The 55,903-nt window shown below is 66.0% G+C and carries 59 protein-coding genes and 3 pseudogenes (2 of these 62 only partly in view); 17 read left to right on the top strand and 45 right to left on the bottom strand.

Translation table 11 applies throughout. From position 1 onward, the window contains the following. The 22 genes from AADH62_RS02920 to AADH62_RS03025 all read right to left on the bottom strand — a co-directional run. A protein-coding gene (locus AADH62_RS02920) for a cytochrome c oxidase assembly protein (RefSeq protein WP_374198037.1) crosses the window boundary here: on the bottom strand, positions 1-38 show its beginning. 907 nt of this gene lie to the left of the window's left edge; 38 of the gene's 945 nt are visible here — the first part of the coding sequence; it begins with the start codon at positions 36-38; its stop codon lies beyond the left edge, outside the window. Between the two features lie 19 nt (positions 39-57). Next, positions 58-318 carry a zf-TFIIB domain-containing protein gene (locus AADH62_RS02925; RefSeq protein ID WP_228179427.1) on the bottom strand — a complete coding sequence of 87 codons (261 nt, stop codon included), beginning with the start codon at positions 316-318 and terminating at the stop codon, positions 58-60. After that, entirely contained in the window at positions 315-2,006 is a 1,692-nt protein-coding gene (resB, locus tag AADH62_RS02930) for a cytochrome c biogenesis protein ResB (protein ID WP_341578210.1), read from the bottom strand. Before resB ends, AADH62_RS02925 begins: the two co-directional genes overlap by 4 nt. Beyond that, complete coding sequence (locus tag AADH62_RS02935; RefSeq protein WP_228179442.1) at positions 1,987-2,751, bottom strand: cytochrome c biogenesis CcdA family protein; 765 nt, start codon at positions 2,749-2,751, stop codon at positions 1,987-1,989. Before AADH62_RS02935 ends, resB begins: the two co-directional genes overlap by 20 nt. After that, complete coding sequence (locus AADH62_RS02940) at positions 2,751-3,353, bottom strand: TlpA family protein disulfide reductase (protein ID WP_228179428.1); 603 nt, start codon at positions 3,351-3,353, stop codon at positions 2,751-2,753. Before AADH62_RS02940 ends, AADH62_RS02935 begins: the two co-directional genes overlap by 1 nt. Beyond that, positions 3,350-3,685, bottom strand: a complete 336-nt coding sequence (locus AADH62_RS02945) for a DUF6804 family protein (RefSeq protein WP_228179429.1) — start codon at positions 3,683-3,685, stop codon at positions 3,350-3,352. Before AADH62_RS02945 ends, AADH62_RS02940 begins: the two co-directional genes overlap by 4 nt. Further along, positions 3,682-4,224: a signal peptidase II gene (locus tag AADH62_RS02950; RefSeq protein ID WP_228179430.1), complete on the bottom strand. Its 543-nt coding sequence runs from the start codon at positions 4,222-4,224 to the stop codon at positions 3,682-3,684. Before AADH62_RS02950 ends, AADH62_RS02945 begins: the two co-directional genes overlap by 4 nt. Next, complete coding sequence (locus AADH62_RS02955; protein WP_228179431.1) at positions 4,214-4,720, bottom strand: hypothetical protein; 507 nt, start codon at positions 4,718-4,720, stop codon at positions 4,214-4,216. Before AADH62_RS02955 ends, AADH62_RS02950 begins: the two co-directional genes overlap by 11 nt. Positions 4,721-4,730: 10 nt before the next feature. Beyond that, entirely contained in the window at positions 4,731-5,750 is a 1,020-nt protein-coding gene (locus AADH62_RS02960; RefSeq protein ID WP_228179432.1) for an NAD(P)-binding domain-containing protein, read from the bottom strand. Continuing rightward, entirely contained in the window at positions 5,750-6,415 is a 666-nt protein-coding gene (locus AADH62_RS02965) for a DsbA family protein (RefSeq protein ID WP_228179433.1), read from the bottom strand. Before AADH62_RS02965 ends, AADH62_RS02960 begins: the two co-directional genes overlap by 1 nt. Before the next feature lie 91 nt (positions 6,416-6,506). Continuing rightward, entirely contained in the window at positions 6,507-6,974 is a 468-nt protein-coding gene (locus AADH62_RS02970; RefSeq protein WP_228179434.1) for a hypothetical protein, read from the bottom strand. Positions 6,975-7,300: 326 nt separating this feature from the next. After that, positions 7,301-8,137, bottom strand: coding sequence for a F510_1955 family glycosylhydrolase (locus AADH62_RS02975; protein ID WP_341578211.1), 837 nt, complete (start codon positions 8,135-8,137; stop codon positions 7,301-7,303). A gap of 61 nt (positions 8,138-8,198) precedes the next feature. Continuing rightward, the gene (locus tag AADH62_RS02980) at positions 8,199-8,810 is read right to left on the bottom strand and encodes a DUF305 domain-containing protein (protein ID WP_341578212.1); all 612 of its coding nucleotides are present in this window, start codon (positions 8,808-8,810) and stop codon (positions 8,199-8,201) included. A gap of 96 nt (positions 8,811-8,906) precedes the next feature. Further along, complete coding sequence (locus tag AADH62_RS02985; RefSeq protein ID WP_341578213.1) at positions 8,907-9,344, bottom strand: DUF6153 family protein; 438 nt, start codon at positions 9,342-9,344, stop codon at positions 8,907-8,909. 35 nt (positions 9,345-9,379) lie between these two features. Then, positions 9,380-11,563, bottom strand: coding sequence for a heavy metal translocating P-type ATPase (locus tag AADH62_RS02990; RefSeq protein ID WP_374198036.1), 2,184 nt, complete (start codon positions 11,561-11,563; stop codon positions 9,380-9,382). Positions 11,564-11,603: 40 nt separating this feature from the next. Continuing rightward, on the bottom strand, positions 11,604-13,877 hold the full coding sequence (locus tag AADH62_RS02995; RefSeq protein ID WP_228179438.1) for a heavy metal translocating P-type ATPase: 2,274 nt from the start codon (positions 13,875-13,877) through the stop codon (positions 11,604-11,606). Continuing rightward, positions 13,874-14,203 carry a heavy-metal-associated domain-containing protein gene (locus AADH62_RS03000; RefSeq protein ID WP_228179439.1) on the bottom strand — a complete coding sequence of 110 codons (330 nt, stop codon included), beginning with the start codon at positions 14,201-14,203 and terminating at the stop codon, positions 13,874-13,876. The genes AADH62_RS02995 and AADH62_RS03000 overlap by 4 nt, the downstream gene beginning before the upstream one ends. 32 nt (positions 14,204-14,235) lie before the next feature. Continuing rightward, on the bottom strand, positions 14,236-14,517 hold the full coding sequence (locus AADH62_RS03005; RefSeq protein ID WP_228179440.1) for a metal-sensitive transcriptional regulator: 282 nt from the start codon (positions 14,515-14,517) through the stop codon (positions 14,236-14,238). Between the two features lie 452 nt (positions 14,518-14,969). After that, positions 14,970-15,410: a hypothetical protein gene (locus tag AADH62_RS03010; protein ID WP_341578214.1), complete on the bottom strand. Its 441-nt coding sequence runs from the start codon at positions 15,408-15,410 to the stop codon at positions 14,970-14,972. Continuing rightward, positions 15,407-16,384, bottom strand: a complete 978-nt coding sequence (locus tag AADH62_RS03015) for a hypothetical protein (protein ID WP_315551878.1) — start codon at positions 16,382-16,384, stop codon at positions 15,407-15,409. Before AADH62_RS03015 ends, AADH62_RS03010 begins: the two co-directional genes overlap by 4 nt. 26 nt (positions 16,385-16,410) lie before the next feature. Then, positions 16,411-17,871 (bottom strand): AAA family ATPase, encoded by a 1,461-nt coding sequence (locus tag AADH62_RS03020; RefSeq protein ID WP_341578215.1) that lies wholly within the window; start codon positions 17,869-17,871, stop codon positions 16,411-16,413. 226 nt (positions 17,872-18,097) lie between these two features. Continuing rightward, a complete protein-coding gene (locus AADH62_RS03025; RefSeq protein WP_300591231.1) occupies positions 18,098-18,250 on the bottom strand; it encodes a hypothetical protein in 153 nt (50 codons plus the stop codon). Between the two features lie 304 nt (positions 18,251-18,554). On the opposite strand from AADH62_RS03025, the gene AADH62_RS03030 reads away from it, so the two are divergent. Continuing rightward, on the top strand, positions 18,555-18,737 hold the full coding sequence (locus AADH62_RS03030; RefSeq protein ID WP_300591230.1) for a hypothetical protein: 183 nt from the start codon (positions 18,555-18,557) through the stop codon (positions 18,735-18,737). Between the two features lie 117 nt (positions 18,738-18,854). On the opposite strand, the gene AADH62_RS03035 is transcribed toward AADH62_RS03030, so the two are convergent. The 3 genes from AADH62_RS03035 to AADH62_RS03045 form a co-directional block, all read right to left on the bottom strand. After that, entirely contained in the window at positions 18,855-19,061 is a 207-nt protein-coding gene (locus AADH62_RS03035; protein WP_300591229.1) for an ABC transporter ATP-binding protein, read from the bottom strand. Between the two features lie 187 nt (positions 19,062-19,248). Continuing rightward, positions 19,249-19,413 carry a hypothetical protein gene (locus tag AADH62_RS03040; protein ID WP_315551882.1) on the bottom strand — a complete coding sequence of 55 codons (165 nt, stop codon included), beginning with the start codon at positions 19,411-19,413 and terminating at the stop codon, positions 19,249-19,251. Further along, a complete protein-coding gene (locus AADH62_RS03045) occupies positions 19,410-20,213 on the bottom strand; it encodes an RNA polymerase sigma factor (RefSeq protein WP_300594447.1) in 804 nt (267 codons plus the stop codon). The genes AADH62_RS03040 and AADH62_RS03045 overlap by 4 nt, the downstream gene beginning before the upstream one ends. Positions 20,214-20,457: 244 nt before the next feature. On the opposite strand from AADH62_RS03045, the gene AADH62_RS03050 reads away from it, so the two are divergent. Then, positions 20,458-20,742: a helix-turn-helix transcriptional regulator gene (locus AADH62_RS03050; protein WP_315551889.1), complete on the top strand. Its 285-nt coding sequence runs from the start codon at positions 20,458-20,460 to the stop codon at positions 20,740-20,742. Here AADH62_RS03050 and AADH62_RS03055 read toward each other — a convergent pair. Genes AADH62_RS03055 through AADH62_RS03075 form a run of 5 tightly spaced genes read right to left on the bottom strand, consistent with a single transcriptional unit; the run spans position 20,696 to position 27,041 of the window. Continuing rightward, positions 20,696-21,481, bottom strand: coding sequence for a LysR family transcriptional regulator (locus AADH62_RS03055; protein ID WP_341578216.1), 786 nt, complete (start codon positions 21,479-21,481; stop codon positions 20,696-20,698). The genes AADH62_RS03050 and AADH62_RS03055 overlap by 47 nt on opposite strands. Positions 21,482-21,512: 31 nt before the next feature. Next, positions 21,513-23,090: a TniQ family protein gene (locus tag AADH62_RS03060; RefSeq protein ID WP_341578217.1), complete on the bottom strand. Its 1,578-nt coding sequence runs from the start codon at positions 23,088-23,090 to the stop codon at positions 21,513-21,515. Then, on the bottom strand, positions 23,087-24,208 hold the full coding sequence (locus tag AADH62_RS03065) for an ATP-binding protein (protein WP_315551893.1): 1,122 nt from the start codon (positions 24,206-24,208) through the stop codon (positions 23,087-23,089). Before AADH62_RS03065 ends, AADH62_RS03060 begins: the two co-directional genes overlap by 4 nt. After that, positions 24,205-26,322 carry a hypothetical protein gene (locus AADH62_RS03070; protein ID WP_341578218.1) on the bottom strand — a complete coding sequence of 706 codons (2,118 nt, stop codon included), beginning with the start codon at positions 26,320-26,322 and terminating at the stop codon, positions 24,205-24,207. The genes AADH62_RS03065 and AADH62_RS03070 overlap by 4 nt, the downstream gene beginning before the upstream one ends. Then, complete coding sequence (locus AADH62_RS03075; protein WP_341578219.1) at positions 26,319-27,041, bottom strand: TnsA-like heteromeric transposase endonuclease subunit; 723 nt, start codon at positions 27,039-27,041, stop codon at positions 26,319-26,321. The genes AADH62_RS03070 and AADH62_RS03075 overlap by 4 nt, the downstream gene beginning before the upstream one ends. Positions 27,042-27,291: 250 nt before the next feature. Between AADH62_RS03075 and AADH62_RS03080 the strand changes: the two genes are divergently transcribed. The 7 genes and pseudogenes from AADH62_RS03080 to AADH62_RS03110 form a co-directional block, all read left to right on the top strand. Further along, a complete protein-coding gene (locus AADH62_RS03080) occupies positions 27,292-27,645 on the top strand; it encodes a MarR family transcriptional regulator (RefSeq protein ID WP_300595077.1) in 354 nt (117 codons plus the stop codon). A gap of 52 nt (positions 27,646-27,697) precedes the next feature. Beyond that, positions 27,698-28,093: a hypothetical protein gene (locus AADH62_RS03085; protein WP_300595079.1), complete on the top strand. Its 396-nt coding sequence runs from the start codon at positions 27,698-27,700 to the stop codon at positions 28,091-28,093. 28 nt (positions 28,094-28,121) lie between these two features. Further along, on the top strand, positions 28,122-28,523 hold the full coding sequence (locus AADH62_RS03090; RefSeq protein ID WP_300595081.1) for a hypothetical protein: 402 nt from the start codon (positions 28,122-28,124) through the stop codon (positions 28,521-28,523). After that, positions 28,516-29,313 carry a hypothetical protein gene (locus tag AADH62_RS03095; RefSeq protein WP_341578220.1) on the top strand — a complete coding sequence of 266 codons (798 nt, stop codon included), beginning with the start codon at positions 28,516-28,518 and terminating at the stop codon, positions 29,311-29,313. Before AADH62_RS03090 ends, AADH62_RS03095 begins: the two co-directional genes overlap by 8 nt. Before the next feature lie 163 nt (positions 29,314-29,476). Continuing rightward, positions 29,477-29,944 carry an NYN domain-containing protein gene (locus AADH62_RS03100; RefSeq protein WP_341578221.1) on the top strand — a complete coding sequence of 156 codons (468 nt, stop codon included), beginning with the start codon at positions 29,477-29,479 and terminating at the stop codon, positions 29,942-29,944. Next, a complete protein-coding gene (locus tag AADH62_RS03105) occupies positions 29,941-31,908 on the top strand; it encodes an N-6 DNA methylase (RefSeq protein ID WP_341578222.1) in 1,968 nt (655 codons plus the stop codon). Before AADH62_RS03100 ends, AADH62_RS03105 begins: the two co-directional genes overlap by 4 nt. Further along, positions 31,905-32,192: pseudogene (locus AADH62_RS03110) on the top strand (type I restriction-modification system subunit M N-terminal domain-containing protein); the annotation flags it as partial. The gene AADH62_RS03105 and the pseudogene AADH62_RS03110, both read left to right, overlap by 4 nt. Positions 32,193-32,273: 81 nt before the next feature. Here AADH62_RS03110 and AADH62_RS03115 read toward each other — a convergent pair. Continuing rightward, positions 32,274-33,170, bottom strand: coding sequence for an integrase core domain-containing protein (locus AADH62_RS03115; RefSeq protein ID WP_229382213.1), 897 nt, complete (start codon positions 33,168-33,170; stop codon positions 32,274-32,276). A gap of 50 nt (positions 33,171-33,220) precedes the next feature. Then, complete coding sequence (locus AADH62_RS03120) at positions 33,221-33,538, bottom strand: helix-turn-helix domain-containing protein (RefSeq protein WP_195692783.1); 318 nt, start codon at positions 33,536-33,538, stop codon at positions 33,221-33,223. A gap of 24 nt (positions 33,539-33,562) precedes the next feature. Between AADH62_RS03120 and AADH62_RS03125 the strand changes: the two genes are divergently transcribed. From AADH62_RS03125 to AADH62_RS03150, 6 genes are read left to right on the top strand one after another with little or no spacing between them, the layout of a single operon-like run. Then, positions 33,563-34,753 carry an N-6 DNA methylase gene (locus tag AADH62_RS03125; RefSeq protein ID WP_341578223.1) on the top strand — a complete coding sequence of 397 codons (1,191 nt, stop codon included), beginning with the start codon at positions 33,563-33,565 and terminating at the stop codon, positions 34,751-34,753. Beyond that, positions 34,750-36,243 (top strand): class I SAM-dependent DNA methyltransferase, encoded by a 1,494-nt coding sequence (locus AADH62_RS03130; protein ID WP_341578224.1) that lies wholly within the window; start codon positions 34,750-34,752, stop codon positions 36,241-36,243. The genes AADH62_RS03125 and AADH62_RS03130 overlap by 4 nt, the downstream gene beginning before the upstream one ends. Further along, entirely contained in the window at positions 36,240-37,424 is a 1,185-nt protein-coding gene (locus tag AADH62_RS03135) for a restriction endonuclease subunit S (RefSeq protein ID WP_341578225.1), read from the top strand. Before AADH62_RS03130 ends, AADH62_RS03135 begins: the two co-directional genes overlap by 4 nt. Continuing rightward, positions 37,424-40,360: an HsdR family type I site-specific deoxyribonuclease gene (locus tag AADH62_RS03140; RefSeq protein ID WP_341578226.1), complete on the top strand. Its 2,937-nt coding sequence runs from the start codon at positions 37,424-37,426 to the stop codon at positions 40,358-40,360. The genes AADH62_RS03135 and AADH62_RS03140 overlap by 1 nt, the downstream gene beginning before the upstream one ends. Before the next feature lie 45 nt (positions 40,361-40,405). Beyond that, positions 40,406-41,296, top strand: a complete 891-nt coding sequence (locus AADH62_RS03145) for a protein kinase domain-containing protein (RefSeq protein WP_341578227.1) — start codon at positions 40,406-40,408, stop codon at positions 41,294-41,296. Then, positions 41,293-42,462: a hypothetical protein gene (locus AADH62_RS03150; protein WP_341578228.1), complete on the top strand. Its 1,170-nt coding sequence runs from the start codon at positions 41,293-41,295 to the stop codon at positions 42,460-42,462. The genes AADH62_RS03145 and AADH62_RS03150 overlap by 4 nt, the downstream gene beginning before the upstream one ends. Here the strand turns inward: AADH62_RS03150 and AADH62_RS03155 are convergent. From AADH62_RS03155 to AADH62_RS03190, 9 genes and pseudogenes are all read right to left on the bottom strand, one after another. Beyond that, positions 42,447-42,932, bottom strand: coding sequence for a hypothetical protein (locus AADH62_RS03155; protein WP_341578229.1), 486 nt, complete (start codon positions 42,930-42,932; stop codon positions 42,447-42,449). The two genes, AADH62_RS03150 and AADH62_RS03155, sit on opposite strands and share 16 nt — an antisense overlap. 439 nt (positions 42,933-43,371) lie before the next feature. Beyond that, positions 43,372-44,079: pseudogene (locus tag AADH62_RS03160) on the bottom strand (helix-turn-helix domain-containing protein); the annotation flags it as partial. A gap of 268 nt (positions 44,080-44,347) precedes the next feature. Beyond that, the gene (locus AADH62_RS03165; protein WP_341578230.1) at positions 44,348-45,856 is read right to left on the bottom strand and encodes a cytochrome b/b6 domain-containing protein; all 1,509 of its coding nucleotides are present in this window, start codon (positions 45,854-45,856) and stop codon (positions 44,348-44,350) included. After that, positions 45,856-46,827: an electron transfer flavoprotein subunit alpha/FixB family protein gene (locus AADH62_RS03170; RefSeq protein WP_341578231.1), complete on the bottom strand. Its 972-nt coding sequence runs from the start codon at positions 46,825-46,827 to the stop codon at positions 45,856-45,858. Before AADH62_RS03170 ends, AADH62_RS03165 begins: the two co-directional genes overlap by 1 nt. Before the next feature lie 21 nt (positions 46,828-46,848). After that, positions 46,849-47,625, bottom strand: a complete 777-nt coding sequence (locus tag AADH62_RS03175) for an electron transfer flavoprotein subunit beta/FixA family protein (protein WP_341578282.1) — start codon at positions 47,623-47,625, stop codon at positions 46,849-46,851. Between the two features lie 80 nt (positions 47,626-47,705). Continuing rightward, a complete protein-coding gene (locus tag AADH62_RS03180) occupies positions 47,706-48,122 on the bottom strand; it encodes a hypothetical protein (protein ID WP_341578232.1) in 417 nt (138 codons plus the stop codon). Between the two features lie 20 nt (positions 48,123-48,142). After that, a pseudogene (locus tag AADH62_RS14555) lies at positions 48,143-48,361 on the bottom strand (EthD domain-containing protein); the annotation flags it as partial. Next, positions 48,361-48,711, bottom strand: coding sequence for an EthD family reductase (locus tag AADH62_RS03185; protein ID WP_341578233.1), 351 nt, complete (start codon positions 48,709-48,711; stop codon positions 48,361-48,363). The gene AADH62_RS03185 and the pseudogene AADH62_RS14555, both read right to left, overlap by 1 nt. After that, positions 48,711-50,288 carry an acyl-CoA carboxylase subunit beta gene (locus AADH62_RS03190; RefSeq protein WP_341578234.1) on the bottom strand — a complete coding sequence of 526 codons (1,578 nt, stop codon included), beginning with the start codon at positions 50,286-50,288 and terminating at the stop codon, positions 48,711-48,713. Before AADH62_RS03190 ends, AADH62_RS03185 begins: the two co-directional genes overlap by 1 nt. Before the next feature lie 112 nt (positions 50,289-50,400). On the opposite strand from AADH62_RS03190, the gene AADH62_RS03195 reads away from it, so the two are divergent. Further along, the gene (locus AADH62_RS03195; RefSeq protein WP_341578235.1) at positions 50,401-50,892 is read left to right on the top strand and encodes a MaoC family dehydratase; all 492 of its coding nucleotides are present in this window, start codon (positions 50,401-50,403) and stop codon (positions 50,890-50,892) included. After that, positions 50,889-51,518, top strand: coding sequence for a biotin transporter BioY (locus AADH62_RS03200; RefSeq protein ID WP_341578236.1), 630 nt, complete (start codon positions 50,889-50,891; stop codon positions 51,516-51,518). The genes AADH62_RS03195 and AADH62_RS03200 overlap by 4 nt, the downstream gene beginning before the upstream one ends. Before the next feature lie 63 nt (positions 51,519-51,581). Here the strand turns inward: AADH62_RS03200 and AADH62_RS03205 are convergent, their stop codons facing one another. The 4 genes in view from AADH62_RS03205 to AADH62_RS03220 are tightly spaced (each overlapping or abutting the next) and all read right to left on the bottom strand, a layout consistent with a single transcriptional unit that may run on beyond the window. After that, positions 51,582-52,586: an MBL fold metallo-hydrolase gene (locus AADH62_RS03205; RefSeq protein ID WP_341578237.1), complete on the bottom strand. Its 1,005-nt coding sequence runs from the start codon at positions 52,584-52,586 to the stop codon at positions 51,582-51,584. Beyond that, positions 52,583-53,362 carry an ABC transporter ATP-binding protein gene (locus tag AADH62_RS03210; protein WP_341578238.1) on the bottom strand — a complete coding sequence of 260 codons (780 nt, stop codon included), beginning with the start codon at positions 53,360-53,362 and terminating at the stop codon, positions 52,583-52,585. Before AADH62_RS03210 ends, AADH62_RS03205 begins: the two co-directional genes overlap by 4 nt. Continuing rightward, positions 53,359-55,290, bottom strand: a complete 1,932-nt coding sequence (locus AADH62_RS03215) for a branched-chain amino acid ABC transporter ATP-binding protein/permease (protein WP_341578239.1) — start codon at positions 55,288-55,290, stop codon at positions 53,359-53,361. The genes AADH62_RS03210 and AADH62_RS03215 overlap by 4 nt, the downstream gene beginning before the upstream one ends. Beyond that, a protein-coding gene (locus tag AADH62_RS03220) for a branched-chain amino acid ABC transporter permease (RefSeq protein ID WP_341578240.1) crosses the window boundary here: on the bottom strand, positions 55,283-55,903 show its 3' portion. The gene runs 237 nt beyond the window's last position; 621 of the gene's 858 nt are visible here — the last part of the coding sequence; its start codon lies beyond the right edge, outside the window; it ends in the stop codon at positions 55,283-55,285. Before AADH62_RS03220 ends, AADH62_RS03215 begins: the two co-directional genes overlap by 8 nt.

Genomic DNA, 55,903 nt, shown 5'->3' on the forward strand with positions numbered 1-55,903 from the left:
AAAGTCGGCGGCGTGCCAGGGATCCAGTCGTTCACGATGTCATGTCTGGTCAGGCGATCAGAAGTCGAACAGCTCTCCCAGGAGCCCGTCGCGGCGACGACGCCCGTTCCGGCCCTGGTGCGAGTCGCCCCTGTCGTGGCGGATATCACGGGTACCGGGTTCCGGATATCGCGGGGCACGAGTGTCGGTGGCCCGGTCGAGGATCTTGTCCAGTTCGCCGCGGTCCAGCCAGACGCCGCGACACCCGGGGCAGTAGTCGATCTCGACGCCGGCGCGCTCGCTCACCAGCAGCAGAGTGTCATCAACGGGGCATTTCATCGGGTCTCTCCTTCGGGGTTCGCGCCGCGCGCGCGGTTCAGAGCGGCGGCGTGGTCGTTCGCGATATCACGGACGGCCGTGTGGAGCGTGGGGTCTTCGCCGCGGGCGAGGCCCGCGTATTCGAGGTGTACGCCCGCGGGGACGGTTCGGGCTTTGACCCAGATGCGTCGGCGGGGCACGAACAGAGCGGCGAACAGTCCCGCCATGGCGAGAATCGCAAAGGCGAGCACCCATCCGCTGGTGGGATCGTGCTGGATCTGCAGGGACGCGAACCGTTTCACCGGCTCCTGCTCGGACGCTGCCTCCCAGGTGATCGTGCCCCACCCGTTGGGCAGGTTGACGGTGGCGCCGGGGGTGAGCTCGAGGGAGTCCAGCCCCGTGTCGCCGCCGGTGTGCTGGGTGAGTCCGTCGACCTCGAGGGTGTACACCGACCGGGGTGTGCCGTCATCGATGCCGAGGTCTCCGCTGAACACGTTGAGAGTGAGCACCGGGTTGACCACGTCCGGGTAAACGGAAGTGAACGCTCCGGAGGGAAGCACACCCTGAGTGGGGTAGAAGAAGCCGACCAGCCCAAGCTGCTCGGGAAGCCCGTCCGGAATCTTGATGATCCCGAGCGATGTCATGTTCGAGTCCTGCGGCAGGAACGGCTGCGATTCGCTCCACACGACCTCTCCTGCGGCGTCACGGACGGTGAGGGTGGGGGCGTAGCCGTTGCCGAGCAGGTAGATGCGGTCACCGGCGACGGTGATCGGATAGTTCACGATCACGCTCTCGGTCCGGTCGTCCCGACCGGAGCTGCGGATCGTGACGTCGGCGGAGAAGTCACCCGCTTGCCCGGCACCGGGCATGCCGGGCAGCTGATAAGAGACCCGGAAGTCGTCGAGGGTGATCGAGTACGGGGCCAAGCGGGTGCCGTCGATGAAGCGGCCGGGGTTGAAGGAGGAATAGTCGCTGAGCGCGTTGACGAACGTCGTGCCCTCCACCACGACCCGCTGGCCGGTGTAGGCGAACCCGCCGCCGATCGCGACCGAGACGAGCACCCCGACCAGAGCGATGTGGAAGACCAGATTGCCGGTCTCCCGCAGATACCCCCTCTCGGCCGAGACCGAAGCCCACCCCGGCTCGTCGTAACGGTGGACTCGGTAACCGGCTCGACGCAGCTGGTGCTGCGCTAGCCGTACCGCATCCCCGGCCGGATCCGCAGTGGCTTCGTCGGTCGCGATCATCGTCTCCTGATAGTCGACCAGGCGGGACAGTCGTGCGGGAGTGCGCGGCGGCACGGACCGGAGCGCCTTGTAGTGGTGCTTGGCCCGGGGGATGACGCAGCCGATGAGGGATGCGAACAGCAGCAGGTAGATCGCGGAGAACCAGGGGGACGAGTACACATCGAACAGGCCGACCGCGTCGGCAAGGGGGAACACGTCAGGGTTGTCGCGCTGCCACTGGGTGACCCCGTTGGGGTCGGCGGTGCGCTGCGGGAACAGCGACCCGGGGACGGCGGCGATCGCGAGGAACAGCAGCAGCACCAGGGCGGTGCGCATGCTGGTCAGCTGCCTCCACGCCCACCGGGCCCAGCCGCCCACACCGAGGGCAGGACCGTTGATCTCGGACGGGGCGTCGGAGTCGCGGTGATCAGCGGGGCGCAGCGGGTCGACAACCGTGCCGGTCTCAGAGCGGGACGGGGACATTGATCACCACCTGCTGCAGAGCGGACATCAGCATGGTCCACAACCCGGTCACCATGAGAACCCCGAGCAACACCAGCAGGACGCCACCGATGATGTTCAGGGCGCGGATGTGGCGACGCAGAAGCGACACCGAGCGCGAAGCCCACCCCCAGCCCATAGCGAGCAGGAGGAACGGGAGACCCAGCCCGAGCGAGTAGGCAAGACCAAGCAGGCCGGCTCGGGTGGGATCGCCGAGGTTCCATGACATCGACAGGATCGCCGCGAGCGTCGGACCGATACAGGGGGTCCACCCCACTCCGAGCGCAAACCCGAGAAGCGGGGCGCCGATCAGGCCGGCGCGGCTCTGGATCCGAGGACGGAGGCTACGTTGGGCGATACCGAAGAACCCGATGAACACCAGGCCGAGGACGATCACAACCGCCCCCAGGAGTCGGGTGAGGATGTTGGCGTACTGCAGCAGCAGGAGCCCGAACGTGCCGCCCAGGATCGTCACGGTGACGAAGACCACCGTGAACCCGGCGATGAACAGGCCCACGCCGAGCAGCAGGCGGGTGCGCTCCGCCCTTACCGTCGACCCGGTCCCGGCGGCACCCGGGTTGCTGCCGGCGGCGCCGCCGAGGTAGCCGAGGTAGCCGGGCACCAGAGGCAGCACGCAAGGGGAGATGAACGAGACCAGGCCTGCGAGGGCCGCGATCGGGATCGCGATCCACAGAGCACCGTCGACGACCAGAGGCCCGGGGTTGATCACGGATTCTCCTCGGCGAGGGTGTCGGCGACCAGGGTGGCCAGGATGGAGGCGCTGGCCAGCTGGCCGATGACCCGGGCAGCGACTCTCCCGTCCCGGTCGAGCACCAGCGTGGTGGGGGTGGCCTGGATCGGGGTGACCTGCGCGAACGCTAGCTTGACCTTGCCGTCGTTGACGTCGATCACGCTCGGGTACGTGACGTTGTTGTCGCGAGCGAAAGACAGGGCGGTGGCGGGCTGGTCGTAGGTGTTGACGCCGAGGAATGCGACGCCTTGGTCCTGGTACCTCTGCCAGACCTCTTCGAGCAGCGGCGCCTCGACGATGCACGGACCGCACGCGGCATACCAGAAGTTCACCACCAGCACCCCGCCGCGGTAGTCGTCGCTGGTCACTCTCTCGCCGGTCTCGGTGAGCCCCTCGAAAGCGACCGGTTCACCGCGGTCGGACTCCAGGATCTGCACCACTTGGAAGTCGCCGGCGATGTAGCCCTTCTCGTTCCCGTCCCGATACTGCTGGGCGAGCGAATCGTTGCTCGCACAGCCAGTCACCACGCTGACCGCGAGCAGCGCGAAGACGGCGGCGAAGACGCGGCGGCGAGTCACGAGCGACGCACCTTGATCATCGCTCCGGCGACCAGGAAGATCACCGCGGCAGCCGGTTGCGCGAACGACCAGAGTGGCCCGGAGAACGGAAACGGGAATAGCGGGTTCCACAGCACCGCTATCGCGGCGAACGCCGGAAGCCACCACCACTGCCTGGCCTGTACGGCGAACCAGCCGACGATGACAGCGAGGATCGCGGTGACGAACAGCACCAGGAGGAACCAGTCTCCGCTCATCAGCGCCGGGGCCAGGAACAGGACGACGGCTGCGAGCAGCCCCGGGGCGAAAGCATTGCGCTGATAGACGGACGGCATGCGTTGCTTGGCCATCATGGTCTCCGCGCCTCCGCGACAGGCTCGGGCTCGTTCGTCGCCGCTTCGGCGCGGCGCCCGGTGGCTGCTCCCCGGTGTGCCCAGAGAACGCTGGCGAGGAGGATCACGCCAGCGCCGAGCGCGACGTCGGCGAGGTTGCCGATGAACCAGGTGCCGTAGGCGAGGAAATCGGTGACGTGCCCGACGCCGAACCCGGGTGGAGAGAACAGCCGGTCGATGAGGTTCCCGATCGCACCGCCGAGGATCAACCCGAGTCCCACAGCCCACCACACGGTGCGAGCTCGGACGACGGCGATCACCAGCAGCACCACGGCAGCCACCCCGACGAGCGTCAGCAGCCCGGTGAAGCCAGCGCCCAGGGAGAGGATCGCACCGGGGTTGAACGCGAGCTGCAGTCCGAGCAGATCACCCAGCAGGGGGATGCGCTGCTGGGTGCTCAGCCCCGACACCGCCGCCGCCTTGGTGGCCTGGTCGATCACCACGACCACCGCGGCGATCATGCAGGCGACCGCGAGTCGGGTGCCGCTGTTACGAGCCATCGGTCTTCTCCTCCGTCGAGGGCTGTGCCCGGGTCGCTTCTGTCGCGGCGCGGTCGCGGCGGCGGCGTTCCCAGGCCACCATGAGCACCACGATCAGTGCGCCGCCGATGATGACCACGCCGCTGATGACAGCAAGCACGGGAAAGAGCTCTCCCCCGCCGGAGGCCTGACCGCCGTAGCCGTCGTCCGTGGATTCGGCGGTGGAACGGATAGGAGATGGCTCAAGCGCCTGCTTCGTGGCGGTGAGCTCGGGAGTGGGGGCACTCTCGGGAACCGCGGCCGATTCGAGGGTGAGCGAGATCTCCTGCGGCGCCACGCCGATGGTCGCGTCAGCATCGGGGGTGGCCGAGACGATGCTGTCATGTGCGGCCGCGGATGATGCGGTCGAGAGCACCATGCCAGCTGCCAGCAGCAGGCTCACCCCCAGGGCGACGAATGCGGCAGGACGACATCTGAGCAGCATCGGGGTGGCCTCGGTGGGCGGGGAGGATGACATGGCGTGGCTTTCAGGGACGGTTGATGATGTGATGGGCGATTGTGGTGGCGTCTCGCCAGACCCCGGTGATGGTGTCCGCACCGCGGCCGCTGTACTGCGGCATACCGGCGACGAACAGTCCCGGGATCCCGGTCCGGGTACGGGCTCCCCGCTCGGCGTGCGCGGCATCCGGCAGCCAGTCATCACCCGGTGCGTAGCCGGTGGCGAAGATCACGGAGTCCGGTGAGAGCTCACTGCCATCAGCGAGCGTCACCACGCCGCCGTCTGCGGCAGTCGCCGCGGGAACGATGGAGACCCCGGCGCGGCGCAGCCGCTCGTAGCTGTCGCCGAACACCGGTTCGGGATGCCGCCTGCGGGTGAGCCACGAGACTGCCTGTCCGGCAGCTGACGGGTAGCTGCCGCTCGGCCGGTGCCCCCGCGGGGTGCGTATAGACAAGGTGATCGTGTGAGAAGTGGTCAGCTCACGTGCCAGCTGCACCCCGCTGTTGCCGCCTCCGACGACGAGCACATGTCCCGGCTCGATCTGGTTTGGGTACAGGTAGTCGCTGCTGTGCATCACGACGCCTGGAACGCTCAGGGTCGCAGCCCACTCCGGCACACGCGGATACGCTGCCGCGGCGGTCGCGCACACGACGTTGCGGGTCTGTACGTCCCCTGCGGTCGTGGACAGCAGCAGAGTGGTTCCGGTGCCGGGACGCTCTATTCCGGTGGCGCGGACCCCCCAGACCGTCTCGACACGAAGTCCCCCCTCGACGAAGGCCAGATAATCGACGATCTCGTCAGCGCGGGGACGCCGACGCTGATCGCCGGGGAGCCCTCGAGGCGGGATCACGCTATGCCGGGCGTCGCTGAGCAGCTCCATCGAATGCCATCGAGATGCCCAGCTGCGCTGCCCCTTGCGAGCCGCGTCGATCACGACGAAATCCTGCTGCGGGCGCAGGCCCTTGGCATTCAACGCTGCGGCAACTGCCAGTCCGGACTGCCCGGCTCCGACGATGATCACTCGTCGGTGCGACAGGCTCGTCTGCATCACCGACCACCGGAGAGGGCAGCCGCGATTGCGTCTTCGAGGTCGTTCAGCGTCTGCAGCTCGAGCTTCTCCCCGCCGACGAAGAACGTCGGCGTGCTGCCGACCCCCAGAGCGCGTCCCTCGTTGAAATCGAGCTCCACGCGTTCGGTGGTGGCGGGATCGGCAACGGCCGCATCATAGGCGGTCATGTCCAATCCGAGCTGTTCGGCGAAGCCGCGGAACAGCTCGGCACGAGACTCCTGCGCCTCACCCCACTCCGCCTGTGTCTCGAACAGTCGGTGATACATGTCCTCGAATCGGTCCTGCTGTGCGGCAGCCTCCGCGGCGATCGCCGCGTTCTTCGAGTTGAAATGACCGGGCAGCGGGAAGTATCGCACCACGTAGGTGATCTGGCCGGCGTACCTCTCCCGGATATCCTCGACGATCGGGTAGAACGCGCCGCACGCCTCACACTCGAAGTCCAGGAACTCCACCACCGTCACCGCATCCGGACCACCGTCATCCAGAACGTGCGAGCTCTCTCCCACCACGGAGGTGCCGGTGCTGCTTCCTTCGCCGGGAGGCGGGGTGGGGTTCTGATTGACCAGCGCATAGATGATCGCGACCAGCACCATCACGACGACCACAGCCAGAGTGACCAACGTCGCCTTCACAGGGGTTTTCATTCGAGTACTCCAAACCAAGACACGACACATGACAGAACCCGGGCGTGAGCCCGGGGCGAATCGCCGTCCCGGAAGGACGGCACGCCGAATGTCAGGTTCGGGAGATGCTCAACTGCGTCAGCGAAAGGATGCTCACCCGCGAAATCGTCGACGGGTGGGGAAAGAGCGAGAGTACCCGCGGCCAGATCCCACGATCAGGGAGGACGCGGCTGCGCCACAGCCGGTAAGTCAGCACCGCGAGCACCAGCCCGCACAGCATTCCCAGAACACACAGCGCTGCCCCCATCAGCGCGCTGGCCCCCGAGGATTCGCCAACCACCGTCTGCTGTTCTCTGCCGTCGCGTGCATCGGTGGCGCCGCCACTCAGCGGCTCGACGTGCGGGTCCACGAGTGCGGACATTCCCAGCGGCACCGGCGTGGTGCCATCGGTCTCGAGGTGTCCAGCAGCGGCGATGCCCAACATCAGCAGGAGCGCCAGGCCGAGAGCAGTAACGATCCTCGTTATCAGAAGACGCTCGCTCAGCACGGCTGCGCGCTGAGTTCGAGTCGTCGGGGTCATCACCAAAAGCCTACCGTGGGCACCCATTCTAGGCTATGAACAGGCTCAGACACCGACCAGCTGACGCTCCTTCACCGCCGCGAGCTCCTGCCCCCGGCCACGCCGTGCCGAAAGGTCCTGCTCGTGTCGGACGATTGGGCTGCCCGGCGCATCGTCGGCGCGACATGCCGGATCCGACTCGGGAGTGGTCGGCCTGGCAACTACTACTGTAGGAACCGCTGGAAGATGTCCATGTGGCCCGTGTCGGGGATGGATTTACAGCGACAGATGGCCGCCGATTCGCCTCCACTCTCCGGCTTGAGTTGTCCATGAGACGACCGCGTGCCTCACTGACGCGGTGAGGGCAGCAGGCTGAGTCCGCTGTCGTCGACGACGAGCACGTCGCCCTCGTCGGTGATCGTGATGGCTTGGGCAGTGCCGTGTACGGTGCCGACCTCCTGCCATGACCCAGCCCCCGTGACGGTCCAGATCGTGTCGTTGGCATCAACGCCGACCAACCGCTGGCGGTCCGGGGAGGCTGCTATGAGGAACAGGTTGGGTGCGTCGGTGAGAGCCGCGAAGCTCTCACCGCGGTCCGTGCTGACCTGCGGGCCGTCAGGAGTGACCGCGATGATCCGACCGACTGCATCCACCTCCAGACCGAAGGCGAGCAGGGTGCTACCGGTGGGCGACCACGAGACACCGCCGTCCGTGCTGATGAGCACGGCGCCGTCTCCGGCGTCTTGCCCATAAAGGGTGCCGTCCGGGCCGGCGGTGAGGGCGTGGAAGTCCTTCTCTCCGGTGAACGCGACCGGCTCCCAGGTCTCGCCGCCGTCTTGGCTGCGGATGATGCCGAGGTTCCCCTCCCCCAGCTCGGCGGGTGTGTTGCGGCCGGGGTGGCCGGAAGCGATCAGATCCCCATCCAGCGCGGTGAGCCCCATCGCGTCGAAGTCGTTACCGCCGACACGAGGACCGATCTCGCCGTCCGCGGTGGCAGTGAAGATGCCTTCGTGGGTGCCGAGGAGGAACCCGTCCCCGTCAGGTGCGGGAACGATGGCGTGCACGTGGGCAACAACCTGGGCGTGTTCGGCACCGGTGGAGGGCGGTGCAGCAGCTGCACAGCCGGTGAGAGTCAGAGCAGAAAGCGCGACAAGACTCGTTGTCGCGCGCAGGGGCATGCGCATACGCACCCTTTCGAGTCCAGGGTGAGGACGCCCTCGGGTGGGGCGTCCTCACCGGGTGCGGTCAGAGCTGCGCGAGCAGCTCCTGCATGGTGGCGATCTCCGCGGTCTGCGTGTCGATGATGGTCTGCGCCATCGCGATCGCGTCCGGATTCTGCCCGTTGTCGACTTCATCCTGCGCCATAGTGATGGCGCCTTCGTGGTGCATCGTCATCTGTTCGAGGAACAGCCGCGACGCCTCCGCTCCGGTAGCCGCTTCCAGCGCCGCCATGTCGTCGCCGCTCATCATGCCGCCGCCGTGGTCCATGCCTTCCATGGAGCCGGTGTCGCTATCGGCACCCCACTCTTCCAGCCATGATTGCAGCTGGTCGATCTCGGGCTGCTGGGCGGCTTTAATATCGGAGGCCAGGGCGAGGACACCCGGGTCGATGCCTTCCTTGTCCAGGACCATGTCCGACATCTCGACGGCCTGTTCGTGGTGCGGGATCATCATCTGCGCGAACATCACATCCGCGTCATTGAAGTCCGCCGTCGCGGCAGACGAGGAGGACGACGGGGCCGAGCTGCCGTGGTCCATGCCAGGCATGGACTCTGAGCCGGAGTCGCCGGCGCAGCCCGCGAGAGTGAGCGCAGCGGCGAGGGTGAGTGCGGCGGTTGCCGCGGTACGAATCTTCATCAGAGTTCTCCAATACAGGGGTACGTGAAGCAGCGCCGGTCAGGATGACGGGCGTGCGGGTGCAAGAGCCAGCACAAAGGTCCGGCCCCGGACGCATCACGTACGGCTGATGCAGAGAACGGTGAGTGAAGGAGGCCGCAGGGCCGGCCCGGTAAACAGCGCCGACGCGACCGAGGGTCTTGGTCGAGGGAGGATCGACAACCATCGCATGGCCGCGCCGGGCCGCACCAGCAACAGCACGGTCACCAGCAATGCCAGCACGCACGCCATCGCGAGCATGGTGGAGTGTCCGTTGCCGCAATCCGCGCACGGCTCATCAGTTGCGGTGGTGCCGGCGTGGTGATCGCCGGCACCTGTCGTGGCAGAAGCGGTGGCGGTGGTCTGATGACTGGTGTCGGTGGCGGTGTGGGTGTTGAGGGAATGCATGGCCAGCAGGCCCACGATGATCGCGCCGGTGACTGCGACGAGCAGCAGGAGGGTGCGAGCCATGGAGCGGCCGGTGTGGATCCGGTCCGTCAGTGCGATCAGCGACATGTCACCTCCCTCCCTTACACGCTACGTCAGACCGGTCAGCGACGGATGACCGCGTCGGGGCTGAGATCCAACCGGCGCAGCAGCTGAGCGTTGAGAGCGACGACGATCGTGGACAGCGACATGAGGATCGCGCCCACCGACATCGGCAGCACGAACCCGATCGGGGCGAGGATGCCGGCGGCCAGCGGCACCGAAATGAGGTTGTACCCGGCAGCCCACCACAAGTTCTGCTTCATCTTCCGGTAGCTCGCGCGGGACAGCTCGATCACCGACAGCACCGAGCGGGGGTCATCGCTCGCGAGGATGACGCCGGCCGACGCGATCGCCACGTCCGTGCCGGCACCGATGGCGATACCGACATCCGCCTGCGCGAGAGCGGGCGCGTCATTCACACCGTCGCCGACCATCGCGACCTTCCGGCCCTCATCCTGCAGCTGCTTCACCTTGGACGCCTTGTCCTCCGGCCGCACACCCGCGAAGAACCGGTCGATGCCAAGTTCAGCGGCCACGGACGCGGCGACGGCCTCGGCGTCGCCGGTGATCATCACGACCTGCACGTTTCGGGCGTGCAGTGCGTCGATCGCCTGCCGGGACTCGGGACGGATCTCATCGGCCAATCGGAGCGCGCCGGCGACCTTCCCATCAACGAGGACGTGCAGGATGATCGCACCCTCCTCCCGCCAGGCGTCCGCGATCGGCAGCTCCTGGCCACCGGTCTGCTCGAGCAGGTACGGTCCGCCCACCTGCACCACCTGGCCGTCGACGGTCGCGCGGACACCGACCGCGGGTGAGGACTCGAAGTCCGTCGACCTGGGCACGGACAGGTCCTTCTCCCGCGCGGCGGTGACGATGGCACGGGCCAGCGGATGCTCGGAATCAGACTCCGCAGCGGCCGCGAGAGCCATCAGCCGGTCCGCATCCATCCCGTCGACCGGTTCCACCGCGGTGACGGCGGGAGCGCCCTTGGTGAGAGTGCCGGTCTTGTCGAACAACACCGTGTTCACGGTGCGCATACTCTCCAACGCCAGACGGTCCTTGATCAACACCCCGCCCCGGGCAGCGCGCTCGGTGGCGATGGACACCACCAGCGGGATCGCCAGACCCAGGGCGTGCGGGCAGGCGATCACCAGAACCGTGATAGTGCGAATCACCGCGTCATCGGGGAGCCCGACTACCGTCCACACGACCGCGGTGATGGCCGCGGCGATCAGCGCGAACCAGAACAGCCACCCGGCGGCACGGTCGGCGAGACGCTGCGCTTTCGAGGACGAGTTCTGCGCCTCGGTAACCAGGCGTTGGATGCCGGCGAGGGCAGTGTCCTCCCCCACCGCGCTGATCTCGACACGGATTCCGGAGTCGGTGGCGACGGTGCCGGCCACGACCGCGTCCCCATCGCTGCGGCGGACCGGCTTGGATTCGCCGGTGATCATCGACTCGTCCATGCTCGCCGAACCCTGCACCACCCGACCGTCAGCCGGAACCCGCCCACCAGGGCGGACCACTACAACGTCACCGACCTGCAGATCCGCGGGCGCGACGGTGACAGTGGTGTCCCCGTCGACCTTCTCCGCCTCGTCGGGGAGGAGCGCGGCGAGGGAGTCCAGTGCCGAGGTGGTCTGCGCGAGCGACCGCATCTCGATCCAGTGCCCAAGGAGCATGATGACGATCAGCAGCGCCAGCTCCCACCAGAAGTCCAGCTCGTGATCCAGCAGCCCGAGACTCGCCCCCCATGACGCGACGAACGCGACGGTGATCGCCAGCCCGATCAGCAGCATCATGCCGGGCTTACGGGCACGCAGTTCGCTGACCGCGCCGGTCAGGAACGGGGCACCACCCCACACATACATGACGGTGCCGAGAACCGGGGAGATCCACCCCACCAACGCTGCGTCGGGGAGGGAATAGCCGAGCAGCATCGAGAACATGCCCGAGAACGCCACCACCGGGACGGCGAGGATCAGGTTGATCCAGAACAATCGACGGAACCGTGCGACATGGTCCGCGCCGTGCCCGGCATGCCCACCATGAGCACCGTGCTGCATCCCCGCGTGCGCGCCGCCGTGTCCCTCATCAGGGCTGTTCTGCGTGGTGTGGTGTGCGTGCGGGTTGTCGACGGTGTCGGATTCGGCGACGGTCTCGCGCAGCTCCTGCGCAGTGTCATCACCGCCGGCGCCGGTAGCCGTGGGGTGGTGGTGTGCGTGGTGATCGTGCTGGCTCATGATGAGCGTCCTTCCACTGTTCACATCCAGCAGATGCAGGTCAGACCCGGGCGGAAACGCGGGCCGGTTCAGGGGTAGCGGTCGTCGAGCTCGCCGGGATGGTGCGGAACCCGCGCAGGCGCAGACTGTTCGTGACGACGAACACCGAGGACAAGGCCATCGCGGCCGCGGCAACCAGCGGGTTCAGCAACCCGGCCATCGCGACCGGGATCGCGGCGACGTTGTACGCGAACGCCCAAAACAGGTTGCCCTTGATCGTCCCCAGGGTGCGGCGTGCCAACCGGATCGCGTCAGCGACGACCAGCAGGTCACCCGAGACCACGGTGATATCGCTCGCAGCGATCGCGGCATCCGTTCCCCCGCCCATCGCGAGACCGAGGTCAGCGGCAGCGAGAGCAGCGGCGTCGTTGACCCCGTCACCGACCATCGCCACCACACGCCCGTCGCCCTGTAGCTGGCGGACCACGTCGAGCTTCCCGGCCGGGGTTACCCCGGCGTGCACCTGGTCGATGCCGACCTGTCGAGCGATCTCCCGTGCAGCGCCATCGTTGTCGCCGGTGAGCAGCACCGGTGTCATACCCAACGCCCGGAACCGGGCGACCGCCTCCGCGCTGGTGGGTTTGACTGTGTCGGCGACCGCGATGATGCCCAGGTGGGTGCCGTCACGACCGATGGCGACGACGGTCGCTCCCGCGGTTTGCAGCTCGTCGGCGTCGTGCTGCAGCTGCGCGGTGGGGTGAATGCTCCACTGCTCCTGCAGCCAAGACGGACGGCCGGCGACGACGAGAGAGCCTGCGACGATGCCCTGCACCCCGAACCCGGCGTGAGAGTCGAACGTCTCCGCCGGCGGGACGGGGACGCTTCCGGCGACGATCGCGCGGGCAACAGGATGCTCCGACCCGAACTCCACCGCCGCGGCCGCGGCCAGCAGCTGCTCCCGGGTGACTCCGGGTGCGGGGTGGACGGCTGTGACGGCCATGGTTCCCGTGGTGACGGTGCCGGTCTTGTCCAGCACGATCGTGTCGACCGTGCGGGTTTGCTCCAGTACCTGCGGTCCCCGGATGAGGATTCCCATCTGAGAGCCGCGACCGGTGCCCACCAACAGAGCGGTCGGCGTGGCCAGCCCGAGCGCGCACGGGCACGCGATGATGAGCGTCGCGATCGCGGCGGTGAACGCCAGCTCCACAGACCCGCCGACCAGCAGCCAGCCCGCGAACGCGGCGATAGCCAGCATCATCACGATGGGCACGAAGATCCCGGACACCCGGTCCGCGAGACGCTGCACGCGGGCTTTGCCGGTCTGCGCCTCCTCCATCAGCCGCCGCATCCGCGACAGTTCGGTGTCCACGCCCACGCGGGTGATCTCCACCGTAAGCCGGCCGCCGACGTTGACCGTCGCACCCACCACACGGGAACCCGCACCGACCTCAACCGGGGCCGATTCGCCCGTGAGCATGCTCGCATCAATCGCCGAGGACCCGTCGACGACGAGTCCATCGGAGGGGATCTTCTCCCCCGGCCGCACCAGAACGGCATCCCCCACCATCAGCTGGCTGACCGGGACTCGCTGTTCCACACCATCGACGAGCTTGACGGCGTCTTTCGCTCCCAGCTCCAGCAAAGCGCGCAGCGCCTCAGAGGACGACTTGCGGGCGCGGGCCTCGGCGTACCGGCCCGCGAGGATGAACACCGTCACCAACGCGGCGACCTCGAGGTAGATCTCATGCCCGCCCGCCCGCGGGGTGCCGATGAGAGTAAACGTCATCGTCATCCCGGGCATACCGGCGCCACCAAAGAACAGGGCATACAGCGACCAGCCGAACGCGGCAATCACCCCGACGCTAATGAGCGTGTCCATCGTGGCGGCACCGTGACGGGCGTTAACCGCCGCAGCACGGTGAAACGGCCACGCGCCCCACACCGCCACCGGGGCGGTGAGGGTGAGCGCCAGCCACTGCCAGAACTCGAACTGCAGCGCGGGAATCATCGACAGCACCGCGACCGGCACCGACAAAGCGGCGCTGATCAGCAGACGCTGCCGCAGCGAAACCAGATCGCGGTCCACCGGCGCACCGGGTTCCCCCGCAGCCTCGACGACCGTCGGCGCAGGAAGCGCCGCTTGGTAGCCGGCGGATTCGACCGCCGCGATCAATGTGGCCGAATCGACGTCCTCACCGCGCACGCGAGCCTTCTCGGTGGCGTAGTTGACGGTCGCTTCCACACCCGGCAGCTTGTTGAGCTTCCGCTCGATCCGCGTCGCACACGACGCGCAGGTCATCCCGGCGATGTCGAGCTCGACATCGACCATGCTCATGACGGGCTGCCGGCCACGGCGTAGCCAGCCTCCTCCACCGCCGCCTCCACGGCAGCAGCAGGGATCGCCGTCGAGCTGCGGATCGTCACCCGCGACGCGCCGCCCGCGTTCAGGTCCACCGACACACCCTCGACCCCGTCGATCGCGGACAACTCCTCGGTGACGCTCGACACGCAGTGCGAGCAGGTCATCCCCGTCACCAGCACGTCAGCCGTCACGGCCGCCGTGGCCGCATCCGCGGTCTCGGGGGTTGATGCGGTCGCGCAGCAGGCGCAACCAGCGCCGGTGTCCTTCAAGCCCAGGTCGTTGCGGTTCTCGGTGTTCATCATCGTCTCCTCGTCGTGAGTGGGCAGGTGGGTCAGGAACGGACCAGACGGGCGATCGCCTCGTTGGCTTCGCGGATCTTCTCGTCCGCAACGGCACCACCCTCGGCGCTGGCTTCGGCAACACAGTGCGAAAGATGGTCACCCAACAAAGACAGCGCGACGGACTCAAGGGCCTTCGTGGCCGCCGAGACCTGCGTGAGGATGTCGATGCAGTACTTGTCCTCCTCGACCATCCGCGCGATCCCACGAACCTGACCCTCCACGCGACGCAGCCGCTTCAGAAGGTCATCCTTGCTCGCCGTGTAACCATTCATGGCAAGTACCATACCCCCCTACCGTATGTAGAGCAAGCGATTCGATTCACGGACTCACCCAGAAACCTTCAGTCACTTGGGGGACGGAGATCGCCGGGCAAATGCGGTGAAGCGACAGCAGGCAGCACCGCACGGATTGGTCAGTGGCCCTTGGTGCTGCTTGCCGCCATCAATCTCCGCGGAGGACGAGGATGCGCGACTGACCAAAGTTTGCTCATCGCCGAAATGTCCGAATGGACACACCGTGGACACTTCATCTGCGAAATGGACAAGTTCAAGAAAGACCTACACCTATTGTAGGAACCGCTCAGAGATGTCCATTACAGTCGCGCCATTGCGCAGGCTGACTCGGCAAGATGTCCACGGCGGCGGAGCCTCAGCGCCCAACGACTTGTCCATCCAGCGCCTCGGTCGCGCGGCGTGGATCAAGTGCGGGCCGGCACACGCGGCTGCTACGGGGCGAACAGCGGTGTACTGCCGATGCTCTCGCCCTCGCGGTACGCAGTCGACTGGATCGTGATGCCATCGATTAGCGTGAGCACGATCGTCCGGTGTCGCCCCCTGCCCGCCATCCGTGCGGCCGTCGCAGGCAGCGCCGGCGAAACCGTTGCCCACTGTTCCTCGAAGGGCTCGCATTGCGTGTCGATGCGCTTCCCGGGGTACGTGTGTCGAGCAAACTCGACCCAGTCGTAGAAAGCCATCATCAGCCCCTGCACTTCGTCCCGGACAGCCCTGGTCAACTCGTCGCGCCGCTTGGCTCGCTCATTGATGAGTGTGATCGTTTGCGCTACCAAGACACCCAACAGCGCAATTACGGCGACCACGATGGCGAGCGTCGCGGAATCGATCCAAGGGTCGGCGGACGTCTTCGTGGCTTGGACGATCTGCATCACGGGAACGACCTCGTAACGCTCACCATCGTTGCCTGCCTCGCGTTCTCAATTCGCTCCGCTGTCCTGAGGGTCTCCTCGGCTACATAATCGATCTGCCTCGAGAACCGCAGTTCTTCATTGAGGGGATCATCCGCCAGCGGGGCAAAGTTGTGCAGCACGTCGTACGAGTGGCCACAGCTGAACCAAAGGAATCGATTCTTGAGGGGCGTCGCCTTAACTGCTCGCACATGAACTGTTAGTGGATCGGTGCGCCCGCTCAGAGCCGTGGCGAGAAAGTCGGCAATCCTTGCCTCTTGATGGATTCTCTCGTCGCTATCCCAGTGCCACTGCAACTTCCCAAGCACTGACAATGTCGCGTTCGGAGGCATCGCCATCCCCAATGTCGTCACAAGCCACTCCGTGTGGGGGATAGTTGCACTCCCGTTCACGATGTCCTCAAGCAGGTGGGGGTCAACTGCCTTAACCGCGTGGGATCGCCGTGCAAGCGGTTCGAGAAAGCGGCTCGCAACGGCGCGCCTGCGGGACTGGCCGGCAGGGAAGATGCCTACCGTCTCCGAGGCCTGAAGCAGAGCAGCCCGATGAAGGGTGCCCGCCAAGACCACCTCCGTGGCACCAACGACACGGGACCCCACCGCGTAATCGACGCCCTTCGCGGCCGCAGCCGTGCCCCCTGCTACCAGGAGACGGATCCTGTTCGCGGCATCGCTTAGACCGAGCTCGTTCAAGAGGCTTGCTACCGATAGAGCGTCGGGATCCTGGTCTAGCCGGTTCAGGTCATACAACGCGCCCAGCAACTTGACCCAGAGTGTCTTGGGAAGGTCGCTCAGCCCTTTGATCGCGTCGTAGAAGTCATCGAGGTCGCTGTCTGAGATCGTGAGAACGCCACGATCCGATATCCAGTCCACGAGCGTATTGTGCACGGCCTCGTCCGAGTCTCGGGGGTGGTCGCGGAGGGCATCGGGGTCGACGCTCATCGGGATCAGCGCCTCTGCTGATGGACTCACTTCGTGATCCCGAGGATGTCCGCGAGACCATCGTCGAAGAATCCCGTCGGCCAAGGATCGAGCAATTCGCCACGATCTCCAAGCCGCAGGCGGCGAACCGATGCACCAGCTTCATCCACGTTGTCCACGTACAGGACTGCGACTTCTTCAGGACGCAACTTCCCGTTGCGAATCAGCCTTCGAACACGGAGAAGGATGTTCTCCGAGTGGGTCTCGACGATCACCTGGTTGCGCCCGCGAACTACAGCCGTGGCGAACAAGTTCCCGAGCCTCGCTTGAAGGCGAGGGTGGAGGTGCAACTCGGGCTCCTCGACACAGATGACCTGCCTCTCGGCATGGACGGCTACGTCAACGACCGGCAGTAGCTGGCTCACTCCGTAGCCAACCTGATCCAATGCCACTGGCGCGCCAGAGCGGACGTCCTTCATGATCCACGTCTGCTGGATCGGGCTCCGAAGTCGTGCAAGTGCGTCCTGTTCGAAGACATACGGCACCTCGAGCTGAGCGAGCATCTGGTTCAAGAGGTCGAACTCACTGAATCCGGCGCGCCGAGGCTTGCCGAAGAACTCAAACCAGTCCGAGTTGTAGACACCTCGCTCCGGGTCGTAGCTCTTGCCCGGCTCGCCACGGTGAGGCCCGCAGTAGCGAAGCAGGAACGCCATCTCGAATAGATCAGACTGCAGCTTCCGGTCCTCGTGTGCGAACAGCTCGGCATCCACAAGTCGTGACTCTTCTACCCAGTCGGACCCTCCGCGGCTCTCGCCGACGCGATAGCGCGTGAGAAGGCCGTTGCCGAAATCAGATGGGTGGAAAGGGTCGCGGTCATCCGCGAAGTCCTCCGGGATGAATCGCTTGCGGGAGGCCTGACCTTCCCCGACCACCGCCAGGGCGGTGGAGTGCATATCGATCGACCCGACGGGGTTGAGGTCGTAGCTGAGTTCCGCTGCAGCGAGACGCCCGTCCCGGGTCCGGAATTCAACACCCAGGACGAGCGGCGACTGCCACTGGAACCCACTCGGATCCTCGGGATCGGGCTCGGTGTAGGTAATCAGGTTGCGCGCGCTTGCCTCCTCGAAGGCCTTGTCCCACGCACGAAGAGCATCAGTCCGTCCTGCGTCGACGGTCTGCATCAGAAGCTTGAGTGCCTTGAGGACGGTCGATTTCCCAGCGGAGTTCGGCCCGTAGATGAGGGTGAGCGGCGCCAGCTCAACGTCGTGAGCCCCTGAGAACGACCGGAGGTTCTCGATGTGGAGCCGCTCGACCAATGCCGTCGGTCGCGCGCGATGCTGCGGAGCGCGCGGAGCCGGTGCGGAATCGTGTGGAGCGGGATTGACGGAGACCGGGACATCGTCGACTGACATCGCGAGGATCTCCGCCTCTTCACGCTCGCGACGCTCTCGCTCTTGAGCGACTGCTTCCTTCGCCCGCCGACGCTGGGCGTCCCGACGTGCACGCATGGCTCGTCCGTCAATCCCTACCCAGTCCGATCCGTAAGCCTTGCGCGCCACGTCAACTGGGTCGCCGGCCGAGTCGCGTTCGACTACTTCATCTTGGTTCTCCACCCTGCGCCCTTTCGTTCCCGCGGTCTGATGCTATTGAGTCGGCCACTGCTTGCGAAGCAGAGTGCGAACGTGTCCCGCTCGCTGACGCCGAGCCGTCGAGCGAGCGGGACACGCGGGGCCACTAGTGCGTCTGGCGCATCCAGTACGAGCCGTCCCCGTTGCTGACCTTCTCCCAGCCGCCGAAAGCGTGCTGGGGTCCGGAGTGCTGGTGCAGACGGGCGTCGCTCACCTCCCCACGAGACCAGCAGTTCTGGTCGCGGTTGTACTTCCCCATGAGTTCACCTCCCTTCGAGTTGAGTTATCGCCCGTTGATTCCTTGAGCCGCGCGGTTGGTGTCGAAGACAGGTCGGCGCGAAGCAAAGTCGATCAGGATATGGGCTGCACGCACGCACCGTCAACACCCAGTCGCAGGCTGATGCCTCGCCGCTTCTTGACCTGACCGGCCGGCGGGCATATTCTGATCGACTTTGCGTTCTCGGTCGCGCGTGCTGGGCGGTCCGAACTCGAAGTCACGCGGCCGACTGCCGACCCAGCGTGGTCCTTGCCGGCACCCACGACTTTTGGGAGGAGGTGAAACCATGGCACTCATCGACGCAACCCCGCGAAGCGCCTTCGCGACCGCTTTCGCCAGCGCCGCCCAGCATGCCCTCGACGTGTGGCGCGAGCCAGGCTTCCAGACCGCGCTTCGACGCGAAGCGAAGCACTTCCTCAAGAGCGTCGCCTCAGAGGCCGGTGCCGCGTCGCAGCGCGTCCGTAGCTAGCGAACGTGGGGACTGGTATGAAGTACCAACTCGGGCCCAACCGTGTCGTCGCCGGTCGATTCTCGCCGTACACGGCGAGAGCCTGCACGCGTGCACGTGCAGGCTCTCGTGTCACAGTCAGACGCGCTGGCTGATCGTGCCGCTCGGGTTGCGGTTGGCGGTCGATTCGGTCACGAACCGGCCCGTCGACGCGGAGCGGTGCACCGTTGTTGAGTTGCTCGTGCCGGACCCGACACGTTCGGTGGTGGTCTTTCCGGGCCAGCGGGCCGCGGCGGCCTTGGAGACGAAACGACCTGTGGATGCGGAGCGACGAACGGTTCCCATGGGAACTCCTTCACTGATTGAGCCGGGTGCTCTGAGACGGAGCGCCGCTAGTCTGCGGCTGCCAACTCCGGTACAGTCAGTGCTCTGGATGAGACCTGACGCTCTCAGGGCTTGTGAGCCGTCCCGTTACCGCGGGGCGGCTCTATTCAGTTGTGATCCCGACATCTCGGTATATGTCCGCCGCCGGTTACTTCCCCTCGCGCCCGCTCGACTTCTTCGTCGTCGCGTTGGCCGTCATCGATCTCGAAACCAGCGACTGCGCCTTGCTGGCCGGCACGCTGCGTCGCGCCGCCTTCGCGCTCTGGGTGCCAAAGGACGAGCGCTCGATCTTGCCCCGAAACTCATTGCTCATGCGGACTCCCGGTTCTCTCGTACTTGCTGGCGTGCTCGCGCGATCGCCGACTCCACCGCTTTCGCGGTCATGCCCAGCTTCTCGCCAATCGCGGCGTGCGTGAACCCATGCGTCACGCTCAGGTAGAACGCTGAGCGGACACGCTCATCCTTGATGCTCCCGAACGCGCGTCGTAACTCGTCCTTCGCCTGCGCCGCTTCGCTTGCATCAGGACCTACCGGCGTCGACGGGCTCTCCTCGAAGTCGTCAGCCCAGGCCGCCGTATGCGGAGCCTGCGGCTCCGCATACGAACGCAGCTCTTCTCGACGCCAACGTTTGTAGACGTTGCTGAACTGCAGCAGGCACTGGCCCACAAAGAATGTGCGCAGGGACGCACCTTTGGCGGGGTCCCACTTGCCAGGGACGAGCACCTTGTCCCGGAACGCGCTGAGCGCCAGGACAACCGTCTCATCGGCCAAGCTCTCGGCGTCTTCGATCATCGACCCGATGCGAGGCTCGGCTTCCAGTGCTCCGAAGCCTTTGCGCTTCACCTCGCTGCGGATCTGACTCTTGTAGATCCAGCCACGGATGACGGCCCAGCCGTACTTAGCGATCTCGTTCGCGAAGAGATCGTAGTTTCGGCCGCGATATCCCTCGGCGCGAAGGGCGGCCGCAAGATCGCGGTCTCCGGCGAGCCGGTCGACTCTTTCCTCGGCTCGATCACGATCCGCGTCGGCCAACCAGGCTTGATCCGCTGCCCATTCCCTGAGAGCGGGAACGCCATCGGAGGATGAACCATCGGGCTCGTCGCTACCGGTCATGGCGTTTCCTCGCGATCCTGATCAACTCATAGTCACCACGATCCCTCATATGTCCGACATCGGGGAGTTCCCCTCGCCGCTCGCTAGAAAAGTTGAGCGCGTGATCGGATCACGAATCGTTGGCAGACGATCGCGCAGTTCTTCACCCCTCGATTCCTGGCAATGGCGATCCACTCGTCACCCTAGAACTAGAGGCCATACCGATTAGGCCATACCGACACGCGATCACAGGAACGCTGGACCGGTGGCGAAGCGCACCGGATCCGAGGACGCTGCGTGGAGCGACTATGCCGGCCAGCTGGCCGCGAACCTCCGGCGACTACGCGCCGAAGCGGGTCTCAGCCAGGAGGACGTCGCCTACCGTTCGGGGCTGACGCGCTACACGTACCAGAAGTACGAGAAGGGCGAGTCGAAGCCGGGCACGCCGGCGAACCCGACGATCCGCACTCTGCTCGCGATGTCGCAGGCCCTCGACGTCGAGCTCACTGAGATCCTTCCGCCGCACGCGCCGGATCTTCGACTTCGCTGAGGCCGAAGGCGCGCGACAACTCGTTGTGTGCCTCCACGCCGAGCTCGGTGAGGGTGAGGGGCTGACCTCGAAACGCACGCTGGATCAGCGGGCCGCCGGCGTCCACCCCGATGCGCCTCATCTGGTTCGCAAGGATGCTCAGCGTCACTCCGAGCTCGGTCGCGGCTGCCGTCATCGTGTCGTGGCGGGCGACGATGAGGAATCGTTCGGCGCGCTGTGTGGCGTCCTGTCCGACGAGGATCCGGCGCAGTAGCGGCGAGTCGCCGGCGCGTGGGTCAACCCGGATCGCGGTCGCTCGGCTCGCGCTGCCGCGGGCTCGGCGCGGGATCCCAGCGGCCTCGAGGTGGCGGTTGATCGTGGTCATCGTCACGCCCACCTCCGCGGCTATCTCAGGGATGGTGCGGCGCTCGTCGATGTAGCGGCGCCGCAGCCACTCCACATCGATGTCAGCCCTCCGTCGACCGATGCGAATCTCGACTCCGACCTCCTCGAGCACGCGGCTGACGGTCTGACGGGCGACCCCGTGTTCGAAGGCGATCTCTCTCACCGACTGCCCCGCGGAGTACGCCGCGACCGCGCGGGTCGGCTTCACCACGGCGCGTGCCGGGCGAGCTTGCGGCCATTCGTTCCCACCTGACATGGGGGCATCCGCGACCACACCGGCGAGCTCGAGGTGCGGCATCCATGCCACGGGCTCGTCGACGCGAAAGGCCTTCAGGAACGCGGCCGCGGTATCCATGAGCGCACGGGACACGACCTCGGGCAGTCCGTCACGGAACGAGCGAACTTCGGCAAACGCAGGGAAGCCAGCCTCTTGAGCGAAGGGCGCCCGCGCCACGCGATTGCCGCTGAGTAGGGCGTAGAGATGCGCACGGGCGGTCTGCCATCGCCGATCCCCACCGGGCAGGACGTTCGCCGTCCGGCAGATCTCGTGCCCACTCGTCGCGGGGCAGGATGCCGGAGTAGTCGATGACCCGCCGGCGTGCGAAGTCGATCGGCGTCGAGGTCTCATCGAGGAACGCGACAAGCCGAGCGATCGCGCGGATAGTGTCGGCCTCGGGTCCGTTGCGGCCGAGAGACCGCATGACGTGGCTGACCTGGCGTCCCTGAGCTGCGGGATCGAGGAGCGTGATGGCCGAGCCGTGAGTGAGGCGGGTGCCCACGAAGACCACGGCCGCCGCCAGCGCACCGCCGGCGATCTCCGCATCCAGGCGCCGCGGTGCGAGGCGTGAGGTCCATTCGGGCCACAGGACGGCGGGGAGCTTTGCGGCTCGCGCGGCCGGATCCACCACCGACATCGTCACCGCCTGAAGGGTCGCAGTAGGACGCCTCATTCGTCCGAGCGCACGGCTCACGTGATCGCGCAGTGGCGGGGAGTAGTGGTCGAGCGCGGTGTGGACGCTGACGCGTCCGCGCAGCAGGTCAGTGATCCGGGCGCCTGACTGTAGCGCCACGAAGGCGATCGTGTTGCCGAGAGCAACTTCTCGGGCAGCGCCTGGCCGCAGATCCACCTTGCCGGTGCGGTTGTGAGACGCGATCAGGCTCACGTCAACCTGACCCGCAGGCATCCACTCGAAGTGCTCTCCGTCGACGAGCGCCTGTCGTGCCGCTCGTGACAGCAGCAGCATGTCGGACAGCACCTGGACGGTGCTCGGTCGCCCGTCGGCGTAGATGCCGAACTCGCCGACGCCGGTGGCGATGACCCTCAGGATCGCACGTTGCGCCTCGCGAGTCTCGGTGTCCGCCGCCACAAACTCCTCGCTCGTGGTGAGGTCGGCGCCGCAACGCGCGCCAAACGCTGGCGATTCGGTCGGCGGTCTGTTGTGACAGTGCCCGGGTTCCGGAACGAGCGTGAGGGGATGCGCGAGGAGCCGGGGAGGCTGGGCGCATCCCGGGCACCTGTCGACGAGGAGACGCCTGTGGCGTGGGCAGGCGAACCCGAACGGGAACTGCCAAGAAAGGCGCCAGCGGCCTCCCGAGTCGGCGAGACACTCGGGGCAGTAACGGGCGGCAACTCCCGTGGCCGGACAGGACGCGCTGATGCGTCCCTGAGGTGTGAGGCGGATGGCGTTCGCGGCGAACATGGTGCGGGTCATCGCACGGAACTCGTCACCCGACCGGCCGGTCGTCAGCTCGAGATTGCGCAGTTGCTGGGGTTCGAGCGCGGTGGACCACGCCCGTGAGGACTGGGATCCAGCGGCGGGAACCTCGTCGCTCCCGATCAGTCCGAGCGCTCGAGCCATCTCGCCGACAGTCGCCCCATAGCTGTGGGCCATGAACTCTACCCACGAGTCGAAAGGTTCATCTGGGAGCGGCATCGCGACGTGGAACAGGCGTCGGAGGCTCATGCGACGGACCGAGGCTTGCTCCGTTTGGCGGCGGCGAGCTTCTTCTCCTCGAGCTCCATTGCAACGACCTCCCGCGCATCCTCGGCCGCCACGTCGATGTCGATCTCGTCCAGCACCGCACGGGTCAGTTCCTCAGTGCCGTCACGCATGGCGTGCACGGCACCGAGGGTGATCAGCTTGAAGAGCGAGCCGATCATTCCGGTTGAGCGTTCGTAGAGGTAGTCCGCTTGCTCACGGAGCATGTGCGGTCGCGCGTTGGCCAGCACGAGGCGCGCATCGATCGCGCCCAGCAAGGTCATCCAGGTCTTTCGGTGCTCACCGACCGGGTGCGCGAATGGCGGGAGGGTCAGGCGTGTCCAACGCCGCGCGATCTGCGACATCGCGAGCTTCTTGTCGGTCTTGCTTTCGCTGAGCAGTCCTGTGCTGCTCATGTTGACGCCGGTGAAGAGGAAGGTTGCCGGGTACTCGTTGGCGAGCCACTTCAGCTCGTTGGCCAGCGCGACTCCCTCGTCGGTGTGGATCTTCAGGAAGTGCACGTCGTCGACGATGATCAACCGCGTGCCGTGACGGCGGACCGACTCGGCTGCCAGCGCAGCCAGGTTTCGGTTGCGCAGGTATCGGCTCCTAGAGGCGTCGGCGGAAGGATGATTGTAGAAGTTCAGGATGGACTCGTTCAACGCGCGCGTCGTCGTGTTTCCGGAGAACGCCACTCTGCAGACGGGGATGTGGAGCGTCTGCCCGTCGTCGAAGTCACGCCCGTGCCGCAGGATCTGCCGTTGGTGGAAAGCTCGCCCGAACGCGTCGACTGCGGTGGTCTTGCCCAGTCCGGGTGGCGAGTCGATGACTGCGGCGCCCTTCACCCGTGACGGGCCCTGTTGGTTCGCATCGAGCAGGTCCCAAAGGCGTCCGTTCAGCCTCACGACCTGCGGAGTCTTCACCAGGAAGTTCGCGTGGTATCGCTCGCGGTGGTAGTCGTAGGCGACACGCGCGTCCTCGCTGAGCTGCTCGATCTGTTTCACCGACAGCCGCTCGGGCTGCTCAAGGGCTGGCGCTTCGGCGAAGTCCCGCCACCCCTCCCAGCGAGAGAGGAGTTCGTCGCGCTCGAGCGGAAGGATCACAGGTCCTCCAGGAGGTCGATGTCGTCGAGGTCCTCGTCGACGAGCTCGTCAGCGGTGAGGGCGAGAGGATCGTCGTTTTCGCTCGCCGGTGCTGGTGAGAGCGAGACCATGCCCAGCTCCTCGCTCAGATCCGGTCCAGCCACTTGCTGCGCGATCTGCTTGGCGATGTGCGGGAAGAACGGGCTGTCCGGGCCGTCCGCGGTCTCAGCGAGCTGGGCGGCAAGTCGCGCGCTGATGCGCTTCTCGGCGGGCGTGCTCGCACGACCTGCACCCCATCGTTCGAGGAGTTCACCGAGCACTTCGGACACATTCACACCGTTGCGACGGTCGAGAGCGATGCCCTTGGCGTACTCGAGGGCGTCGAAGCTGAACGGCACCGGGACCTTCGGCGCGTGCTCCCAACGCAGCACGTGCCAAGCGTTGTCGTCGGGGTCGTTGAAGTAGATCTGCGAGAAGTCGTCGGGGTTCACCGAGAACTGCCACTTCCGCTTGCTCTTCGCCATCGCCCGCGATCGGTCGTAGTACTTCCCGACGATGTCGCCGTTGTAGCGGAGCGTGCTGATCTCGACGCCGTAGTGATTGAACTTCCGCTTGACCACCGGGAGCATCTCCAACAGCAAGTTCGGGTTCGCCGGCACGCGGATGCGACCGGCCACGGCCACGCCCTGCTCGAACTTCTGCGCCGGGCTCATCTTCGCGGCAGGTAGCTGCGAGTCGACGAGTCCGCCGTGCGGGCGCAGGTGGTAAACGGTCGCAATCCACTCGCGGATGATCTGCTCGAGCTGAGGGATCGTGTAGACCGCCTCGCTCTCCGGCGCCTCCCCTCGGGAGGCGATGTCCTTGCCCTTGTAGCCGGGCAGCTCCTGCAGCATCTCGTCAATGGTGCGGAACCAGCGTTCGACCCACGCCTTGTCTGTGCCGGTGTAGACATGTGCGGGCTGGATGGAGATCCCGAGCCGCTGGCACACGCTTGCGACATGGATCGACATGAACGGCTTGCCGTGATCGATGATGATCGTGTCGGGAAGGATGCCGGGACGGCGGAACCGCAGCGCCTTGAGGTTCTCGACGTCGATGACGATGTTCTCCGGCACGCCATGGAAGGGCCAGGTGGCTCGGTCGCCCCACTCGGCCGGCATCTCGCGGGGTGAGAGAGCCTCCATCAGCACGCCCGCCACGTCGACCGCCTTGGTGGAGATGGGTGCAAGACGGAGGCCGAGGATGGATCTGTCGTAGAGGTCGAGGGCGACGGTCAGCTCGGCGCGCATCCACTTGCCGGTGACCGGCGCGACGCCGAAGACATTGAGGGGTGTGGTGTCGAGGACGACGTACTCACCGGGTCTTGTCGCAACCAACCGTCCGTACGGCACGGGCGGCCGTGTGTCGATGGATCGTTGCGCGCGCATGCTCGCGCCGAACGTCCCCTTGCCACGGGTGAGTTCGGCGACCGCGTCGCGAGCGGTCGAATCGGAGGGGATCCGCACATCGGCATCCGGGTACTCCCGGTTGACCCTTGCCAGCACGATCGCGAGCGTGGTCGTGACGCTGCGCTTGGCGCCGCGCACGTTCTCCTCGACGACGCGGCGGCACATGTCGACCCAGCGCGGATCGAGGCCGGAGAGCGCCGGCGTCCACGATGTCTTCCGGAAGTCGAGCAGCGCGAGATCTTCACCTTCGTCGAACCGATCGTCCCAGCGCTTCAGCGTCTTCGGGCTGACACCGAGCTCTGCAGCCTTTGTGCGGCGGCGCTCGTGGATGGTTGTGAGCTTCGGGTTGTACTCCGGTCGCGGCTCGTGCGGCTGAGCGAGTGTCGGCAGCCCCGACGCGAAGCCCGTGCGCATCTCGCGGATGTGCGCGGCCTTTGTTCGCGCCTCATCGCGTTGCGCCTCCGTCGCGTCCGCCCAGATCAGGGCGAGCGGTGTGAGTGCAACCTCCTCGGACGGTATCCCGAACGCATCCGTGGCGTCGCGCAGAAGTTCGACGAGTCGCACGCGTCGGGTCTTCTTCGCGCCGTCGACGAGGACAAGGGCGTCGCCGGCGATCTCGATGACAGTGCAGAGACTGCCGTCGAACGAGACGGTGCTTCCGATGCGGATGTCGAAGGTGTGGCTCATGGCGTCTCCAATGCGGTGTGGTTGGCAAGGGCGGAGGTGAGGTCGCAGAGAATCGAGCGGCGCCAGAGCAGGTGCAGCACGACCGCTCGCGCATAGGGAGCGTCACGCAAGGCGGCGCCAGCACTCCGTAGACCCGCGCCGAGTGTGGGTGCCTCGCGAGTGGCTTCTTCGACCAGGTCGACGTCTCGCTGAGGGAACTGCCATGGACGCCTGTAGCCCGCAAGGAACCGGACGTTGGAGAGCAACGCCGGGTCGGGTTCGGTGACGATCCGATATCCCCATCCGCGGGATTGGACGATGTCGCCCGCCCACCGGAGAGCACCCGCGATCTCCGGGTCTTCCAGCCGGCGCTTCGGCTTGACCTCGATCACCGTGAAGCGATGGTCATCGTGCTCGATCATGTAGTCAGGCACGTAGCTTCGCTCAACACCGTCTCGATCGGCGATCAACTCAAACGGCTGCGATGCGATCCGAACCGCCCGATGGTCGAAGTCCTCGAGGAGAAGCGCCGCGAGCTCGAGGCGACTCTCGTACCCGACGAAGCCTTCCGTAGTGGCGCACCAGTAGCGCCCTGGGTAGTGCCGCTGTCCCCGATGCCAGCGGAACGTCCGCCGAGGCTCGGCCTCGAAGACGTGTCGAGCCTCGAGATCCGCGAGTTCGCCCCGCTCGAGGTCATTCCCGTCGAGTCGCAGCGTGTACTGCGGTGGCGATGTTGGCACGTCAACTCCTACGAGTCGCGAACAATGAGTCATAACTCTTGATTCGTTAACGTACGGAGGTCTCTACTGTTCTTGAGGTTCGACACGCGGGTCGAGTTCTTCGCGTTGGAGCTCTCTCGCATGCCGATGGCTGCAAGCAGTGAATGTGACATTTACGCTGGGGAAGTCAGATACACAACACGCGCCACGCCGTCGGACCACGCCCTGCGATGCTCCTGCTGCGCTGAGCGCCTCATGCGAAAATGAGGCGGTGGAGACCGTGCCGAGCGAACAGAGCGAGGAGCTTTCGAAGCTTGCCTTCGGGAGCAACCACATGCTCGCGCTCATGGCCGAGATCGCACGGTCTCCCGACGGAAAGTTCTCCACGCCCTCCGTCGCAACCGCCACGGGGCTGTCGACCAGCACCATCCACGCCCTGCTGAAGCGCCTCAAGCAGTTGGGGCTTGTCCGGCGAACGGATGAGGTCACCCCCGAGCGGATCAGGATCTATCAGCGCGCAGTGCACCCGACATGGGACTACGCACTACGGCTTGAAGCAGAGGCAGACGCACGCGCAGCCGGAACTTTCACCATCCAGTGGGAAGCAACCACGGCGCGTCGCTAGTAGACACTCACGAAGGCCCTCGGATGCCTAATCGGTATGGCATCCTTCCTCTATGAGCGTTGCCGAGGACCACTACGAGGCATTCGCGACCGCGGCTGAGGACCCGTACCTCGGCGCCCTCCTTGGGACGATCGATGAGCCCGGCGGCACTTCGACCGCCAATCGCGCCGGCATGCTGACGTTGGCCTGGTGGGACGAACATGGCAACGGACCGACGTGCGCCGAACTCATCGAGGCGGTCTTCGAGATCGATGATTGGGATGCCGCGATCGAGGATCCCGGACGAACACTCTTCGAACGCCACGAACAGCGTGACCTGCTCCAGCGATGGCTCATCAGCTACTGGACCCGGCTCGGAACGATCGCGTTCGTCCCGGGATTCGACGACATCGTTCGGCCAGGACGCGTCGGGGTGATGGCCGAGGCGAACCCAATCGAGTCCGAGTAGATTGGCCAGTTCGGATCGAGGAGGACGCGTGAGAGAGATCATCATCGGCGGGCGCTCCATCACGGTCTCCCACGTCGAGACCGAGACGACTGAATATGGCGACATACAGCGCTACCGCATCGAAGTGTCTGGCGCGGATGCCGTCACCCACCTGTCGAGCCTGCGCTCGTCGCCCAACATCGACGCACGTGTCATGGCGTCGGTTATCGACACCGAGCTGCTGCTCGGCTACGAGGGGAGCGCAGCATCCGGCCTCCTGCGCGACTCTGGGATCCGCGCATGGCGCGACCAACACCGCCCACTCATCGAGCAGGCACTGGACCGGCTCCGCGACGAGATGAAAGACCTTCCTCCTGAGCCGGTGAGCGACGTGGAACGGCTCCTGCTACGCGCCTTTGACATGAACGACGACGAGGTTCGCGGTGCTTGACTATCCGACGTTCGACTTCGATCAAGTCGACTTCGTCACCTCCGACACGCACTTCAGCCACGCTCGCATCAGCGGACTCACCGGTCGGCCATACGCCACGGTCGATGAGATGAACGACGACCTTGTGCGCCGGTGGAACGACACGGTCTCGCCCAGCAGCGTCGTCCTCCACCCCGGTGACGTGGCGCTCGGCCCGATCGAGGAATCGATCGCGCTCACCGCGCGGCTCAACGGCCGCAGGCTGCTCGTGCCCGGGAACCACGATCGCGTCTCGCCCGCGACACAGTCGAAACGGGCGATCGAGAGATTCCTGCCCATGTACGAGGCGGCGGGGTGGGAGATCCTCCCAGAGGTCATCGAGGGAACCCGCCACGGGTACAGGATCATCGCCTCGCACTACCCCTACGCCGGCGACAGCCAGGAACAGGATCGACACACGTCGCATCGCCCACGCTGGGACGACGGCATCCCACTCATCCACGGGCACACCCACGCCCGCGACCATGGCCCGAACGGTCACCAGTTCCACGTCGGCGTTGACGCCCACGGTTTCGCGCCGATCCCGTTCAGCGTGATCGACGACTGGATCCAGAGCCTGCCCGGAATCGAAACTCCGCTCCAGACGGCGATCCGCGAAGCTCGAGAGGTCGTCGCCGATCTGGACGACACGCCGTGGCCAGTCATGGACCAGATGTTCTACATGCAGGCCTACGAGGTGCTCCGCGTGCAGCTTGACGAGCTGCTCGATGCGTTGCCACAAGGGATCGACAATCAGTCGCCTGACCCTTGAGACAACACTCCAGCTGCCGCCGTCTCTCAGTCGCGCTTCGATGTGAACCGAACATGTCGATCCGCGTCTGTGAATTGGATTCACTTGCATCGCGGATCAATCTGTTCTACAGTGATCGAACCCGGAGGTGGGAATCGGATTCACAAACTGATTGGCAGATATGATGTACACAACAGCGGCGCTGCGTCGCATCGTCCTTATCGACATCGAGAACATCGTGGGAGGTGGAGTTTCATTGCCGGGACAGGTTCACGGTGCTCAGGCCGCGATCGCGGAGGCAATCGGTCAGCGCGACAACGATCACGTCGTGGTCGCGTGCGGACGGTTTAGCGTCAACGTCGTCGGGTTCGAGTGGGCAGGTCCGCGCCGTCTCGTGTTCCGAGGCGGCAACAATGGCGCGGATTTGGAGCTCCTCGACATCCTCGAGACAGAAAGGGTCGGCGACCGTTTCGATGAAGTTGTTGTGGTCTCCGGCGATGGGATCTTCGCGGACGTCGTCTCGTTTCTGGGGCTCGGCACCGATGTCACTGTCGTGTCGCGCCCCGAATCCTGCTCCCGCCGGCTTCGCATGGCGGCGAAGTACGTGCTCGACCTGGACTACGACCCGTCCGTGATCACGGAGGCAGCATGACTATGCAGAGCCATGAGGGACTCCTCGCACCGAGCGATGTCGCCGACCTCGCCGGCGTCTCCCGCGCCGCTGTCAGCAACTGGCGCAAGCGCATGAAGGACTTCCCAGTGCCAGTGGGGGGTAGCGCAAGCAAACCGCTCTTCGCTGCCACTGACATCGAGTCGTGGCTCGCGGCCCACCCGGAGAAGCGGAAGGCCCATGCCTCCGCCAACTCAGACGCGAGAGCGTGGGAGTCACGTCTGTGGGGCGTTGCGAACCTCTTCCGCGGGCATGTTTCCATCCACGCACTCGGCGAGCTTTTCGTCAGGACCGCGATCGAACTGATCGAAGGGCGGCCCTCATACGCGCCGCGGGACATCGGACAACGATCCATCGATGAACTGCGCTATGCACTCGACGACATCCCGCGCGAAGAGCTCGCCAGGGCCATCGACGGGCTCCTCGAACGAACATCTCGAGCACTCGGAAAGGCAGCTGGCGAGAACGGATTTGTGGGCTCGCGTACCAGCACACTGCTGGCGTCGCTGGCGAAAGATCTTGATGGTGGGACTCTGTATGACCCCGCGTGCGGAGTGGGCGTGGCGCTGCTGCAATCCCTCGACATGGGCGCGCGCCCGGATCACATCGTCGGCCATGAGATCAACGCGACTGCCGTAGACATCGCCCGCGGTCGCGCGGAGTTGCGTGGCGTCAACATCGACCTTCGCGTGGCCGATGTACTCGACCATGATCCGGACCCCGAACTGCGTGCAGACTTGATCATCGCCGAGCCCCCGTTTGGGCTGCGTGTCGACCGACAGACCACGATGCTGGACCCACGCCTGCGCTACGGGATTCCGCCTCGCTCCAGTGGTGACTCTTTCTGGCTTCAGCACGTCGTCGCGCACCTAGCTCCGAGCGGCGCCGGCTACGTCCTAACGTCGCCCGGCATGCTCTTCCGTGGCGGAGCCGAGGCCGAGATTCGGCGCAATCTCTTGCTCAGCGGCTGTGTCCGTGCTGTCGTGGCGCTCCCGGGTCGGATGCTGCCGCACACCTCAATTGCGCTCGCGCTTTGGGTGCTCAGCGAGCCAGCATCCACCTCCCGCGAGGATGTCTTGCTCATCGACGCGACTTCGATCGAGACACCTGAAGACGAGGTGGCCGGCTGGCTGACCGAACGGGGGTCGCTCGCAGAGGTTCCGCACGCACGTGTGTCCATCGACGAGCTGGCGGCTGGCAACGCGGACCTCAGTCCGGCACGCTGGGTGCTGACCGATGCGATCGACGACGCCCAAGTCGTCGAAGCCTTCGAGCAAGCGAACACTCAGTTGCACCAAGCAGTCGCTGCGCTCGCGGCGACCCTCGGGCGCGTGCGCCCCCCCAAGGTCGCCGGCGAGCCGCCGATAATGACAGTCGCCAAACTCATCGAAGCCGGGGCGGTCGAAGTCTCCGCGGTGCGACCGCAACGCGTCGAGGTCGCTCCCGAGTACGAGGATCGTCAGGTATCGACGAGCGATGTCCGAAGCGGCAACCTTCCGCCGGTCGCCGACCTCCCGTCGGCCGACACCTCAGGGCTCCTGACGCAGCCCGACGACGTGCTCGTCACGACCGTGCACGGCATTCGGGCAGTCGTCGACGAAGCGGGCGGCCACTTTCCCATAGGTCATGGCCTCTTTCGAATCAGGGTCGTCGATCGCGCCAACCTAGATCCTCACTACCTAGCTGACGTCCTCGCGGGCGGATGGAATCTCCGGTTCGCCGCGGGAACCGCCATTCAGCGCATTCCGGTGCGAGACATCGAGATCCCTGTTCCCCCGCTCGAAGATCAACGTGCCATCCACGCCGCGATCAACAACGCACGCAAGGCGAAGCAGCTGGCCAACCAAGCGTCCGAAGCCGCCGATAGCCTGACGACAGCGATCCTCAATGCTGTCCGTCATGGCACTTCCCTGACCAGCAACACCACCGAAGGAACCACCCGATGACGGAGCAGCTCACGCTGACCGAGCTGGAGCAGTACCTCGCCCGAGCGGCCGACCTCCTCCGCGGCAGCATCGACCAGGCCGACTTCAAGGCCTACATCTTCCCGCTCATGTTCTTCAAGCGGATCAGCGACGTGTATCTCGAAGAGTTCGAGCAGGCGCTCGAGGAGTCCGGCGGCGACCACGAGTTCGCCTCATTCGCCGAGAACCACCGGTTCGCGATCCCTGACGGCAATCTCTGGTCGGACGTGCGCGAGAAGACCGAGAACATCGGCACCGCCCTGCAGACCGCATTCCGCGAGATCGAGAAGGCGAACCCCGAGACCCTCTACGGCATCTTCGGCAACGCCAACTGGACCTGTCCCGCGTCAAGTATTTGGCAGGATTTCTTCTCTTTCGAAGTTGGGGATGGTGGGGTCGGCAAGGCCCAGGTGCACGTCCATCGGCCGGTTCCAGGCGATCGCCTCGTGAGGACGGATCTCGTTGTATTCGATCCGGTAGTCCTCAGCGCGTTCGACGAGCGTCATCGCGTCGGGGATCTCGTCGAGGAACAGCCGCTCGTACTTCAGCGTCCCGAACCCGCGTTCGCGTGACCCGTTCTGCCCGGGCGATTTCACCCGAGTGCGGACGTGCCGCAGCTCGGGGTGACGCAAGATGAACAACTCGAAGTTCATCGACCGGAACGGGCCACCATTGTCAGTCACGAGGGTCACGACCGGCAGCAGCTCGCCGGTCTCCGGGTCGACCTGACACTGATCAACGAGGGGGTGCCCGAACATGCGCTCGTAGTCGGTCAGGGCGAGCTCGACGGCGGCGATCGCGTCATGCTGGTTCGCCGTGGGCGAGGTATGGAAGGGGTGCTCGACCTTGGAGAACCAATCCCGGCACCCCGCGATCCGCCACGTCCCACCCTGGGTGGTCTCGAACTCGCTGAAGTCCAGCTGCCACACCTGGTTCGGGCCCGTCGGGTTCCTCGCGAACGCCGCCTTACGGTCTCTCGCGAGCTCACGGCGCTGCTTCTGATACTCCGACGGCAGGATCAGCCCGTCATCGCGCAGCAGGCGCAGCACGGTCGCCTGCGACACCCGGTGCCCGTCGTGGCGGGTCATCGCCCAGATCTTCCGATGACCCCACGCCGGATGCGCCAGCGCGTGCTTGGTCGCGAGCGGCCTGGCCGCGTCCCGCGCGGGCTGCGGCCACGGACCCTTCGGCGGGCGATCCGCTCTCGCTTTGGCCTGCCAGCGGCGATACGAACGCTCGGGCACGCCCGTCAGCTTGCAGAACCTCGACGTCGGCATGCCCGCCTCCAAACGGATCACCTCGAGGTCCTCGAAGGGCCCAGCCGGCCCTCCGCGCTCTTCTTCCACACCCGGATCTCGACCGCCGCCTCACCGAGGGCCTGCGTCAACTCCGCGACCTCATCCTCGAGCTGCTGCTCCCGGGTCGAGGGTTTGGACTTGCCCGCCTCGATGCCGGCCTTGCCGCCCTCGAGGAACTGGCGCTTCCAGTTCCCGATCGCTTGCTCGGACACCTTCTCGCGGCGGGCGGCTTCGGCGATCGTGATCTCGCCTTGCAACACGGACAACACGATGCGGAGCTTCTTCTCTACCGGGATCGTCGGGGGACGACTCATGCTTCAGACCTCTCAGCTGGGGCGTTGCATCAGCAACTAACTACCCCTGCCAAACATTCTGACGCGCGACAGACCAACAAGGACAAGCTGCCCGACCGCAAGCTCGCCGACCTCATCGAGCACTTCTCCACCAAGACGCTCAGCAACGCGAACGTCGCACCAGATGTCTTCGGTAACGCCTACGAGTACCTCATCAAGCGGTTCGCCGACCAGTCGAACAAGAAGGCCGGCGAGTACTACACCCCGCGCTCAGTCGTCGGCCTGCTGGTGAACATCCTCGATCCGCAGGAGGGCGAGAGCGTCTACGATCCCGCGTGCGGGACGGGTGGCATGCTGATCGAGGTCATCGAGCACGTGAAGGATGCCGGCGGCAGCCCCAAGACGTTGTGGGGCAAGCTCTACGGTCAGGAGAAGGTGCTCGCGACCTCGGCGATCGCGCGCATGAACCTTCTCCTTCACGGCGTTGAGGACTTCAAGGTCGTCCGAGAAGACACCCTGCGCAACCCAGCGTTCTACACCGGCAACCGGCTCGCGCGATTCGACAATGTTGTAGCCAACCCGCCGTTCTCGCTCAAGGCGTGGGGCGACGTCGAGTGGGCATCCGACCGGTGGGGACGGAACCAACTCGGCGGCGTCCCGCCGAAGGGCTACGCCGACTGGGCGTGGGTCCAGCACATGCTCACCTCCGCCGACCCGAACACGGGCCGGGTAGCGGTCGTGCTGCCACAGGGCGCGCTCTTCCGCCAAGGGGCAGAGGCGCGCATCCGCACCCACATCCTCAAGGCGAAGAAGGTCGAAGCCGTCATCGGTCTCGCACCGAACCTCTTCTACGGCACGGGCCTCGCAGCCTGTGTGCTGATACTGCGTCATCAGCGACCCATCGACCAACAGGACAAGGTGCTGTTCATCAACGGCGAAGACCTGATGAAGAAGGGCCGCAACCAGAACACCCTCGAGCCTGCGCACGCGAAGGAGCTGTTCGACGCGTACCGCGGATTCGCCGACATTGAGGGGCGTGCCCACGTCGCCGACCTGGCCGAGGTCGAGCGCAACGACTTCAACCTGAACATCCCGCTGTACGTGGCACCCGCCGACACGGGCGAGAAGCTCAGTCTGGCCGACGCCCTCGCGAACCTCGAAGCGGCGCACGAGCGTGTGAGGCGGACCAGAGCGACCCTCGAAGCAGAGCTCGCGAAGTGGGGGTTGAGCGCGTGACCGCGCAGATCAGCCAGCGCGAGCTGGAGAACTACCTTTGGGGCGCCGCCGTCATTCTGCGCGGACTCATCGACGCCGGCGACTACAAGCAGTACATCTTCCCGCTGGCGTTTCTCAAGCGCATCTCGGATATCTACGACGAAGAGCACGCGGCGGCTCTCGAAACTTACGGCGACGAAGAACTCGCCGACCTGCCCGAGAACCACCGCTTCGCGATCCCGAACGGATGCCACTGGCGCGACGTTCGCGCGGTGACTGAGAACATCGGCGCGACCGTCCTGCGGGCCATGCGGGCGATCGAATCCGCCAACCCCGACACGCTGCCCGGAGTGTTCGGCGATGGGGACTGGGGCAACAAGAACCTGCTGCCGGACTCCACGCTCGCCGACCTCATCGAGCACTTCTCGACGCAGACGTTGTCGATCGCGAACCTGCCTGAGGACGAGCTCGGCAACGGATACGAATACCTGATCAAGAAGTTCGCCGACGACTCTGGCCACACGGCACAGGAGTTCTACACGAACCGCACCCTCGTGCACCTGATGACCCTCATGCTCGAGCCCCAGCCCGGGGAGTCGGTGTACGACCCGACGTGCGGCACCGGCGGAATGCTCATCTCGACGGCGGCCGAGGTGAAGCGCCAGGGCAAGGAGTGGCGCAACCTCAAGCTGTACGGCCAGGAGCTCAACTACGGAACCTCGGCCATCGCCCGCATGAACCTCTTCCTCCACGGCATCGCGGACGGTCAGATCGCGCACGGCGACACCCTCGCAAGGCCTGCGTTCCTGAACAGCAAGGGCGGGCTGCGCACGTTCGACGTCGTGCTGGCGAACCCCCCGTACTCGATCAAGGCCTGGAATCGGGATGCCTTCGCGAAAGACCCGTACGGACGCAACCTATGGGGCGTGCCCCCGCAGGGCCGCGCCGACTACGCGTTCTTCCAGCACATCGCCAAGAGCCTCGACCCGAAGACCGGGCGCGCCGCGATCCTCTTCCCGCACGGTGTGTTGTTTCGCCGCGAGGAAGCCTCGATGCGCGAGGCACTCGTGACGTCTGACCTGATTGAGTGTGTGCTCGGACTAGGGCCAGGGCTCTTCTACAACTCACCGATGGAGGCGGTCGTCATCACCCTCCGCGCCACGAAGCCCGTTGAACACCGCGGCAAGGTGCTGTTCATCAATGCCGTCAATGAGGTCGCACGCGAACAGGCGCAATCATTCCTGCGGAACGCACACCAGGAGAAGATCCTCGACGCATACCGAGGATTTGCAGACATCCCCCAGTTTGCGGCGGCCGCGACCCTTGACGAGATCGGCAACAAGTCGTTCAGCCTGGCCATCCCGCTGTACGTCTCCGGCGTGAAGACTGGGGACGCGGGCGAGCCAGGCAACCTGGTCGACACTCTCGGCGTCTGGCGAAGTGCGGCGCATGCTTCGGAGGACGCGGTGTCGCGCTTGCTCGCTCTGTTTCGCGCGGAGGTGGACGTATGAGCCTCAAGCTCGACAAGTCCACATGGATGCGAGTCGCCTTCGGCGACGTGGTGCGCAACGTCAACGAGACCGTCAAGAATGCGTCCGGCAATGGCATCGATCGCGTCATTGCGATGGAGCACATGGACCCGGGCGAACTGAAGATCGAACGCTGGGGTGATCTCGCCGACGAAACCACATTCACTCGCCGCGTGCGACCGGGGCAGACCTTGTTCGGCAAGCGCCGTGCCTATCAGCGCAAGGTGGCCTACGCGGAGTTCGACGCGATCTGCTCTGGCGACATCTACACGTTTGTGGCGGACGAGACCCGGATGCTGGGCGAGTTCCTTCCGTTCCTCGTGCAGTCCGATTCGTTCTTCGAGCATGCGCTGGCAACCTCTGCCGGGTCGTTGTCGCCTCGTACTAACTGGCGAGAGCTCGCCGACTTCGCATTCGACCTGCCTCCACTCGAAGTACAGAGGCAAGTTGTCGGTCTCCTAACCGCCGTCGAAGGGCATGCGCGCGCCCTCAAGCAGTCCCGCGAGATCGTCACGGAACTGCTCTCGGCGCAAGCTAACTCTCTCTTCGATAGACACAAGGAGAACCTCGTACGCCTCCGGACGGTCGGCGCTACGTCGGCCCAGTCGGTGCAGGTTGGCCCATTCGGTGGGAGCCTCTCAAGCCGCCACTTTACCGAGTCGGGTACGCGAGTCCTGAAGATCCAGAACATCACGGACGACGGCAGTTGGGACCTCGATCACGCCGTCTACGTCGCCGACCAATACGCGTCAACACTCGAGCGCTACATGGTCCAGGCAGACGACCTGATATTCGCAGCGCAGGCAACTGTTGGGCGTTGTGCTCTTGCACCCAAGGCGATCGTGGGCGCCCTCATCTCCCAGCACCTCATCCGGGTACGACTCGACCGCGACAAAGCCCTCCCCGCGTTCATGCACGCGATGGCGCTCTCGACAGGTGTTCAAGATCAGATGCGCGCCATCAAGACGAAGACCACACGCGACGGACTAAACACTGCGGATGTCGAGAACTTCGAAGTCCCCATCCCGACGATGCCGGAGCAGATCGCGTTCGTCGAATTGCGTGAGCAGGGGGTATCAGCGATCGAGGCGATCACCCGTGAGCTTCACGACCTGATGCAAGTTCGCCGGGAAACCGTCGGACGGTTCTTCGGAGGTAACTGATGGCGCAGTTCAACGAGGCGAACTCCGTTCGTGACTTCACGCGCGATCTCATCGAGTCACCCGACGTGCAGTTCCTGCCGGGCAGTCAACTGCCGCGACGGACCGATGAAGTGCTGCTCGAAGGCCTCGTGAGCGCTGCGTTGATCCGTTTGAACCCGGAGATCGCTGCCGACCCGCGCAAGGCTGATGAGGTCATCCATGTGCTGCGGGCGATCCTGATCTCGGCGCGCAGCAGCGCACATCCGGTGGTCGCGAACGAAGAGTTCATGTTGTGGCTGACGGGCCAGAAGTCGATGCCGTTCGGTCCGCAGGGCGAGCACACCACGGTGCGTCTGATCGACTTCGACAACCCGGAGGACGACTCATCGAACCAGTGGATCGTGTCGACCGAGGTGACGTTCCAGGTGGGGCGGCTAGGGAAGCGGTTCGACGTGGTGCTTTGGTGCAACGGCTTCCCGCTTGTCGTGGGCGAGGCGAAGACGCCGATCCGCGCGGCCTACACCTGGATCGACGCGGCCGCGCAGATCCACGACGACTACGAGTCGAGCGTTCCGCAGTTCTTCGTGCCGAATGTTCTGTCGTTCGCGACCGAGGGCAAGGACTTCCGCTACGGCTCCGTTGGTATGCCGGTCGAGCTGTGGGGCCCGTGGCGCGAGGAGGGAGCCGACCCCGACGCGCCGGCGAAGGTTGGCCTCGAGGTCGTGAAGGACGCGGTGAAAGGCGTGCTGGCGCCGGCATCCGTTCTCGACTTCTTGCGGTTCTTCACGGTGTTCGCGACCGATGCGAAGCATCGCAAGATCAAGGTGATTGCGCGGTACCAGCAGTTCCAGGCGACGAACCTCATCGTGGAGCGTGTGCTGCACGGGCGGATCAAGCAGGGGCTCATCTGGCACTTCCAGGGGTCGGGCAAGTCGCTGCTGATGGTGTTCTCCGCGCTGAAGCTGCGCGCGATGGCCGAGCTGACGAACCCGACGATCCTGATCGTCGTGGACCGGATTGATCTCGACACGCAGATCACCGGCACGTTCAACGCCTCCGACGTGCCCGGTCTCGTCTCGACCGACTCGCGCAAGGAGCTGCAAACGCTCCTGACCCAGGGTGCTCGGAAGATCATCATCACGACGATCCACAAGTTCGGCGAGATCGAAGGTGTGCTTGATGACCGGCACAACATCATCGCGATGGTCGACGAGGCCCACCGTTCGCAGGAGGGCGACTACGGTCAGCGGATGCGCGAGGCGCTCCCGAACGCGTTCCTGTTCGGCCTTACGGGTACGCCGATCAACAAGCGCGACCACAACACGTTCATGTGGTTCGGGTCGCCTGAGGACGACGGTGGGTACCTGTCGCGGTACTCGTTCCAGGATTCGATCCGCGACGGCGCGACACTACCGTTGCACTTCGAGCCGCGGTTGAGCGAGATCCACCTCGACCAGGAGAAGATCGACGCCGCGTTCGAGGAGCTCGCCGCGGAGCGCAACCTGACCGAGGCCGAGAAGATCACGCTGTCGAAGAAGGCAGCGTCCATCGAAGTTCTCATCAAGGCCCCCGAGCGCATCCGCCAGATCGCCGACGACGTGGTCACGCACTTCACGGAGAAGGTGCAGCCGGAAGGGTTCAAGGCTCAGCTGGTCGCCTACGACAAGGCATCCTGCGTCGCGTACAAGGAAGCGCTCGACACGATGCTGCCGCCCGAGGCATCCACCATCGTCATGTCGAAGGCACGCACCGACCCCGCGTCATGGGCGCAGTGGACACCAGGGGCCGACGAGCTGGAGCAGGTCGTCGCACGGTTCAACGACCCGGCGGATCCGCTGAAGATCATCATCGTCACGGCGAAGCTGCTCACGGGGTTTGATGCGCCGATCCTGCAGACGCAGTACCTCGACAAGCCGCTCAAGGAGCACACGCTCCTCCAGGCGATCACCCGCACCAACCGGGTGTACCCGCCGAGCAAGACACACGGACTAATTGTCGACTACCTCGGCATCTTCGACGATGTCGCCAAGTCGCTCGCCTTCGACGAAGCCGCCGTCCAGCGTGTGATCTCGAACATCGAGGAGCTGAGGGCGGAACTCGCGCCGGCCATGGCCGCAGCCCTCTCCTTCTTCCCCGGCGTGGATCGCTCGATCGGCGGATACGAGGGCCTGATTCAAGCGCAGGCTGCAATCGCCGACGATGGGGTCAAGGATGCGTTTGGGCTCGCCTACAGCGTCGTCTCGCAGCTGTGGGAGGCTCTCAGCCCAGACCCGATGCTCAAGGATTTCCGGGACGACTACAAGTGGCTGACGGACGTCTACGAGTCCGTGCGGCCTGCCGATATCACCGGACGCCTCGTGTGGCATGCGCTCGGTGCAAAGACCATCGAGCTGATCAACGAGAGCGTGCACGTCGAGATCCCGCAGGGCGACGAGACGATCGTCCTCGACGCGCAGACCATCGAAGACCTGATGACCGGCAAGCGCAAGGACGTCTCCACCGAAGAGATCGAAAAGCAGATCACTGCACGTATCGCCCGGCATCTCAACAACCCGGTCTTCATCGAACTCGGACAGCGCCTCAACACGTTGCGCGAGAAGTACGCCGACATCCAACAGTCCAGCCTCGACTTCCTCCGCGACCTCCTCGAGCTCGCGAAGGACACGGTCGCTGCCGAGAAGGCTGAGAAGGAGATCCCGCGTGAGGAGCGCGGGAAGGCTGCGCTCACCGAGCTGTTCGAAGCCCTCAAGGGCGACGAGACGCCGCTCATCGTCTCGAACGTTGTCGATCGGATCGACGAGGTCGTTCGGGCCGTGCGGTTCGACGGGTGGCAGTCGACGATAGCGGGCGACCAGGAGGTGCGGAAGGCGCTGCGCCAGACGCTGTACATGCAGTTCAAGATCCGCGACAACGACGTGTTCGAGAAGGCACTGGGGTATGTGCGCGAGTACTACTGACGCCGAGATGATTCATGCTCCCCTGCTCGATGGAGGACACTGTCGATGAACGCGCTCCCCCCGCTTCCGTTCACAGATGCTGACGTCTGCGATAGCTTCCCTGAGCTCACAATCTCCACGCCACCCCTTGGGCAGGGATCGTTCAAGGTCGCGTATCGCGCGAAGTCGAGCACCGGAGATCTTGTCCTGAAGGTCATCTACAGCTTTCCGATCACAGATGATCCGGATGAATTCGATCTCGACCAGGTGCCAGAGCGGATCGCTCGCGAGCTGTCGGGCATGAGCGCAGTCAATTCGCCGCACATTGTGACTCTCGTGTCGGATCCGGCAGTGACTCGAATCGGCGCTGCAAGCTTTCTTTGCTACGAAGAGCCGTTCTACGGTGGTGGCACTCTCGAAGATCGACTCCGAGGCGGAGCGCTTGACCGCATTGAGACGAAAGAGCTTCTTGTAGCGCTCCTGCGCGCGTCGAGCGCGCTTTGGGCGGCAGACAAGATCGTCCATCGTGACATCAAGCCGGGCAATGTCGCCTATGCCGACGACGGTACCCCGGTGTTGCTGGACCTCGGCCTCGTCCTCTTCACCGAGATGTCGGCCCTCACTGATTCGGGGTTCATGTCGCCGATGACTCCCCGGTATGCCGCACCTGAGCAGTTCGAGCAACGCCGAAACGCCCAGATTGACTTCCGCACCGATCAGTATCTGATCGGACTCACCGTCCTGGAGGCGGCCCGAGGACGGCATCCGTTTTTCCGTCCTGGCATCTCCACTCCTGCGTACATGCAGGCGCTACGGGACTTCAGCGTCTCAAGCATCGCTCAGGACGATGTTGATGAAGATGTTCGCGAAGTTCTGGGGAGGCTCCTCTCCCACGCAATGTATGGCCGGTATCGCACACCGGAGATCCCTCTAGAGAAGCTCGGGGTTTCACAATGACGTTCTACGTGCAGCACGGCTATGGCAAAGGGCAGAAGCTTCCCGCTGTGCTCGCCGACGGGAATCTCGGCGGCGTAATCCTCAGCCCCGGGGACGAGGACCCCGGGAATCTCGGCGATACAGCTCGCTACTGCCACCAGGCTAATCTTGAGGTGCTTGTCGACCCGCAGACGTACCTCTATTCGACCCAGCCTGCCGGTCGCGGGCGAAACCACCCCGCTCACGAGCTTGCCTTCGACCGGCTCTCTTGGGCGCAGGATGCTCGTTCCGTCGCGGCGCACATCGACCGAATCGGTCGACTCAATGGCGCACTGAACCCGGACGGGCTTTGGACCGCTCCAGGGCCCCTTCAGGATTCGTTTGCGGACCTCTGGACCCCGCTCTCCGTGCAGTTCGCCCGTACCGCTAGTCAGGCATGGGGCCAGGATCGAACTGTCGCGACGCTGGCCGTGGATGAGGCCGGTCTCTCGGATTGGCTGGCAATCGAGCGCTGGCTGGATGTAGCCACAGCACTGCCCGTGCGTGGCTTCTATGTGCTTGTGAGCCGTCCCTCAACCGCGTATCCCAACACACCGTGGGCGCCGGCAAAGCTCGCGAACCTGCTGCGGCTCATCCACGCGTTGCGCGAACTCAATGACTTCGATGTGACGTGGGGGTTCTCGGACTTCGAGGGTCTGCTCGGCTTGGCTGCGGGCGCAACCGCAATGGCAACGGGCTGGTCCTACACACTGCGACAGTTCAGCTCCTCGAAGTGGATGTCGCCTGCATCGGGAGGACGCGCACCCGCTGTTCGCACTCACCTGGCGCGCCTGTGGTCGCTGCCGCGAGCCGAAACCGAAACCGCGCCACTCTTCGCATCTAGTCTGCGTGATGCGATCTTCACGGCTGATGAGATTGCCCGCTACAGCGCCACTCCGTTTGACGCCCTTGGTCGAGTTGACGCTCAGATCGAGCACATGAACGCATTGGCGGCCCGTGCGTCTTGGCTGAGCTCTCAGCCTGATATTTCATCTCGCGTTGGCACCGTCACGGACAGTCTCGAGAGCGCCGTCGCACTCTGGGACTCAATCGGGAACACAGGGATGCTGCCCGACCCGAGCTACCGCAATCGAGTGGTCGCGCTCCGAGACGCATTGCGGCTCTTCGCCGATCAGGTCGCCCTGTGAGCAGTCCCGGACTCGAGTCCTCGAATGAGGAGCTCAAGCAACCACGCCCGGTGGCTCACCCCAATCTCGGCTCGTGGTGCTGGAACCTTCCATTCGATCCGACCACGATCCTCCACCATTAGCCCAACGCCGTGGCTCGCGAGATTGCGCTCCTCGACGAGAGCGCCGACCCGCGCAGGCAGTAGCACCGCCGATCGCCCAGCGCCAATCCGATAGCCGGCTGCCTGGCGAATGGCACGCCTCCATTCGGCCAGCTTCGCCTCAACCGCGAGCGAATCCGTTATCAGCCCGCCAGCATCCTTCAGAGCGCGTCCCGACCATCCGACGCGCTCAAGCTGACGAGCCAGGGCACGTGCGTGCTTGTCGGTGAGGCTCGTTCCTGCACCAGCCAGGCTCTTTGCCGCATTCAGGCTGGGCAGCCGCAACCCGCGGCGAAGGAACGTGTTGAGCGACGCGACTGAAACGGTCACCACCACAGCGTCAGGTCGACCAAACCCCAACTCGGGCTCACTGAGTAGGAAGACGCTACGCCCAGCACCCGGTTTGAACATGCGAGAGAACTGACGATCGAGCGCGTCGTGGAGGACGAGTTCGTGGGTTGGAACACCGACCGGCGGCCGCGATGTGGCACCAATCGCGCCAACATCCTCAAGCATCACCACCGAAGTGAGTTTAGTCGCCTGGCACGTTGACCGCCTCGGCGGGGGTCGCGGTCGGTCTCCCAGCGCCCAAAATGTCCAGATGGACACACCGTGGACATTTCGTCTGCGAAATGGACAACTTCAAAAAAAACCTACACCTATTGTAGGGATCGCTCAGAGATGTCCACACTGTCACGGCGGCGAGGGGCACCTGACGGCGAAATGTCCACCTCAGGGCACACGCCGCTCGACGGGACTTGTCCATGTCAGCCCAACGACAGCGGTGCCGACTCCCCTCGATCCGAGGGATGCCGTGCGCGGCGAAGTAACCGATCGCACGGTGGAGGAAGCCGGCGCAGGTGGCGCCCTTCTCGTCGGGCAACACCTCGGAGTACGCCAGCCGCGAGTGGTCGTCCACGACCGAGTGCACGTAGTCGTAGCCGATGACGATCTGCTTGCGCGTCCAAGACGAGCCCATCGCCCTGCCGTGCGCTTTCCAGCCGCCACCGTCGGGGATGCGGCCGAGCTTCTTCACGTCCATGTGCACCAGCTCGCCGGGGCGTTCCCGTTCGTAGCGGACCGCGGTGGTCTTGGACGCGCGGATCCGCTCCCCGGTCATCGGGTCCAGCTCGGCCAGGCGGGGCAGGCCGGCGCGGGCGATGATCCGCGACACTGTTCGGGCGGGCACTCCTGTCCGCGCGGCAAGCTCGTCACGCCCGAGCCGCTCCTTCGTGCGCAGCGCGACCACTTCAACCTCCCGATGGTGCGGGGTGCGGTTCGCGACCCGATGCGGACGCGACGACCGCTCACGCAACCCGCCCACGCCCTCCTCTCGGTAGCGGTCCAACCACCGCTTCACACAGCGGCGGGACACCCCCATAGCCGCGGCGATATGCGCCTGCTTCCACCCCGCACGGGCGCGTTCAACGATCAGCAGCCTGCCGCGCACGGTCAGGCGGGCATTAGCGTGGGACATCGAGGACCTCCGGTCAGTAGAGACGTCAGACATCTCCACTAAGCCCGGAGGTCCTCCCCGTTCGCAACATCCCCGCCGCCACCAACCTCATGGCCGGGTACATCTAGTCGCTCCGTCATTGGCCCAGAGTCCCACGCGACGTCCGTGCATCACGCGGCGTACTCGCGGGCGAACGCTCAAGAACGCACGTGCGCGTCTCACGCCTAATGACTATGCCTACCGACTTGCTTCCTTCAGCGAACCCGGCCACCGACTGGGCCGGCGCAACTCAGCGGCTGCTTACGTTTCCGAACAGGCGGGCTATGGGGGCGAGCACCAAGGGGCGCGCCGCCACCCACGCTGCTGCGATGAAGACGATGGAACCGGCGAAGAGCCAGAAGCCCGTCCAGTTCTCCGCGTACTGCGCGCCGTCCACGCTGCCTTGGGCGGCGTACATGTGGTTGAGGTTCCGTAGCGCACCGGTCGCGAACACGAGTGAAACGTGGACGACGATGAACACGACGAAGTACAGCATCACGGGGAAGTGCAGAGCACGCGACCATTCGATTCGATACGCCGTGCTGAGGCGCGTGGCGTTACGAGGCCAAAGGCTGCTCAAACGGAAGCCGGTCAGAGCCGCGAGGGGTGCGGCGATGAAGATCGTGGTGAAGTAGGCGATCTGCTGGAGTGAGTTGTAGTTGACCCAGCCGTTCTCGGTTGGCCAATCGAGCGAGACGTACTGCATGAGCGCCGACAACGCGTTCGGGAAGACCTCCCAGCTCGTCGGTACCACCCTCATCCACTGGCCTGTCACGAACAGCAGCACGATGAACACTGCACCGTTGATGAGCCAGAGCGCGTCGAGCGACTGATGGAACCACGCCGTTAGGCTGACCTTTCTCGTCTCGTCACGTCGCGGTGCCCAGTACGCCTCGGGCCGCTTTTCCGTGCGCACCCGGAGTCCCGACCGGATGATCAGCACCATCAGGAAGACGTTGAAGAAGTGCTGCCAGCCGAGCCATGCGGGGAAGCCCACGGGCGCCCTTTCGGGGAGGTGGTATTCGCCCGGGTAGGCGGCGAGGAAGTCCTGTCCGAACGGCATCGACAGCAGCACACGTACGAGGAGCACCGCCATCGCGGCGGCGAACAGAAGGCCGCCGCCGCCGACCGCGACGATGCCCAGCCACTGCCCGCGGGTGAAGGGGCCGAGCCGCTTCGGCTCCCGCGGCGGAGCGGGGCGGTGGGTCGCCGCGCGACCTGGCCAGACGGTGCGGGGCGCGGTCAGTGGCGGGCGCGGGCCGGATGCCACCGCCACCCCCGCCGCACCGATGGCGGCATCCGCGACGGTAGTGGGCGCGGGAAAGGTCTCGGGCGCCGGTTCTGCGATCGACGAGGAGGCTTGCCCCGCGACCGGCCCTGAGGGCTGGTGTTCCGCGGATGCTCCCGAAACGGTGCCCGATGGTGGCCACGAGTCATCGCCCGGCACGCGCGGCAGACCGCGCCGGAGAAGCAGCCGGCCGTCCGAGGCGGGCGTAGATACCGGCGTCGGCGGCGCTGACCGCGCGGACGCCGCTCTGGTGGCCCCGGAGCTAAGCGAGTCGGGCTCATGGGGAACGCTGACAACGACCACCCCAGTGGCGTCGTCGGCTGGCGCGGCGGCCGGCAGACGGGCATGTCCGGGAACGTCTGGCGCGAGGACTCCCGATGCCTTCGCAGGCGCAACGTCTGCGGGCGGCCAGGGGTCGTCGCCCGGGCGGCGCGGGAGTCCGCGGCGGAGCGTCGAGCCGTAGGTCGCCATCAGGAGTTCTTGGCCTCGAGGGCCGCGATCAGCTGCGGGACAACGGTGAACACGTCGCCGACGACCCCGAAGTCGGCGATCTCGAAGATGGGCGCGTCGCCGTCTTTGTTGATGGCGACGATGGTCTTGGCCGTCTGCATGCCGGCCTTGTGCTGGATCGCGCCGGAGATGCCCAGAGCCACGTACAGCTGCGGCGAGACGGACACACCCGTCTGTCCGACCTGGTGGGCGTGGGGGACGTACCCAGCGTCGACCGCTGCGCGGGAGGCGCCGACGGCGGCGCCCAGCGCGTCGGCGAGTTGCTCGACGAGCGCGAATTGCTCCGCCGAGCCGAGCCCGCGGCCACCGGCGACGACCCTGGTCGCACCGCGCAGCTCGGGTCGCGACGAGGCGACCGCGGTGGGGGCGAACGACTCGACCGTGGCGGCCGGGGCGCCGGATGCCGTGACGGTCAGCGCCTCGGTGCGCAGCTCCTGGGCGTCGGCGCGTGCCTCCACCGCGCCCTGGCGCACGGTGATGACGGGTGCGCCGAAGGTGGGGGCGGCGGTGACGGTGTAGGCGCCGCCGGACACCGAGTGCTCGGCCAACACGCCCTGGTCGTCGCGGGTCACGCCGACTGCGTCGACAGCCAACGCGAGAGACAGCCGCGCCGCGAGGCGGCCGGCGACGTCGCGGCCCTCGATCGAGTTCGAGATGAGCACGGCGTCGGGCTGCACGAGCGCGCAGGCGGATGCCATCGCGTCGACGAGGGGCACCGTCAGCTCCTGAGAGCCCCGCGGGGCGGTCAGCACCGTCGCGGCACCGAGCGCGGCGGCCTGCGGCGCGGCTCCCTCGTTATCGCCGACGACGACGGCGACGGGCGTGCCGACCGACGCGGCCGCGCCGAGGAGCCCGGCCGCGGAGGCGACGAGCGCACCGTCGGGCGTGGTGTCGAGGAGCACGAGGATCGAGTCCTCAGCGAAAGCGGTCATCGTCGTCTCCAGCAGTCTCGGTCAGGCCAGTCGGTTCTCGATGAGGAAAGCGGCGAGCTTCTCGCCCGCGTCGCCCTCGTCGCCGATCTTGACGCCGCCTTCGCGCGGCGGCTTCTCGCTGATCGCGGTCATGATCGTCTGCGGCGCGGCCGTCACGTCGACATCGACCCCGAGGTCTGCCAGCGACACCGTCTCGAACGGCTTCTTCTTGGCCGCCATGATGCCTTTGAAGTTCGGGAACCGGGCATCCGGAAGCGCCTCGGTGATCGAGATCACCGCCGGCAGTGCCGCGGTCACCTGGGCGGTGCCCGCGTCGGTCGCGCGCGTGCCCGACACCGCGGCCTCGGTGATCTCCACGGAGGCCAGCGCCGTCGCGTGGGCGACGCCGAGGTGCTCGGCGAGCATCGCAGGGATCACCCCGCCCGACCCATCGGTCGACACATTCCCGGTGATCACGAGGTCGAAGCCCACTCGACGCACCGCCGCGGCCAGCACCTTCGCCGTGACGCCCAGATCGGCACCGGCAAGCTGCTCATCCACCACCTGCACCGCAGAGCCGGCCCCCATCGCGAGCCCCTTCCGAACGGTCGCCGCGGCAGCCTCGGAAGCCATCGACACCACGACCACCTCAGTGCCCTCGTGCGCGTCGGCATACGACAGCGCCACCTCCAGGGCACGCTCGCCGATCTCATCGAGCACCCGCTCCGACGCCTCCCGATCGACCAGGCCGGTGTCGAGACTCAACTTGCGATCCCCATAGGTGTCGGGAACCTCTTTGACCAAGACGACGATCTTCAACATGCTCTCCCAGATGCTGTTCTCACTCCCGCGCGCACCGTCGCCACGAGTGGCCCGTTACGTCGACCAAATGCCACCCATCAACCTCGGGCGCGAAGTGCCTCCGGTTGGATGATCGAAATCTCCTCTGCCACGGCCCGCTGAGGACGTCCAATGGATCGCTCCGCTCCGCGGGCCACGCTCGCCGCACACCGCGCGGCTTCGACGCCGTCGAATCCCAGGGATGCAACGACCAGCGGCAGCGGTTGGCGCCGCAGACCAGTCCGAGAAAGCACAGGCGCACCGACTTCGAGCCAGTCGATGTGCACGAAGTCCGCCAGAACTCGGCCCGCAAGCCTGTGGACGGCTGCTTCGAAGGCTGCACGTTCGCCGATGACATGTGCCCAGAGCAGCCAGAGCTTACCGCGTCGCTGAGGGCTTGGGTCTGGCCCGGTGACAGCAGCACCCGTGAGCCCCGACAGGAACTGGCGCTCATCGATGATGAGGCGATCGGCCACGTCGGACCGAAGCCGGCTTCCGCTGCAGTCCCGTTTTCAAACCACAGTTCGACTATCCCGTCGACGTCGAAGAGTCGCGCGTCGACATCTTCCTCGTAGTGCACGACATGGTTTTGCCGATACGCGACCACACCCGGCAAGTCGCGAGCAATGTCGGCGTGAATCGTCGACCAGTGGCCCCTGAACTGCGCCGGCGTGAGGTCCGGGCGCCGAGTGAGATACGTGATTCGCTTGACCATCAGACCCCCGCCTCCAGAGACGAGCGAGCGCTGACATCGAGCGGCACATCGACCCGTTCGTCGGCGATGAACCAATCAAGCCCGCCAAGGAACGCTTCCTCGTGCGCGAACAGTTCGCGCGCCGCCGGCGACTCGAACGCGCGGGCGACGGCACCCACCGAATCGAACTGCAATTCGGCCATCCCGTCGAACGGCCAGGCCTTGCGATGATCGATGGCGGGGCTTTGGCGATAGCCGCGAATACCCGGCAACCGGCGCACATAAGCGGGGTGATCGTCACGCCAATGGCGCAGGAACTCTTCGCGCGACATTCCCGGCTTACGCCGGATGACGACGATGACGGTGACCATCAGACGGGAGTGACGGCCTGACGGCGCTGCACGGGCACCGCGTCGCGTTTTCTGTAGAGGCGCAGGCGGCTCGTGAGCTCGTTGCGCAGCTCGTCGGTCGCGACGACCGCTTCGACGGCGTTGGCGTCGGCGATCTTGAACACGTCGATCCCCTCCGCGTACTCGGCCTGCTTCTGCGCGACGAAGGCGGCGCGCTCCTGCGGGTCTTCGATCGCGTGGATCTGGTTGTAGTACACGCCGTTCACGGCGGCGTCCGGTCCCATCAGAGCGGGCCGGGCCGTGGGAAGGGCGATGATCGCGTCGGGATGCATGGGCGCTCCCGACATCGCGAGGTAGCCGCCGCCGTATGCCTTGCGCACGAGCACGGTGATGCGGGGCACGCGGCACTCCGAGACGGCGAAGATCATCTTGGCGCCGTGTCGGATGATGCCCTGGCGCTCCACGGCCGAGCCGATCATGTATCCGGCGATGTCGACGAGGAACAGGATCGGGATGTTGTAGGCGTTGCAGATCCAGATGAACCGGGCCGCTTTGTCGGACGAGTCGGGGAAGATCGTTCCGCCCATGTGCTTGGGCTGGTTGGCGACGAGGCCGACGGGCTGGCCGTTGATGCGCGCGAAGCCGGTAAGCATCTCGGGCGCGAAGAGCTCCTTGTAGGGGAAGTAGCTGCCCTCGTCGACGAGCGACTCGACGAACTCCTCCATGTCGAACACCTCCGCTTCGCGCAGCGGCACGATGTCGCTGAGCTTGCGCCCCTCGCGCGGCTCGGCGGCGGGGGCGACCGGAGCGGGCGTCTCCCAGTTGGCGGGGAGGAAGCTCAGCCACACACGGATGGCGTTGAGCGCTTCGATGTCGTCTTCGACGAGCACGTCGCCGAGTCCGGAGACGGTGCAGTGCATCTCGGCGCCGCCCATCTCCTCGAGGGTCACCTGTTCGCCGGTGACCATCTCGGCCAGGCGGGGGGAGCCCAGGTAAGCGGTGGCGTGGCCTCGCACCATGATCGTGAGGTCGCACAGGGCGGGCACGTACGCCGAGCCGGCGGGCGACGGCCCGAACAGCGCACACACCTGCGGGACGCGGCCCGAGATCTGCACCTGGTTGTAGAAGATGTTGCCCCACGCGTGGCGGCCCGCGAAGCTGTCGAGCTGCTCGTCGATACGAGCGCCGGCTGAGTCGAAGAGGTAGACGATCGGGATCCCGGCGGCAGTCGCGGTGTCCTGCGCGAACGTGATCTTCTCGAACGTGCGGTAGCCCCACGTTCCCGCCTTGACGCTGTAGTCGTTGGCGATGACGCACACCTGGCGCCCGTCGATGTCGCCGTAGGCGCATACGACGGCGTCGCCCGGCATCCCCTCGGAGAAGCGCGCCAGCAGTCCGTCTTCGACGTATTTGCCGTCGTCGAAAAGGTAGGCGAGCCGGTCGCGCACGAGCATCTTGCCCGAGGCGGTGATCTTGTCGCGGTTCTTCTGCGAGCCGCCCAGACGGGCGGCGGCGGTGACCTCGGCGTGAGTGTCGTGCACGGTGCGCTCGGCGGGAGCGGCGGTCTCCTCGGTGCTCGCGGCGGCGAGGTTCGTCATCATTGACCTCCATGTTCGAGGGTTGTTCTACTAACGAGCGTACGCTAGTTTAACCGTTGACGGAAGTGCGGCGATGACGCTTCGACTTTCGGCCGACAAGGAGAATGACTTCATGACAGAGCCGTTGCCCCGCGCCTGGAAGGGCGCCCCCGATCACTACTGGGAAGACCTCGTCGCCGGCGACGAGATCCGCACGAGCGGGATCACGGTCACCGAAGCGCACCTGGTGAGCTGGGCCGGACTCACGGGCGACATCGTCGAGTTCCACCTGAACGCCGCGTACGCCGAGCAGACGCCGTTCGGCGCGCGGATCGGCCATGGCCCACTCACGCTGTCGCTGTCGCTCGGCCTGCTCACCCAGACCGGATACACCCGCAACGTGGTCGCCTGGCTCGGACTCGACGAGGTGCGCGCCACGAAGCCCGTGCTCATCGGCGACTCGATCACGGTGACGGCCACCGTCGCCGAAGCGCGCCCCACCTCCAAGCCCGGGACCGGCGTGTGGACGCTCGCCTATACGACGCTCAACCAGAAGGGCGAGACGGTCATGACGTTCCGCTCCTCGTTCCTCGTCCGCCGCCGCCCCGAAGGAGAGTCCGCATGACCACCCTGAGTCGAATGACCACCCTTGCCCCGACCGCTTCGACGATCGCCGACCGCATCGTCAGCCGCAGCCGCGTGAGCGACATCGCCCTCGTCACGGCGGGCGTCGCGCTGGTCGCGCTGCTCGCACGGGTGGAGGTGCCCATGTGGCCCGTGCCGATCTCCGGTCAGACCCTCGCCGTGCTGCTCGTGGGCGCGACGCTCGGCGCCAAGCGCGCCGCGGCGAGCATGACCACGTACATGCTGGTCGGCCTCGCGGGAGCACCGGTGTTCGCCGGCGGCGCGGGTGGCCCGGCATACCTCTTGGCCCCGTCGTTCGGGTTCATCCTCGGATTCATCCCCGCCGCCGCCTTCATCGGGTGGCTCGCGCAGCGCACATGGGATCGCACGCCGCTCCTCGCCCTCGTCGGGTTTCTCGGCGCCAGCCTCATCCCCTTCGCCGTCGGAGTCCCCTATCTCGGCTTCATGCTCGCCCGCCTCGGCATGGCGCACGACCCGCTGACGCTGTGGACTGTCGGCGTCGCGCCGTTCCTCGTGGGCGGAGTGGTCAAGTGGCTCATCGCCGCGTCGGTGCTGCCCCTCGCGTGGCGCGGGGTTCGGGCGTGGGAGTCTCGCACGCGCGCCTGACCGCGCGAGTGGAGAAGGGCCGGCGACCGCAGGGTCGCCGGCCCTTCTCGTGTGCGAAGCAGCTCAGGAACGGGCGAGGCGGAGGTGGGCAAGGTGAGCCGCCGACTCGACGAGGGCCATGCGCTGCGACGGGACCTCGAAGCTCTCGAACGGACGCGACCACGTCAACTGGCGCGCGATGTCCCAGGCGGACGCGTCGGGGGTGCCGGCCGTCGCGGCAGCCACCTCGTCGAGGCGCTCCTCGATCCCCGCGGTGAGCTGCGCCAGACGAGCGTGGAGCCCCGAGAACCGGTATTCGTGGGCAGGGAGCACCTCGGCATCGGCGAACGGGAGGAGCGCCTCGAGCGAGCCGAGGTACTGCCCGAGCGGGTCGGGAGAGCCGAAGGGATTGAGGGCGACGTGGGGGGTGATGCGGGGCAGCACGTGATCGCCGCTGAAGAGCAGCTTCCGCTTCTCGTCGTACAGGCAGATATGGCCAGGACTGTGGCCCGGCGTCCACAGCACGCGCAGCCGCTCGCCCGGAACGGGCAGGAGGGCGCGGTCGCGCAATCGATGGGTGGGCTCGACATGCAGGCGCGTGAAGCGATAGTCCTCGACGGCGGCGAACGCCTCGGCACGATCCGCGGGTGCGCCGTGCGCACGGAAGCGCACGGCGGCCGCATCAGCGTGGAGCTGGTCGGAATCGAGCCGGTCGATCCACTGCTGCTCGTGCTCGCCGATGCCGATCCACGCACCGGTGCGCGCCGCGAGATCATCGGCGCCCTCCCAGTGATCGAAATGGTAGTGCGTCACGACGATTCCGCGGAGGGCATCGAGGGGCACGCCCGCCGCGGCGAAACCGGCGTCGAGAGCCGCCTCGGCTTCCGGCCCCGATGCGCCTGGGTCGATGAGCACAGCACCGGCGGCGACGTTGATCAAGTACGCGTAGGTGAAGCGGATGGGGAGGTCGAGCGGTACCGGGATCGCCCACACGTCCGGGCGCACGCGGTCGACAGGCGGCAACGCCCGCCGAGCCCAGGCTTCCGCCTGCGCCGCAGCCGTGGGCACCAGCTCGCGCATCGCGTTCATGCCTCGTCTGCGAGCTCCCGGGCGAGCGCCGCGTCGACCGAGGGAGCGATGGGGTCGCTGAAGGCCGCACCGCCGAGGTAGATGTGCCGGATCATCGGATCATCGCGGAGCGCCGACGCCACGCCTTCGAGCACGAACTCGCCGCCGTTGAGCAGGTAGCCGCGGTCGGCCAACTCCAGCGCGGCGTGCGCGTTCTGCTCAACCAGGACGATCGTGAGCCCGCGGTCTCGGCGCAGCTTGCCGAGCACCGCCATCACCTGCGCGGTCATCTGCGGCGACAGGCCGAGGCTCGGCTCGTCGAGGAGCATCACGGTCGGCTCGCTCATGTAGGCGCGCCCGACGGCAAGCATCTGCTGCTCACCGCCCGACAGCGTGCCCGCCAGCTGGTCCTTCCGCTCGAACAGGCGCGGGAAGTACCCGTACACCTCGTCCACGAGACGCTTGTGCTCGCGACGGTGAGTGTACCCACCGAGCTGCAGGTTGTCGGCGACGGAGAGCGTCGAGAACACTTGGCGACCCTCGGGAACGAGCACACACCCGGCGCGCACGACGCCGGCCTGCCGCATGCCACTCGTGTCGGCGCCGCCTACCGACACCGACCCCTTTCGGAGGCGGTGACTGCGGGCGATCACGTTGAGAAGGGTCGACTTGCCGGCGCCGTTGGGGCCGATGATCGTGACGATCTCGCCCTCGTCGACCGAGAACGACACGTCGCGGAGCACACGGGCACGCCCGTACGAGAAGCTCACATTCGAGACGTTGAGTGCAGCGGTCATCGCTTCCTCCGCTTGGTCGGGACGACCGTGACGTTGGCCGTCGTGATGGGCTCGTTCTCGTGCGAAACGCCGAGGTACGCGTCGATGACCGCCTGGTCGCCCTGCACCTCCTCGGGCGAGCCGACCCGCAGCGTCGCACCGAAGTTCAAGACATGCACCCGATCGGCGCTCGCCATGACGAACTCCATGTCGTGCTCGATCACAAGAACGGCAAGTCCCTCACGGCCGAGATCGCGAAGGAGCAGCATGAGGGCCGCCTTCTCCTGCTTGTTGAGGCCCGCGCAGGGCTCGTCGAGCAACAGCACGCGAGGGTTCGACACGAGCGCGCGGGCAATCTCAACCTGCTTCTGCTGACCGAGCGACAACGCCTTCGCGTCGCGGTGCGCGAGGTGGTCGAGTCCGAGGCGCTCCAGCACCCGGCCGGTCTCCTCGGCGAGACGTCGCTCCTCGTTGACCGAGCCGATCGTCGGCACCGACGAACGGAGCATCCCGACCGAGCCGCGCAGGTGCGCACCGACCTTGACGGTCGCCTCGACATCCATGCCCTCGAACAGGCACGGAGTCTGGAACGTCCGGGCCAGCCCGTGCCGTGCCACCTGATGCGCCCGCAGGCTCGTCGTGTCGGTATCGCCAATGCGCACCGTGCCGGAAGTGGGAGCGAGGTTACCCGAAAGCAAATTGACGAGCGTCGACTTCCCGGCACCGTTCGGGCCGATCACGGCGAGCACCTCACCGGCCCGGATGTGGAGCGAGACCTTGTTGACGGCCTTCACTCCGCCGAACCGCTTCACCAACTGGTCGGCGGAGAGCACCGTCTCGCCGAACTCACGGGTGGGCTCTGCAGCCTCCGCACGTCGCGCGGCCGCCATGTCTGTGGAGATACCGTCGGCCACCTCGGCCACTCTCGCGGGCGTTGCGGAGCCGTCGTTCCGACGGCGTGCGAGTGCGTGGAGCGCGGAGGAAATGGCGCCGACCAGGCCGTCGGGACGCACCACGAGGATGACCACAAGGAGGAGGCCGACGACGAGTTGCTGACCGGCGCCGACTGCGGCCGTGCCAAGGAGCCCGGGTAGCACGGCCTCGATCGCCAGCTGTAGTGCCTCGAGCACGATCGCTCCGACGATCGCGCCCCATGGGCTGCGCATGCCGCCGAGCACGGCGATCATGAGCACGTCGATCGCGGTTGCGAGACCGAACGGCGGCGGGTTCACGTACATCACCTGGTGTGCGTACAGCGAGCCGCCGATGGCGGAGATGACGGCCGAAGCGGTGAACACGCGCGCCTTCGACGACACGATGTTGATGCCAGCCGCGGCCGCAGCGGCCTCGTGCCCGCGGATGGCGAGCAACGCGCGACCCTCACGGCCGTTCCGCAGCATGAGCGCACCCCACAGCACCACGCCGACGATGACCCAGTTGAGGATCATGTGGCTCTGGCTGGTCGCGAATGAGAAGCCGAGTATTTCGAGCGGCTGGATGCCACCGAGCCCGGTTGATCCACCCGTGAACTCGGCGTTGTTGACCAGCAGGTAGAACACCTCGGTGAGGGCGAGCGTCGCCATTGCGAGGAAGTGACCACGTAGCCGGAAGAGTGGACGGGCCAGCAGGAACCCGACGAGTCCGGCCACCGCGGCGGCCACCACCATGGCGAGCAGCCCGTACCAACCGAACTTCACGGTCAGGAGCGTCGAGCCGTAGGCGCCGATGCCGTAGAAGGCGCCGACAGCGAGAGAGAACTGCCCGGCGTAACCGGTGACGAGCACCATGCCGAGGCCGAGGAGGGCGAGGATGCCCACCGAGGCGCCGAGCCCGGCGTAGTAGCCGTTGGTCGTCGAAGCGAAGACCACCACGACGGCGACCCACACGACGGCCGCGACGGCGTGCTTCCACGTGAGCACAGGACGGGTGCGGAGAGTCGATTCAGACACGATCGGCAGCCACCTTCCGGGTGAGGCCCTGAGGGCGGACGATGAGGAGCACGATCAGCAGGGCGAATACGACCGTCGGAGCCTGGGCCGCGTCGACGAATCGGGCGAACACCACCTCAACGAGTGCGACGAGTATGCCTCCTACGAGAGTGAGCCCCAGCTTGTCGAACCCTCCGAGGATCGCTGCGATGAAGCCCTTGAGCCCGAGGGCGACGCCCGCGCCAGCGGTGATGAACGACGTCGGCACCTGCGCGGCCAGCACACCGCCGGCGATCGCGCCGGAGAGCGCGAACGCGATCGTCGCCATGCCCGTGAGGCTGATGCCGACAATGCCCGCCGCGTAGGAGTTGACCGAGAAGGCGCTCAGCGCCTTCCCCGCCACCGTGCGGTCGAAGAAGAGGGCGAGCCCGACGTACCCGATCACCGCGATCGCGATGAGCCAGATCGACTGCTGCGGAATCGAGCCGCCGAAGATGTTGACCGCTGGGCCGTCGGTGACCGGCGCGAACTGGCGCGGGCCGGTGCCGAAGATCAACTGCAGCAACGACCGGATGACGATGCCGACACCGAGCGTGACGATCGTCTGCACCATGAGACTCTGGTGGCGCAGCGG

Source organism: Microbacterium schleiferi, assembly GCF_038150145.1.
GTDB lineage: Bacteria > Actinomycetota > Actinomycetes > Actinomycetales > Microbacteriaceae > Microbacterium > Microbacterium schleiferi_B.

Bases quoted from the DNA above. Each gene is read 5' to 3' on its own strand.
- AADH62_RS03015 (WP_315551878.1), bottom strand. From the start codon at position 16,384: ATGAGCGTCGACCCCGATGCCCTCCGCGACCACCCCCGAGACTCGGAC.
- AADH62_RS02955 (WP_228179431.1), bottom strand. From the start codon at position 4,720: ATGTCATCCTCCCCGCCCACCGAGGCCACCCCGATGCTGCTCAGATGT.
- AADH62_RS02945 (WP_228179429.1), bottom strand. From the start codon at position 3,685: ATGATGGCCAAGCAACGCATGCCGTCCGTCTATCAGCGCAATGCTTTC.
- AADH62_RS02960 (WP_228179432.1), bottom strand. From the start codon at position 5,750: ATGCAGACGAGCCTGTCGCACCGACGAGTGATCATCGTCGGAGCCGGG.
- AADH62_RS03170 (WP_341578231.1), bottom strand. From the start codon at position 46,827: ATGACCGCTTTCGCTGAGGACTCGATCCTCGTGCTCCTCGACACCACG.
- AADH62_RS02925 (WP_228179427.1), bottom strand. From the start codon at position 318: ATGAAATGCCCCGTTGATGACACTCTGCTGCTGGTGAGCGAGCGCGCC.
- AADH62_RS03105 (WP_341578222.1), top strand. From the start codon at position 29,941: ATGACTATGCAGAGCCATGAGGGACTCCTCGCACCGAGCGATGTCGCC.
- AADH62_RS03195 (WP_341578235.1), top strand. From the start codon at position 50,401: ATGACAGAGCCGTTGCCCCGCGCCTGGAAGGGCGCCCCCGATCACTAC.
- AADH62_RS02965 (WP_228179433.1), bottom strand. From the start codon at position 6,415: ATGAAAACCCCTGTGAAGGCGACGTTGGTCACTCTGGCTGTGGTCGTC.
- AADH62_RS03135 (WP_341578225.1), top strand. From the start codon at position 36,240: ATGAGCCTCAAGCTCGACAAGTCCACATGGATGCGAGTCGCCTTCGGC.
- AADH62_RS03165 (WP_341578230.1), bottom strand. From the start codon at position 45,856: ATGGCGACCTACGGCTCGACGCTCCGCCGCGGACTCCCGCGCCGCCCG.
- AADH62_RS03200 (WP_341578236.1), top strand. From the start codon at position 50,889: ATGACCACCCTGAGTCGAATGACCACCCTTGCCCCGACCGCTTCGACG.
- AADH62_RS02970 (WP_228179434.1), bottom strand. From the start codon at position 6,974: ATGACCCCGACGACTCGAACTCAGCGCGCAGCCGTGCTGAGCGAGCGT.
- AADH62_RS03000 (WP_228179439.1), bottom strand. From the start codon at position 14,203: ATGAACACCGAGAACCGCAACGACCTGGGCTTGAAGGACACCGGCGCT.
- AADH62_RS02980 (WP_341578212.1), bottom strand. From the start codon at position 8,810: ATGAAGATTCGTACCGCGGCAACCGCCGCACTCACCCTCGCCGCTGCG.
- AADH62_RS03120 (WP_195692783.1), bottom strand. From the start codon at position 33,538: ATGAGTCGTCCCCCGACGATCCCGGTAGAGAAGAAGCTCCGCATCGTG.
- AADH62_RS02975 (WP_341578211.1), bottom strand. From the start codon at position 8,137: ATGCGCATGCCCCTGCGCGCGACAACGAGTCTTGTCGCGCTTTCTGCT.
- AADH62_RS03030 (WP_300591230.1), top strand. From the start codon at position 18,555: ATGGCACTCATCGACGCAACCCCGCGAAGCGCCTTCGCGACCGCTTTC.
- AADH62_RS03100 (WP_341578221.1), top strand. From the start codon at position 29,477: ATGTACACAACAGCGGCGCTGCGTCGCATCGTCCTTATCGACATCGAG.
- AADH62_RS03060 (WP_341578217.1), bottom strand. From the start codon at position 23,090: ATGAGCCTCCGACGCCTGTTCCACGTCGCGATGCCGCTCCCAGATGAA.
- AADH62_RS03205 (WP_341578237.1), bottom strand. From the start codon at position 52,586: ATGAACGCGATGCGCGAGCTGGTGCCCACGGCTGCGGCGCAGGCGGAA.
- AADH62_RS03025 (WP_300591231.1), bottom strand. From the start codon at position 18,250: ATGGGGAAGTACAACCGCGACCAGAACTGCTGGTCTCGTGGGGAGGTG.
- AADH62_RS03085 (WP_300595079.1), top strand. From the start codon at position 27,698: ATGAGCGTTGCCGAGGACCACTACGAGGCATTCGCGACCGCGGCTGAG.
- AADH62_RS02990 (WP_374198036.1), bottom strand. From the start codon at position 11,563: ATGAGCCAGCACGATCACCACGCACACCACCACCCCACGGCTACCGGC.
- AADH62_RS03140 (WP_341578226.1), top strand. From the start codon at position 37,424: ATGGCGCAGTTCAACGAGGCGAACTCCGTTCGTGACTTCACGCGCGAT.
- AADH62_RS03055 (WP_341578216.1), bottom strand. From the start codon at position 21,481: ATGGATACCGCGGCCGCGTTCCTGAAGGCCTTTCGCGTCGACGAGCCC.
- AADH62_RS03150 (WP_341578228.1), top strand. From the start codon at position 41,293: ATGACGTTCTACGTGCAGCACGGCTATGGCAAAGGGCAGAAGCTTCCC.
- AADH62_RS03040 (WP_315551882.1), bottom strand. From the start codon at position 19,413: ATGAGCAATGAGTTTCGGGGCAAGATCGAGCGCTCGTCCTTTGGCACC.
- AADH62_RS03005 (WP_228179440.1), bottom strand. From the start codon at position 14,517: ATGAATGGTTACACGGCGAGCAAGGATGACCTTCTGAAGCGGCTGCGT.
- AADH62_RS02995 (WP_228179438.1), bottom strand. From the start codon at position 13,877: ATGAGCATGGTCGATGTCGAGCTCGACATCGCCGGGATGACCTGCGCG.
- AADH62_RS03035 (WP_300591229.1), bottom strand. From the start codon at position 19,061: ATGGGAACCGTTCGTCGCTCCGCATCCACAGGTCGTTTCGTCTCCAAG.
- AADH62_RS03045 (WP_300594447.1), bottom strand. From the start codon at position 20,213: ATGACCGGTAGCGACGAGCCCGATGGTTCATCCTCCGATGGCGTTCCC.
- AADH62_RS03185 (WP_341578233.1), bottom strand. From the start codon at position 48,711: ATGGTCACCGTCATCGTCGTCATCCGGCGTAAGCCGGGAATGTCGCGC.
- AADH62_RS03190 (WP_341578234.1), bottom strand. From the start codon at position 50,288: ATGACGAACCTCGCCGCCGCGAGCACCGAGGAGACCGCCGCTCCCGCC.
- AADH62_RS03020 (WP_341578215.1), bottom strand. From the start codon at position 17,871: ATGCGTGCACGTCGGGACGCCCAGCGTCGGCGGGCGAAGGAAGCAGTC.
- AADH62_RS03210 (WP_341578238.1), bottom strand. From the start codon at position 53,362: ATGACCGCTGCACTCAACGTCTCGAATGTGAGCTTCTCGTACGGGCGT.
- AADH62_RS02985 (WP_341578213.1), bottom strand. From the start codon at position 9,344: ATGTCGCTGATCGCACTGACGGACCGGATCCACACCGGCCGCTCCATG.
- AADH62_RS02950 (WP_228179430.1), bottom strand. From the start codon at position 4,224: ATGGCTCGTAACAGCGGCACCCGACTCGCGGTCGCCTGCATGATCGCC.
- AADH62_RS03145 (WP_341578227.1), top strand. From the start codon at position 40,406: ATGAACGCGCTCCCCCCGCTTCCGTTCACAGATGCTGACGTCTGCGAT.
- resB (WP_341578210.1), bottom strand. From the start codon at position 2,006: ATGTCCCCGTCCCGCTCTGAGACCGGCACGGTTGTCGACCCGCTGCGC.
- AADH62_RS03070 (WP_341578218.1), bottom strand. From the start codon at position 26,322: ATGAGCCACACCTTCGACATCCGCATCGGAAGCACCGTCTCGTTCGAC.